Genomic DNA, 56,511 nt, shown 5'->3' with positions numbered 1-56,511 from the left:
GTCGCCTGGCTGTTCGACCTGGTCCCGCCGGACTACCGCGCCCACGAGGTGCTCCGCCGCTATCCGGTGCTGCTGGCCCGCTTCGCCCGTGACCACGTGGCCGCGGGGCTCGAGGCGGCGCGGGCCGGCTGGCGCACGGTGCGGGTGGAGCTCGGCGACGACCTGCCGGCCGACGCCATGGCCGCCGCGATGACCGCGTACGAGCGGGAGGGCACCCGGCTGGCCGCCGCCGCCCGGGGCGTGGAGGTGGTCGCCGGGGCGCTGCGCGGGGAGCGCTGGGTGCCCCGGTTGTGAGCGGGCAGGGGCGTGAGCACCGCAGCGAGGAACGAGCGAGGAGCGGAGCGCCCCGCGGGAGCGAACCACGGGACCTGTGAGCGGACAGGGGCGTGAGCACCGCGGCGAGGAGCGGAGCGCCCCGCGGGAGCGACCGAGGGCGTTGTGAGCCTGCATCCACCCTCGGTGCTCGAACGGAAGACGTCCGTGAACGCGGCTACAGTTGGTCGGCGGCCGTTGCCGAGCCGTGCACCTGCCGCCGACAGAGAGGACACCACCGCCCCGTGTCGCTCCTGCGATCGCTCCGTACCCCCGCCGACCTCCGTGCGCTGGCTCCCGAGCAGCTCCCCGTGCTGGCCGCCGAGATCCGCGACGCACTCGTCACCAGCGTCGCGCGCACCGGCGGCCACCTCGGCCCCAACCTCGGCGCGGTCGAGCTGACCATCGCCCTGCACCGCGTCTTCGAGTCCCCGCGCGAGCCGATCGTCTTCGACACCGGCCACCAGAGCTACGTGCACAAGATGCTCACCGGCCGGGTGGAGGGTTTCGAGCGGCTGCGCCAGCGCGGCGGGCTCTCCGGTTACCCGAGCCGGACCGAGAGCGAGCACGACTGGGTCGAGAACAGCCACGCCTCCACCTCGCTGTCCTACGCCGACGGGCTGGCCAAGGCGCTCGCCGTCCGCGGGGAGAAGCGGCCGGTCGTCGCCGTCATCGGTGACGGCGCGCTCACCGGCGGGATGGCCTGGGAGGCGCTGAACAACATCGCCGCCGCCCAGGACCGCCCGGTCGTCATCGTCGTCAACGACAACGGGCGCTCCTACTCGCCGACCATCGGCGGCGTCGCCGACGCGCTGGCCACCCTCCGGCTGCGGCCGGGGTACGAGCAGGCGCTGCTCCAGGTGCGCCAGGCGCTGCACCGCGCGCCGGTGCTGGGCTCGGCCCTCTACGACGCCCTGCACGCGATCAAGAAGGGCCTCAAGGACGTCCTCTCGCCGCAGGGCATGTTCGAGGACCTCGGCCTCAAGTACGTCGGCCCGGTCGACGGGCACGACATCGAGGTGATGGAGTCGGCGCTGCGCCGGGCCCGCTCCTTCGGCGGCCCGGTGATCGTGCACGCGGTCACCACGAAGGGCTTCGGCTACCCGCCGGCCGAGACCGACCAGATCGACGCCTGGCACGCCACCGGCGTCTTCGACCCCGACAGCGGGGCCTGCGCCGCCACCGCACGGGACTGGACGGCGGCCTTCTCCGACGAGCTGGTCCGGATCGGCGCCGAGCGGTCCGACGTCGTCGCGACCACCGCCGCGATGCTGCACCCCACCGGCCTGGCGGCCTTCGCCGAGCGCTTCCCCGACCGCACCTTCGACGTCGGCATCGCCGAGCAGCACGCCCTCACCTCGGCCGCGGGCCTGGCGATGGGCGGTCTGCACCCGGTGGTCGCGGTCTACTCGACCTTCCTCAACCGGGCGTTCGACCAGCTGCTCATGGACGTCGCGCTGCACCGCCAGCCGGTGACCGTCGTCCTCGACCGGGCCGGGGTCACCGGCACCGACGGCGCCTCGCACAACGGCATGTGGGACATGTCGATCCTGTCGGTCGTCCCCGGCCTGCGGCTGGCCGCGCCGCGCGACGAGCCGACGTTGCGGGAGGCGCTGCGCGAGGCGGTCGCGGTCATCGACGGCCCCACCGTCGTCCGCTTCCCGAAGGGCGCGCCGCCGGTCGACATCCCGGCGCTGGAACGGCGCGGGCCGGTCGACGTCCTGCGCCGCGGGACGCGGCCGGAGGTGCTGCTGGTCGCCGTCGGCTCGATGGTGCCGCTGTGCCTGGCCGCCGCCGAGCGCGCCGCCGACCACGGCATCGAGGTGACCGTCGCCGACCCGCGCTGGGTGCTGCCGGTCTCCGCCGAGCTGGTCGAGCTGGCCGCCGAGCACCGGCTGGTCGTCACCGTCGAGGACGGCGGCCGCGCCGGCGGCGTCGGGACGACGCTCACCCAGGCGCTGCAGGACCGCGGCTGCGACGTGCCGCTGCGGGCGCTGGGGCTGCCGCAGGAGTTCCTCGAGCACGGCAGCCGGGGTCAGGTGCTGGCCGACGTCGGCCTGACCGAGCAGGACGTCGCCCGCCGGATCGCCGAGTGGACCGCGGTCCTGACCGAGCGGGCGGAGCCCGTCGTCGCCGCCCCGGTGGACGGCGCCCAGCGGTAGTCCCGCCCGGCCCGGCCGACGCGCGACAGAGCGCCGCCCCTCCGCGAGGAGGGACGGCGCTCTCGCCGTCTGTCCGGACTCTCCGCGCGGAAAGTCCGGATCAGCCCCGGACTTACGGCGCGGAAAGTCCGGATCCGGCGTCGGTTTCCGCGGAAACCGACGGGATGTTCGTGGCGGTTTCCGCGGAAACCGACGGGATCAGGCGGGGAGGGAGGCGACGCCGCGCGAGAGGAAGCGCCGGCCGGTGACCGCCTCCGAGACGCCGGTGCGGTCGAGGTGGGCGGAGATGCCGCCCAGCCAGAACGGCCACCCGGCGCCCAGCAGCATGCACAGGTCGATGTCCTGCACGGCCTGCACGACGCCCTCGTCCAGCATCAGCCGGATCTCCTGCGCCAGCGCCTCGACCGCCCGCGCGCGCACCTGCTCCTCGGTCAGCGGCGCGTCGCCGGCGTCGAGGCCCGCGAGCTCGGGGTCGACGACACCGGGCTCGGAGTACACCGACGACTTCCCGAGCTCGACCATCCGCCGCAGCGCCTCGCCGACGGCGAACCGGTCGGGGAAGGCCTCGTGCATCCGCTCGGCGACGTGCAGCGCCACCGGCGGGCCGACCAGCGTCAGCAGCTCGAACGGCGTCATGGGCAGGCCGAGCGGGTCGAGCGCGCGGTCGGCGACGGCCACCGGGGTGCCCTGCTCGACGGCGGCGGTGATCTCGCCGAGGAAGCGCGTGAGCAGCCGGTTGACGACGAACGCGGGGGCGTCGGCGACCAGCACGCAGCTCTTCCCCAGGGCCTTGCCGACGGCGAACGCGGTGGCCAGCGTGGCGTCGTCGGTCTGCTCGGCGCGCACCACCTCCAGCAGCGGCAGGACCGCCACCGGGTTGAAGAAGTGCAGGCCGACGACCCGCTCCGGGTGCTCGAGCTTGGACGCCATCTCGGTCACCGACAGCGCCGAGGTGTTGGTGGCCAGCACGCACGTCTCGGACACCACGGCCTCGACCTCGGCGAACACCTGCTGCTTCACCGAGAGCTCCTCGAAGACGGCCTCGATGACGAGGTCGGCGTCGGCGAAGGCGTCCTTGGACAGCGAGCCGGTCACCAGGCCGGTGAGCCGGTTGAGGGCATCGGGCGAGAGCCGGCCCCGGGCGGCCAGCTTCGCCAGCTCCGCGTGCACGGAGCCGACGCCCTTGTCCACGCGCGCCTGGTCGACGTCGGTGAGGACGACGGGCACCTCCAGCCGCCGCACGAGCAGCAGCGCCAGCTGGGCGGCCATGAGTCCCGCACCGACGACGCCGACCTTGGTGACCTTCCGCGCCAGCGCCTTGTCCGGCGCGCCGGCCGGCCGCCTGGCCCGCTTGTTGACCAGGTCGAAGGCGTACAGCGAGGCCCGCAGCTGGTCGCTCATCAGCAGGTCGGTCAGGGCGTCGTCCTCCGCGGCGGTGCCGGCGGGGAAGGCCTCGCCGTCCACGCCGTGGCGCGCGAGGTCCAGCAGCTGCACCGCGCGCAGTGCGCCCGGCGAGGCGTCGCGGGTGCGGCCGGCCACGATCGCGCGGGCCCGGGCGATGGCGTCGTCCCACGCCGAGCGGTCGACGTCGGGGCGGGACACGGTCACGGCGCCGCTGAGCACCCCGGCGGCCCACTCCAGCGAGCGCTCGAGGAAGTCGGCCGGCTCGAACACCGCGTCGGCGATGCCGAGCCGGGCGGCCTTCGGCGCCGGCGTCATCGCGTTCTGCGCCAGGGCGTTCTCGACGACGACCGTGACCGCCGGGTCGATGCCGATCAGGTTCGGCAGCAGCTGCGTGCCGCCCCAGCCGGGCACCAGGCCGAGGAAGACCTCGGGGAAGGCGACCGCCGCGGTGGTGGCGATCGTCCGGTACCGGCAGTGCAGCGCCAGCTCCAGCCCGCCGCCCAGCGCGACGCCGTTGACGAAGGCGAACGTGGGGATCGGCGAGTCCTTGAGCCGGCGGAACACCCGGTGGCCGGTCGCGGCGATCGCCCGGGCGGCCGCGGCGTCGCTCACCGAGGGCACGCCCGAGAGGTCGGCGCCGACGGCGAAGACGAACGGCTTGCCGGTGACGGCGATCGCCGCCGGCGCGGGGGAGTGCGCCGCGATCTCGTCGAGCGCGGCATCCAGCGACGCGAGCCCGCCCGGGCCGAAGGTGGACGGGCGGGTGTGGTCCTGCCCGTTGTCCAGGGTGACGAGGGCCAGCTCGCCGGCCAGGCCGGGCAGGGCCAGGAACCGGACCAACGCCCGAGTCACGACCTCGTTCTCGAAGACGGCGGTCACTTCTCGACACCCTCCCAGTTCGGGTTCTCCCAGATCACGGTGCCGCCCATGCCCAGTCCGATGCACATGGCGGTCAGGCCGTAGCGGACGTCGGGCCGCTCGGCGAACTGGCGGGACAGCTGGGTCATCAGCCGCACGCCGGAAGAGGCCAGCGGGTGGCCGACGGCGATCGCGCCGCCCCACGGGTTGACCCGCTCGTCGTCGTCGGCGATGCCGAAGTGGTCGAGGAACGCCAGCACCTGGACGGCGAAGGCCTCGTTGAGCTCGAACAGGCCGATGTCCCCGATCGAGAGGCCGGTGCGGGCCAGCGCCTTCTCCGTCGACGGCACCGGGCCCACGCCCATGACCTCGGGCTCGACGCCGGCGAACCCGTAGCCGACCAGCCGCATGCCGATGGTCAGGCCGAGCTCCCGGGCGACGTCCTCGGCGGCGAGCAGGCAGCCGGTGGCGCCGTCGTTGAGGCCCGCGGCGTTGCCGGCGGTGACGTGGCCGTGCGGGCGGAACGGCGTCTTCAGGGTGCCGAGGCCATCGAGCGTGGTGGTCGGCCGCGGCGGCTCGTCCACGGTCGCCAGGCCCCACCCGTGCTCGGCCGAGCGGGTGGCCACGGGGACCAGCTCGGGGCCGATCTGCCCGTTGGCGACCGCCTTGGCGTACCGCTGCTGGCTGGCCAACGCGAAGGCGTCGGCGCGCTCCCGGGTCAGGTGCGGGAAGCGGTCGTGCAGGTTCTCCGCGGTCGAGCCCATGACCAGCGCCGAGCCGTCGACCAGCTTCTCGCTGAAGAACCGCGGATTGGGGTCGGCACCCTCGCCCATCGGGTGGCGGCCCATGTGCTCGACCCCGCCCGCGATGGCGACGTCGTAGGCGCCGAAGGCGATGCCGGACGCGGTCGTGGTCACCGCGGTCATCGCACCCGCGCACATGCGGTCGATGGCGTAGCCCGGCACGGTCGTCGGGAGCCCGGCCAGCAGCGCCGCGGTGCGGCCGATGGTCAGCCCCTGGTCGCCGATCTGGGTGGTGGCGGCGATGGCCACCTCGTCGATCCGGTCGGCCGGCAGCGACGGGTTGCGCCGCAGCAGCTCGCGGATGCAGCGCACGACGAGGTCGTCGGCGCGCGTCTCGGCGTAGATGCCCGTCGGCCCGGCCTTGCCGAAGGGGGTGCGCACGCCGTCGACGAAGACGACCTCACGCAACGACCGTGGCCGCCGCTCTTCAGATGACACAGGACCTCCGCGAGAGTTCGGAGCCGGCCCGGTGGGGCGCGGCGCCCGCCAAGTTACCCGCCGGTAACGAGAGGTCCAAGCCGACGCGTGCTCCGACCGGGTGATGTCGCGCCGTTCACCTGCCGAAGGCGGCCGTCCGCCCGAGCAGCGGAACCCGGCCGAGGCTGACCCCGCCGGCCGTGACGGCCTCGACGGTGGCCGTGCCTCGGGGGAAGGGCGCGACCACGACGCCGTCGACGGCGGGGTGCTCGGCGAGGAAGGAGCCGCGGGCGCTGTGCGCGCGGACGGTCGTCACCGTCGGCGGAGCGACCACGACCAGGGTGCTCCGCGCCGTGGGGGCACCGACCTCCACGACCGCGCACGACGCCGCGAGGACGCGCCGGTCCAGCGGCACGCCCGCCGGCTCGATGGCGAGGGCGCAGGGGTTGGCCGCCTCGACCCGCTCGGTGGTGGGCAGCCCCCACTCCACCGCCACGACCACCGCTCCGCTCGGCACGGTCACGGTGACGACCACGCCCACCCCGGCGGCGCGTCCGGGGCCTGGTACGGCGCCCACCCAGGGGAGCGCGACGTCGACCTCCGCGGGCGGCAGCCCGATGCGGGTCAGGACCTCGGCCACGACGTCGGCCGCCAGGCGCGTCCCCGCCGACGACGGCGCCCCGCGCCAGGCGTCCGGGGGCGCCGCGATCGCGGTCGGGCCCGCCGCGAGGTCCGGATCGGCGCGGACCAGCAGCGCGCCGTCGCGGAGCACCCGGTACGAGACGGCCGAGGTCGAGGGCACGTCGTTGGGCGGCAGGGCCACGACGGCCACGCCGTCGGTGGTCGGCACCGTCCGGAACGTGCGCGCCGCGCTGCCGTCCTCGGCGATGTCGGGGTGCTCCGAGACCTGCACGACGTCGCCCGGCGCGGCGACGACGACGAGCGCGCCGGCGCGGGGATCGACCACGGCCACCGGCCGGTCGGCTCGGACGCGGTGCGGGACGGTGCGCAGGGTCATCTGCTCCGGCGGCGCGCCCGGTGGTCCGGCGAACCAGGCCGCGGCCAGGTCCGGCCGGCCGCCGTTCCCGGAGGGCGGGGGCACCCCCGGTACCAGCGTGTACGTCCCGACCACGAGCGCCCACCGCCCGCCGGGGACGTCGCCGGCGAAGACCACCCGGCGCGACCCCAGCGGGGCGTCGGGGATGCCGGGCCCGACGGTCGACTCGCGCACCGTCCACGGCAACCGGCGGACGCCGGCGAGGACGGCGGCGTCCCCGGCCAGGGAGCCGCGCGGCGGCAGGAGCACGACCTCCGCGGGCGGGGGGACGGGCGGCGCCGAGAGCGGCAGTGCCGGCCCCTGGCGGGGGAGGAGCAGAGCCGCGGCCAGGGCCGCCCCGACGACGGCGACGAGGACCCGGCCCACGGCGGGCCGGCTCGCGCCGCCGCGCAGCTCACCGGAGGTGCCCATCCCGCCGCCCCTCGCCCGGGCCGGCGCCGGCGGGCTGCCGCGTCGGCCGTCAGGAGGAGCGTGGCACGGCCGGCGGACGCGCGGCGCGGCTCAGGCGCGGGCGACCGCGTCGGTCAGGAGGTCCCGGGTGAGCTCCACCTGCCACTCGCGGGCCCCGCCGGCGCGCAGCGCCGCGGCGACCGAGGCGCTGTCCCGCGACTCGGGCGGCGCCCAGGTCAGCCGGCGCACCAGGTCCGGGGAGAGCAGGTTCTCCACCGGCACGCTGTGCTTCGCCGACAGCTCCGCGAGCCCGGCCCGGGCCACCTGCAGCCGGGTGGCGGCGGCGGGGTCCCGGTCGGCCCAGCGGCTCACCGGCGGCGGGCCGTCGCCCGGCTTGCTGTGCAGCGGCAGCTCCGACTCCGGCAGCTCGCGGCCGCGGGTCAGCGCGCCGAACCAGGTGCCCACCAGCTTGCGGTTGGCGCGGCCGCGGAACACCGGCAGGTCCAGCAGGGCCGCCTCCGTGCGCGGGTCGGCCTGCACCGCGGAGACCATCGCCGCATCGGGCAGCACCCGGCCGGGGGCGACGTCGCGGCGGCGGGCGAGGTCGTCACGGGCCTGCCACAGCGAGCGGAGCATGCCGAGCTGACGGCGGTTGCGCAGGCCGTGCACGCCGGAGGTGCGCCGCCACGGGTCCTGCTTGGGGGCCGGCGGCCCGGCGGTGAGGATCGCCTCGAACTCCTGCCGCGCCCACTCGGTCTTGCCCTGCTCCTCGAGGACGGCGGCCAGCGCGTCGCGCAGGTCGACCAGCACCTCGACGTCCAGGGCGGCGTAGACCAGCCACTCCTCGGGCAGCGGGCGGGTGCTCCAGTCGGCGGCGGAGTGCCCCTTCTGCAGCGAGTAGCCGAGCAGCGACTCGACGACGGCGCCCAGCCCGACCCGCGGCAGCCCGGCCAGCCGCGCGGCCAGCTCGGTGTCGAAGATGCGCGTGGGCACCAGGCCGATCTCGGCCAGGCAGGGCAGGTCCTGGTTGGCGGCGTGCAGCACCCACTCGGCGTCGGCGATCGCCTCCTGGACCACCGAGAGATCGGGGAGCGGGATCGGGTCCAGCAGCCCCGTTCCCGACCCGTTGCGGCGCAGCTGCACCAGGTAGGCGCGCTGGCCGTACCGGTAGCCGGAGGCGCGTTCGGCGTCCACCGCGACCGGTCCGGTGCCGGACCGCAGGGCGGCGGCGTACTCGACCAGGGCGGTGGAGGTCTCGATGACCGGGGGCAGGCCGTCGCGGGGGGCGAGCAGCGGCACCGCCGGAGGGGCGGCCGGCTCGTCGTCCGGCGTCGGGAGGGGGTCGGTGCTCAGGGCAGGTCCACCTTCTCGCCCGTCTCGTCAGCAGTACGACGCCGGCAGCGCACAGCCTCGCGGCACGGGACCGCGGAAGGCCGGGGAGAGGGCGCCGGCGCGGGGGTGTCGCGACCCCCGGGACATCGATGTTAGAGAGTCCCGCCACCCGACGGGCCGGAGGGACCCAGCAGCCGGACGCCGGGGGGCGGCAGACCGGCCGCGGTGCCCAGCACCTCCAGCCACGCGTTCAGGTGCCTGTCGAGGTGGCTGTCCTCCGCCGTCCACGACGCGCGGATCTCCACGTCGACCGAGTGCTCGGGCCCGGCCAGCTCGCCGAACCGCGTCGAGGCGGTGCGGGTGACCGTGCCGCCGACCGCGTGGTGGGTTGCGCCGGCCTCGTCGAGCGCGTCGGTGAGCCAGCTCCACGCGACCTCCGAGAACATCGCGTCGTCCACCATGTGCTCGTCGGTGGTCGCCGAGAGGTACCCGACGCAACGCGTGGTCCCCGCCCAGGCCTCGTGGCCGGCCGGGTCGTGCAGGACGATGAACCGCCCGCTGGCGACCTCGACCTCCTCGTCGCCCTCCGGCTCGGTGACCAGCGCGCCGACCGCGTACGCGAACGGCGCGAGCCGCTGCGGGGCGGGGATGGACTCGAGGACGATCTCGGGGCGCGTCGTCACGCTCGCCAGCGCCGCCAGCCCAGCACGGAACTCCTCCGGGGGTTCGTCCCCGGTCCGGTCGCCGGTGCCGTGCCCGGCTCCGGCCAGGCTGGAAGGCTCCACGTTCGCAGGGTAGGTCGCGACGCCGCCCCGCGCGGCCGACGCGCCGCACCGTTCTGGGAGGATCGACGGTCGTGACCGCCGTTCCCGAACCCGTGCCGACCCCGGGTCCATCCCCTGCCGACTCGGACCTCGTCCGGGCCACCCGGGGCCTGCCGGTGAGCCGGACGCCCGTGTGGTTCATGCGCCAGGCCGGCCGCTCGCTGCCGGAGTACCGGGCGCTGCGGGCCGGCACCCGGATGCTGGAGGCCTGCCAGGACCCCGACCTGGTCACCGAGATCACCCTGCAGCCGGTGCGCCGGCACGGGGTGGACGCCGCGATCCTCTTCTCCGACATCGTGCTGCCGCTGGTCGTCGCCGGCGTGGACATCGAGATCAAGCCCGGCGTCGGCCCGGTCGTGGCCGACCCCGTGCGCACGGTCGCCGACGTCGACGCGCTGCCCGACCTCGAGCCGGAGCGGCTGGACTTCCTGCAGACGGCGGTGCGCCGGCTGGTCGCCGAGCTCGGCCCCATCCCGCTCATCGGGTTCGCGGGCGCGCCGTTCACCCTCGCCACCTACCTGATCGAGGGCGGGCCCTCCAAGGAGCACGCCCGCACCAAGGCCTTCATGCACGCCGAGCCCGCGGCCTGGACCCGGCTGCTGGACCGGCTGGCCGTCTCGGCGGCGACCTTCCTGCGGGCGCAGGTCGACGCCGGCGCCTCGGCGGTGCAGCTGTTCGACTCCTGGGCGGGCGTGCTGTCGGCGGCCGACTACGCGCAGCGGGTGCTGCCGCACTCCCGCGCGGTGTTCGACGGGCTCGGCGACCGCGACGTCCCGCGCATCCACTTCGGCGTCGGCACCGGTGAGCTGCTCGCGCTGATCGGGGACGCCGGCGCCGACGTCGTGGGCGTCGACTGGCGGGTGCCGCTGGACGAGGCGGCCCGCCGGGTGGGCCCGCAGCGGTCCCTGCAGGGCAACCTCGACCCCGCCGTCCTCCTGGCCGACCGGGACACCGTCGACCGGGAGGTCCGCCGGGTGGTCGAGCAGGGCCGGGCCGCCCGCGGGCACGTGTTCAACCTGGGCCACGGCGTCCTGCCGGACACCGACCCGGGCGTGCTGACCCACGTCGTCGAGCTGGTCCACGAGCTGACCACCGTTCCGTGACCCGTCTGGTCGTCGTCGGCGCCGGGATCACCGGGCTGGCGGCCGCCTTCGAGTGGCGGCGCCGGCGGCCGGACGACGAGATCGTGGTCCTGGAGGCGGGCGACCGGATCGGCGGGAAGCTGGACCGGGTCCGGCTGGCCGGGCACTGGTACGACACCGGGCCCGAGGCCGTGCTGGCGCGGGTGCCCGAGGCGGTGCAGCTGGTCGAGCGGCTGGGGCTGGCCGACCGGCTGGTCCGGCCGGCGACGACCCAGGCCGCCGTCGTCCTGCCCGACGGCCGGCACCGGCTGCCTGCCGGCACCGTGCTCGGGGTGCCCGCCTCCGCGGACGGCCTCGACGGCATCCTGACGCCGGACGGCGTGGCGCGGGTCGCCGCCGAGGCCGATCTGCCGCCGCTGACGCCGGCGGGTGACGTCGCCGTCGGCGCGCTGCTGCGGGAGCGGCTCGGCGACGAGGTGGTCGACCGGCTGGTCGAGCCGCTGCTCGGTGGCGTCTACGCCGGGCGGGCCGACGAGCTCTCGCTGGTCGCCACGATGCCCGCGCTGGCCGCCCACCTGCCGCGGGCCCGTTCGGTGCTGGGCGCGGCGGCCGCCGCGCGGGACGCCGGGGAGCGCAGCCGCTTCGACGCCGACGCGCCGGTGTTTGTGACCCTCGACGACGGCATCGGGTCGCTGCCCGCCGTCCTGGTGGCGGCGGCACGCGCCGACGTCCGGCTGCGGACCCCCGCGCACGCGCTGACCCGCACCGCGGGCGGCTTCGAGCTGTCCATCGGCCCGGTCGCCGCCCCCGAGCGCCTGACCGCCGACGCCGTGCTCGTGACCGCGCCGGCGGCCAAGGCCGCGCGGCTGCTGCAGTCGGTCGCGCCCGGCGCGGTCGAGCCCCTGCAGGGCATCCCGTACGCGTCGATGGCCGTGGTCGCCATGGCCTTCCCCGCCCAGCACGTCGAGGCCGGATCCGGCCTGCTGGTGCCGCCGGTGACCGGCCGGCTGGTCAAGGGCGTGACCGTCTCGTCGGCCAAGTGGCCGCACCTGGCGGGGGAGTCCCTGCTGGTGCGCTCGTCGGTCGGCCGGTTCCGCGACGAGTCGGAGCTGCAGCGCACCGACGACGACCTCACCGCCGCCGTGGTCGCCGACGTGGCGGACCTGCTGGGCCTCGCCCGCCCGGAGCCGGTGGCGACGCGGCTGGTGCGCTGGGGCGGCGGGCTGCCGCAGTACCTGGTCGGCCACCAGGACCGGGTGGACGCCGTCCGGGCCGCGGTGAGCGCGGTGCCGGGGCTGGCCATCGCGGGGGCGGCGTTCCGCGGGGTCGGCGTCCCGGCGTGCATCCGGGACGCGCTGCACGCCGTCGACGCGCTGACCGGCTGAGCCGCCCGGCTCAGGGACCGCGCCGCTGCCGGACCGGGCGCAGGTCGTCGTCCTCCTCGTAGACCACGTCGACGTCGTGGCCGAGCGCGTCCAGCTCGTCCTGGACGGCGAAGGCGACGTCCAGCCCCTCCCGCCGCCACGCCGCCCACTCGGCCTCGTCGGCCGCCCGCTGGTCCCGGGGTGGCGTGCCCCAGTCCCACCGTTCGGCGAGCTCCTCGAACCGCCGGACCCAGTCGTCGAGCCGGGCGGTGAGGCCGGGCGACAGGCCGAGGTCGTCGGGGTCGACGTCCCCGTACCGCTCGTGGTCCCGATCCCACAGGCCCGTCCCCTGGTGCTCGGCCATCACCCAGACGACGGGCGGCAGCGGCTCCGGCTCCTCGGGCACGCCGCCCAGTGTGCTGGAGGGTGCGCCGCGCCACTCCGTTCCCGGGCATCCGACGAGCCCGTCCGCTGTTGAGTTCGGGGTGACGTCCCCGCACCACCCCGACCAGATCCGCCCCCGTCCCGTCGTCTGCCTGCGCCACCACGTGTGGATGGCCGCCTGCGACGACTGCCGCGCCGCCCGCGTCAGCGCTCCACAGCGGGCCGCCGGCCGGTGACCGTCGCCGTGGCGAGTTCCGTGCGGTTGGCCAGGCCCAGCTTGGCCAGGATGTTCCGCACGTGGCTCTCCACGGTGCGCTCGGAGAGCACCAGCCGCTCGGCGATCTGCCGGTTGGTCAGCGCCGCGGTGACCAGCTCGGCGACCTCCCGCTCCCGCACGGTCAGCGGGTCGGCCGCCCGGGCCGCCCGCGTCGCGCGCTCCGCCAGCGCCGCGGCCCGCCGCTCCGGGCCCGGCATCCCCAGCCGGCGGGCGTCGGCGCAGGCCGAGCGCGCCAGCTCGCCGGCCCGCGCCAGGTCCGCGGGCCGGCCCCGCGCCAGCAGCGCCGCGGCCAGCTCGACCCGGTCGTGCACCACGGCCGGGCGCGCCCCCGTCCGGGAGTCGAGGGCCAGCGCCTCCTCGAAGTGGCCGATCGCCTCCTCGCCGCGCCCCCGGACGACGTCGAGCCGGCCCAGCTCGACCGCCAGCGACCCGCAGCAGTAGACGCCTGCGCCGCCCGCGACCACGGGGTGCGCCGCGATCCGGTCGTGCAGCTCCCCGGCGACGTCCGCGTCGCCGAACGCGACGACCAGCCGCGTCAGGTTGCTCGCGACGCCCTCCGCGGAGACGAAGCCCGGCTCGCGCACGTGCGGGCGCAGCCGCTCGTACTGCGGCGCCGCCGCCTCCCGGCCGTCGCGGTGCAGCGCGATCAGCACCCGGGTGACCAGCACGACCGGCACGTCGTCGGCCCGCGCCAGCCGGCTCGGCCCGTCCCCGTGCCAGGGCGACGTGCTCCCGGTGACCAGGGCGTGCTCCAGGAGGAAGGCATCCGACAGGCCGGCCGTCGAGGCGTCCTGGGCCAGCTCCCGGCTGCCGACCTCGCGGGCCTCCTCGTTGAGGACCAGCGCGTCGGCGAACCGGCCGTACAGGGCCTCGACCGAGGCCCGCAGCCGCAGGTCGTGCCAGCGGACCAGGGGCAGCCGGGTGCGCTGCGCCAGCGCCGTGACCCGGGCCAGCTCGTCGTGCACGGTCGGCAGGTCCCCCGTCCCGAGCGCGGCGTCGATCCGCCACTTGGCGCCCCACAGCTCGGCGAGCGGCTGGCCGGTCGCGGCGGCGTGCTCGATCGCGAGCAGGCCCAGCCGCAGGCGTTCGCCCGGGGCGAGGGCGCCCGGGCCGGCCTTCACCCGGGCCCGGACCGCGTCGAGGACCGCCTCGGGGTCGCCCGTCGCCTCGGCCAGCGCGAGGGCCTCCTCCGCGTGCGCGGCCGCGGTCCCCAGCCGCCCGGCGTCGGCCAGCACGGACGCCGTCTGGGCCAGCAGCCGGGCGCGGACGGCGGGGTCGACGAGGGCCGGGGAGGCGAGGGCCCGCTCGCACAGCCGGACCACCGCGGGCGCGGAGCCGGGGGCCGCCACGTCGTGCACGGTGAGGGCGGCGGCGGCCAGCAGGTCGGGCCGCCCGCAGGCCGCGGCCGCGTCGGAGGCGGCGGTCGCGTGCTGCAGGCTCTCCCCGAACCGGCCGGCCCGGTACTCGGCGGTGGCCAGCTCGAGCAGCAGTCCGGCGCGCTCGCCGGCGTCCGGTCCGGCGCGGTTGGCGGCCGCCAGCGCCGTCCCGAGGAACCGGGCGGCCTCGTCGAAGGCCAGCGACCGGGTCGCGGCGGCCGCCGCCCGGCGCGCCCACGACGACGCGCGGCGCAGCGTCCCCGGTTCCGAGGCGGCCCGCAGCCAGTGCCCGGCCACCACGCCGGCGCCGGTGTCGTCGTCCCCGCCGAGCCGCTCCAGCGCCTCGGCCGCGCGCCGGTGCAACTCCTCCCGGGTGCTCGGCGCCAGGTCGGCGTACACGGCGTCCCGGACGACGGCGTGCGCGAACCGCCGCCGGCCCGGTGCGTCCGGGACCGCGGTGAGCACGCCGGCCCGCACCGCGGCGTCCAGGCCGGCGGCCACCTCGCCGGGCGGCCGGGCGGTCACCGCGGCCAGCCGGGCGGCGTCGACCTCCTCGCCGAGGACGGCCGCCGTGTCGACCAGGTCCAGCACGGCCGGGGGCAGGCCGGTCAGCGTCGTCCGGACCAGGCGCCGCAGCTCGGTGCCGGGGTCGGCGCCGTCGGCGGTCCCGGGACCGGCCCGGGCCACCGCCCGCAGGTAGAGCGGGTTGCCGCCGCTGCGCCGGTGCGCGGCCCGGACCGTCTCGAGGCCGGCTCCCGGCAGCAGGGCCCGGACGTCGTCCTCCGTCAGCGGGGGCAGCGGCACCGGCCGGGTCCCCGGGCAGCGCAGCAGCTCCGGCAGCGCGCGGTCCAGCGGGCTCCCGTCCGGCGCGCCGGACGGCTCCCGGTAGGTGGCCACCACCAGCAGGTGCGAGCGGTGCAGCTCGGCGGCCAGGTGGCGCAGCAGCCGCAGCGACGTCTCGTCGGCCCAGTGCAGGTCCTCGAGGACGACGACCAGCCCGTGCGGCCCGGCCGCCTCCACCAGCGCCTCGGTGGCCGCCGCGACCAGCGCGAAGCGGGCGGCCTCGGGGTCGGCCGGCCGGTCGCCGCCGGTCAGCGCCCCGTCGACGGCGGCGCGGACGGCGGGGAGGGACCGCATGGCGCGCCGCCACGGCCACAGCGGCGGCGCCCCGGGGTCGTCCACGCAGCGCCCCCACGCGACGGCCGGCGCCCGCGCCGCGGCCACCTCGACGGTGCGCGTCTTGCCGATGCCCGCGGGGCCGGAGACGAGCAGCAGCCCGCCCGCGCCGGCGGCGGCCGCGGCGACGCCCGCCGTCAGCTCGGTGAGCTCGGCGTCGCGTCCGACGAAGCCGTCGGCGGCCGGGGGCGCCGTCCGCACGGCGCGGAGTATCCACGCCGGTGCGCGCCCTGCGTACCGCCTCTCCGTACCGCGGTCCCGTGTTCCCACGGATGTCCCCGCCGCGCCGCCCCCGGATCGTGCTCCGTGCCGGGACCGGAGCCGCCGGTCCCCGAGCGGCAGGAGGATCCCGTGTTCGCCACCGTCCACACCACCCCACACACCGCCGACGCCGTCCGTGCCGTGCTGCCCGGCGACGCCGAGCCCGCCGGGGTGCTCGTCGTCGAGCTCCCCGGCGACACCGCCGTCGTCGCGCTGTGGCCCGACGGGGCGGCGGCGCCCGCCGGCGCCCGCACCTACCGCGTGATCGACCGGATCGACGGCCCGGCCGCGGGCCGGACCCCGCTGTTCGCGGAGGTGACCTGGCTCGACGTCCGCGGGGACCCGGCCGTGGCGCGCGCCGCCGAGCGTGGCGGGCGGGAGCGCATCGGCCCGGCGATCCGGGACGTCGACGGGCTGGTCGGCGTGCTCGTGCTCCGGTCCGACGACGACCGCATCGTCGTCGTCGGCACGGCCACCGGGCGCGAGACGCACGACGAGGTGCACGCCCGCTTGGCGCGCACCGAGCTGCTGCCCGGTGAGGACCCGGCCCTGCTGCCGGAGCCCGAGCGCACCGAGATCGGCCGCGTGCTGGTGGCGCGGGTGCCGGCGGAGGCGCGGTCGTGACGGCGCAGCTGGGCTCCCGCACCCCGGTCGCCGGGACCTGGACGGTCAGCGACAGCCGCACGCGGGTGACCTTCGCCGCCCGCGGTCTGGGTGGGCGGCTGGTGCACGGGTCGGTGTCCTGCTCCTCGGGCGAGGTGCGGCTCGACGAGGGGGGCCGTCCGGTGCGGGTCCGGGGCGAGGTCGACCTGGAGAGCCTGGCCACCGGCATCGCCCGCCGGGACGCGGACCTGCGCACGCCGCGGTTCCTCGACGTCGCGCGGCACCCGACGATGACGTGGTCCGCCGACCGGTTCCGCCCGTCCCCGGACGGCGCGTGGATCGCCGAGGGCGTGCTCTCGGTGCGGGGCACCACCGCGCCGCTGACCCTGGTCGGCCGCCCCGAGCCGGTCGAGGGCGGGTGGCTCCGGGTCCGCGCGGCCGGCACCCTCGACCGGACGACGGTCGGCATCCGGGTGCCCGCGCTGCTCGTGGGCCGCACGGTCCGCGTGGCGGTCGACGCCTGGCTGCGGGCGCCCTCCCCGTGACGTCCCGCGCCGGGGACCGGGCCGCGGAGGCGGTCCCCGGCGCTGGGACACTGGGGCCATGAGCGAGGACCAGCGCAGCATCGGCAAGCGGGCCAACGACCTGAACGCGACCATCCGCTACACGATGTGGTCGGTGTTCCGGCTGGCCCGCCCCCTGGGCGACGAGCAGCGGGCCGCGGCCGCCGACGAGGTGCAGGGCCTGCTCGACGAGCTGGCCGGCAAGGACGTCGTCGTCCGCGGGGTCTACGACGTCGCCGGGCTGCGGGCCGACGCCGACCTCATGGTCTGGTGGCACGCCTCGACGCCGGAGGCGCTGCAGGAGGCCTACACCCGGCTGCGCCGCACCTCGCTCGGCCGGCACCTGGAGCCGGTCTGGTCGCAGATGGCGCTGCACCGCCCCGCGGAGTTCAACCGCAGCCACATCCCGGCGTTCCTCGCCGACGAGGAGCCGCGCCGCTACGTCTGCGTCTACCCGTTCGTGCGGTCCTACGAGTGGTACCTGCTGCCGGACGAGGAGCGCCGGGCGATGCTCGCCGAGCACGGCCAGATGGCCCGCGGCTTCCCCGACGTCCGGGCCAACACCGTCGCCTCGTTCGCCCTCGGCGACTACGAGTGGATGCTGGCCTTCGAGGCCGACGAGCTGCACCGCATCGTCGACCTCATGCGCGAGCTGCGGGCCTCGACGGCGCGCCGCCACGTGCGCGAGGAGTTGCCGTTCTACACCGGCGTCCGCAAGCCGGTCGCCGAGCTCGTCGCCGACCTGCCGTGAGAACGGACCCCGTCCTGCCCACCCCTCGCAGGCTCGGGGCGGGGCCCGGGACGGGGCCGTCCGGTGGTCAGGCGTCCAGCGGCTGGAGCCGGATGCTCACGCTGTTGATGCAGTAGCGGTCGCCGGTCGGCGTCTGGGGGGCGTCCTCGAAGACGTGGCCCAGGTGGCTGTGGCAGGTGCCGCACAGCACCTCGGTGCGGACCATCCCGTGGCTGCGGTCCGCGCGGAGGACCACGTTGTCGGCGGACGACGGCTGGTAGAACGACGGCCAGCCGCAGTGCGAGTCGAACTTCGTCTCCGAGCGGAACAGCTCCGCCCCGCACGCCCGGCAGGTGTAGACGCCCTGCGTCTTGGTGTCGACGTACTCACCGGTCCAGGGCCGCTCCGTGCCGGCCTGGCGGAGGACGGCGAACTCCTCCGGCGACAGCTGCTCCCGCCACTCCTCGTCGCTCTTGGTGACCTTCGGCTGGTTCTCCGCGGACGTCGTCATGCGCTCCACGGTACGACTCCGAACCGGCCGGTCAGCGGCCCAACCCGGCCTCCCGCGCCCGCACGATCGCCTGTGCCCGGTCGGTGACCTGCAGCTTGGTCAGCACGTTCGACACGTTGTTCCGCACCGTCTTCGGCGACAGGTAGAGCGTGGCGGCGATCTGCGCGTTCGAGCGGCCCGCGGCGACCAGGTCGAGCACCTCCCGCTCGCGCGCGGTCAGCTGCGGGAACGCGGTCTCCGGCCCGGTCGGCCCGGCGGCGAAGAACTCGGCGATCCGGCGGGCCAGCGCGGCGCCGAACACCGCGCCCCCGCCGGCCACCGTGGTGATCGCCCGGACCACCTCCTCCTGGTCGGCGCCCTTGAGCAGGTAGCCGCGGGCGCCGGCGCGGACGGCGGCGAACACCGTGCCGTCGTCCTCGCTCATGGTCAGCACGACGACCCCGACCGACGGCGACTCGGCGGTGATCCGCCGGGTGGCCTCGATCCCGTCGAGCACCGGCATCTGCACGTCCATGACCACGACGTCGGGCTGCTCCTCGCGGGCCAGCTCCACCGCGGCGGCCCCGTCGGCGGCCGTGCCGACGACGGTCAGCCCCGGCACCGAGCCGAGCAGCAGGGCCAGCCCGTCCCGGTAGACCGGGTGGTCGTCCACCACCGCGATCCGCAGCGGTTCCTCAGGCTCGGACACCGGACCCTCCTCCGTCGGCGGGCAGGACCGCCCGCACCACCGTGCCACCCTCCGGCGGGCAGCTGACCGCGCTGCGGCCGCCCAGCTCCGCGGCCCGCTCGCGCAGCGACACCAGCCCCACACCGGCGGGCGCGGCCGGGTCGATGCCGACGCCGTCGTCGGCCACGTCGACCACCAGCGCACCGTCCGCGTCGCAGGACAGCGACACCCGCACCCGGCTCGCCGAGGCGTGCCTGGCGACGTTGGCCAGCGCCTCCGAGGCGATCCGGTACGCGGCCACCTCGACCGCGGCCGGCAGCTCGGCCAGGTCGCCGGCGTCCACCGTGACCTCGACCCGCGGCGCCAGCAGCCGCTCGGCCTGCTGGCGCACCGCACCGGCCAGGCCGAGGTCGTCGAGGGCCGGCGGGCGCAGGTCGTGCACCAGCCGGCGGACGTCGGCCAGTGCTGCGGAGACGTCGTCGCGGGCCTGCCGGAGCAGGCGGTCGGCGTCCTCGGGGCGGGCCGCGGCGAGGTTGCGCGCGGTGTCGATGCGGAGCACGACGGCGCCCAGCGAGGGGCCCAGCCCGTCGTGCAGGTCCCGCCGCAGCCGCCGGCGCTCCTCCTCGCGGGCGGCGACCAGCTGCTCGCGGCTGTGCTGGAGCTCGGCGGCCAGGGAGCTGGCGCGGGCGGCCGCGGCGGCCTGCCGGACGACGTCGGCGAGCAGGCCCTCGTCGCGGGTGACCAGGTGGGCGCGGACGCCGTTGCGCGGGAGCAGCAGCCGGCCGACCTCCTCGCCGCGGTAGGCGATCGGCAGCGACTGCACCGCGACCGGTCGCGGGCCGTGCTCGGCGAGCAGCTGCCGGCCGCCGGGCTGGTCGACCTCCACGCCGACGTAGGGCGAGCGGAAGGCCTCCGCGATGCCGGCGGCGACCGCCATGAGCTGCTCGTCGGGGCCGTCGGAGCGCTCCAGCCGCTCGGCGAGGCCGGACACCACGCGGTAGGGGTCCTCCCGCTCGCCGAGCACCCACCGGCGGACCAGCCGCCAGGCCTGCGCCCGTAGCGGCACGTACAGCCCGGTGACCACCAGGAGGGCCAGCAGGGTGGCGTCGCGGTCACCCAGCCGGTCACCGAGCAGCGCCCCGGCCGCGGCGATCACCGCGAGGTCGAGGAGGACCACGGCGACCGCGAGCCCGCCGTAGACCAGCGTGCCGCCGAGCAGCCGGTCGATGTCGACCGCCTGCGGGCGCAGGACGCCGACGGCGACGGCCGCTCCGGTGAGGGTCACCGCCAGGGAGAGCGTGAACGAGCTGATGTCGCCGGGGGCCAGCAGCGTGCCGACCATGACCAGCGCGTCGGTGACGGCGGCCCACAGCAGCCAGCGCATCCGCCGGCGGTCCTCGCCGGTGTCGCGCCGGTACCGGCTGACGACGACGGCGACCGGCACGAGCACCCCGAGGACGGCGGCCGGGAAGGCGAACCGCAGCAGCGGCAGGACCACCGCCTCGGGCAGCGGCAGGCTGGTCGGGTCCAGGTCCAGGGAGCGGTAGATCTCCCGCGTCTGCGAACCCGCCCGCGCGTCGGCGATCTCCGAGGGCACGATCATCAGCAGCGTCGGCAGCAGCGCCGTGGACGCCAGGCTCAGCAGCGCCGCCGGACGCCACCGCCCGGCCGGCAGCCGCCCGTCGGGGTAGAGCAGGAGCAGCAGGGGCAGCCCGAGCAGCAGCCAGGCGCCGAACCGCTGGACCAGCCAGAAGGCCAGGGACCCGCCCGGCAGCGGCGGGTCGTACTGCAGCGCGAAGGTCAGGTACGACTGCGCGAGGCCGTCGACCGCCCACAGCACCGCGGTGCCGCCCACCACCCAGGAGACCGCGTTGCGCGGGGCCCGGTGCAGGAGCAGGGCGGCGGGGATCGCCAGCGTCGCCCCCGGCAGCCCGAACACCCAGCCGGGCGTGGCGCCCGCGGCCTCCCGGGCGGCGGCCGGCGTCACCACGTCGAGGACGGCGGCGCCGAGGGCGGCGGCGACGGTGACGACGACCGACGCCCAGGCCACGAACCGGACCCATCCGGGCACGTCGCCCGCCCGAGGCAGCACCGGGAACGGCGCGGGAGGGGCCTCCGGCGCCGTCGGAACCCGCCCGGCCACCGGGACACCTGCCTGCACGCGCAGGATCTTCGCCTGCCGCCGTCCCGGTCGTCACGAGGCAGGTGTCCCGTGTCGCCCGGGACGGGATCGAGGACGGGATCGAGGGCGGTCCGCCCTGGGCGCCCGGGACGCCGCCCCGAGACGGTTCTCCCAGGCGGTGCACCGGGCACCGCGACCACGACCAGGGAGACGAGATGTCCCTCAGCACCACCCCCGCTCCGGCCCGCACCGACGCCGCGCCGGCGGGCCCCAGCACCACGCCCGCCCGCCCGCCCGCGACCACGCGGTCGGTCCGCCGCGCCGGCGTGGCCGTGGCCGTCGGCTCGTCGGCCTGGGCGGCCGGCATCCTGGCCTTCGGCCTCAACCCCGCTCCGGGCTGGGAGGGCACGGCCTACAACGTGTCCTCGCTGCTGTTCCAGCTCGGCCTGGTCGCCCTCGTCAGCGCGCAGCTGCGCACCGGGGCGACCGGCACCGGCCGGCTGGCCCGCTTCTTCCTGCACGCGGAGCACGTGCTCCTCGGCCTGGCCATCGTCTCCACGTTGACGTGGATCATCGCCCCCCAGTCCGGCGAGGAGGCCTGGTTCCTGGCGCTGGACGCCTTCTGGCCGCTGTCGATGATCGGCATGTTCGCCATCGGCATCCGCATCGCGATCGCCGGCCGGTGGACCGGTGCCGCGCGCTGGTGGCCCCTGGGCGCCGAGAGCTGGGCGCCGGTCAACATCCCGATCGCCCAGGCGCTGCCGGCCCTCTCGCCGTACGCCGCCGCCGGCCACCTGCTGGTCGGGTACGCCGCGCTCGGCGTCCTGCTGGCCCTGCGGCCGGAGCTGACCGGGGCCCGCGACTGAACGAGGACCCCCTTCCAGCACCTCACCAGGCGCCCTGCCACCCCGTGACCCGGGTGGCGGGGCGCCGTCGCGTCCGGCGGAGACTGGATCGGTGAGTTCGCCCGACACGCCGCTGCCCGACGTCTGGTTCACCCGCGACCTGCCGGTCCTGCGGGCCATCGCCCGCCTGGTCGACGAGCCCAAGCACGGGGGCGCGCCCTATCTGCTCGGCTCGGTCGTGCCGGCCAGCGGTCTGCCCAAGGCGGAGGTGATCGCGGCGGCGAAGGCGCTGGTGTCGGCCGGGTACGCCGAGGCGTTGACCAACCACGCCGGGGACATCGTCCGGATCACCGGCATCTCCCCGGAGGCCCGCCGGCTGGCCGGGCTCTGGCCGACGCCGCAGGGGGAGTGGGAGCGGCTCCTGGAGCAGCTGACGGCCCGTGCGGAGCACGCGCCGACCGACGTCGAGCGGGCCCGCTGGCGGGCCTTCGCCGACGCGGCCACCGCCGTGGGGGCCGACGACGGGGCGCTGCTCATGTCGGCGCTGATCGGGGGGTACGTGCCGCGGGCGCGGTAGCTCGTCCCCGTGAAACGACAGCGCCCCCGCCCGGAGGACCGGGCGGGGGCGCTGTGTGCCGACCGGGTGGTCAGCGGCTGATCAGGAGATCAGAGCGGGTTGACGTTCGCAGCCTGCGGGCCCTTCTGGCCCTGCTCGATGTCGAACGAGATCCGCTGGCCTTCGTCGAGCGAGCGATACCCGCTGGTCTGGATGGCCGAGTAGTGGACGAACACGTCCGGTCCGCCGCCATCAGGGGTGGCGAAGCCGAACCCCTTCTCCGCGTTGAACCACTTGACAGTTCCTTCGGGCATTGCTCGCTCCTAGCTGAGGTGGTGCATCGGGGTCCTGCCATAGCGCAGGGCCTTCCCGACGGGATGACCATAGTCGTCCGACCGCCCCTGCGGGGTGCCGGGGGCCACTCGATCGTCGGCGCGGCGCGAATCGGTTTCTTGCGGCGATCGTGCGGTTGTCTCGTCGGTGACCTGCGGCTGGGCCCGGAGAGTCCTCTGTGCCGGGACGGACCCGGCACACCGAGGAACGGATTCCCGACATGACCGCCGCCCTGCTGCCCGCCGCCCCCTTCGCGCTGTGCGACTTCGACGACCTCGCCGACGCCGACCTCGAGGCCGACCTGTCCGAGCGCCTCGAGGAGGCCGGCTGGGTGCTGCTGCGTTCCGACGGCGGCGGTGCCGACGGCGACGACATCGGGCGGCTCATCGACCGTCCGGGTGCGCGGTCCGGCCGGGCCGACGCCGTTGCGCTGGCGTGGTCGATCCGGCGCGGACGGGGAGCCGCGCTGGCCGTCCACGACCTCGGGCTGCGGGCCGCGCTGCTCGTCGACTGAGCACGGTCCGCAGGCGCGGGTCCGCCGACCAGACTCACAGTCAGAGCAGCCGGCCGGGCTCCTCCGGGAACGCGCGACCGGAGATCGGCGCGGCGTAGTCGCCGCCCGGGATGGGGGACGGGGTCCAGGACGGGCCCGCGGGCAGCGCCAGGGGCTCCGACCGCCACGAGGGGACGCCGATCGGCGGCAGTTCCTCCCAGTGGTGGTCGGCCAGGCGGGTCCGTTCCTGCCGCCAGGCCTGGACCGCGCGGCGCCAGCGGCGTCCGCCGACGTCCAGCCCGACCAGGACGGCCACGCCGACGGCCACCGTCAGGCAGGCGTTGGTCACCGCGGTGGCGACGTCCAGGGGCGTCAGCCGGGGCCACCCGATCGACTCGAGCTGCGCGCCGACGATCTCGACGACGACGTAGAGCACGCCGTACACCGAGAACGAGACCCGCACCGTGCACCTCCGTCGCTGACCGGTCCTCCCTCCAACGGCAGGTCCGGAGGGCGGCCGTCGTCCGCGGGGTGTCCGGTCACCCGTCCGGGTGAGCGGTCAGGGCGCCAGCACCTCGTTCCAGGGCCGCACCGTCCAGCCGGCGACCACGCCGTTCTGCACGAACGGGTCACCGGCGATGAACTCCTCGGCGGCCTCGCGGCTGGTGAACACACCCATCGCATCGCCGTTCATCGGCTCGTCGAAGGTGCCGACCATCAGCAGGACGCCGCGGTCGCGGAACTCGTGCAGCCGGGCGACGTGCGCCGGGCCGTGCTGCTGCGCCAACGGCAGGAAGTCCTCGACCGCGCGGTAGGTCATCACGTACTTCATGACCCGGCATCCTGGCGGCAGCACGGCCCCCGTGGTGCCGTGCGGGCGCGGCGATCTTGGCCCCTCCTTGGGGTGGCCTTAACCCGCGGCGGGCCACGCTGTGGCCGTGACCGGAGCTCGCGTGGCGTGGGTCGCCACCGCGGCGGCGGCGCTGGCGCTCGGCGGGGTGGCGGTCCGGCTGGTGGCCGCCTCCGCGCTCCCGGTCACCACGCTGGTCCTGCTCGGCCTGCTCGGCGGGGGCATCTGGACCGGCCTGCACTGCGTCGCCACGGTCGCCCGGAGCGACCCCGACCAGGACGAGAGCAGCCACTGCGCGTGGCTGCGCTGCCTCCACACGGGAGCACCCGGCAGCCTCGGCTGACCGCCCCCAAGGGCTACTTCTCCCGGCCGGCGTTCCAGAGAGCGAGTCCGATCGCCAGGATCAGGGCGGCGAGGATCGCGACGATCACCAGGTCCTGCGTTGTCAGGTTCATGTGTGGCCCGGCCCCTCTCTGAGCTGGAACCCCCCGCCGACGCGTCGCAACCTCGCGCAGCCACCTGGCAACCGCCTGGCCCGAACCTGGCAAGAACCTCGGAGCCCGCGCAGCCCCGGAGCCCGGGAGAAGCCGACCCAGCCGATCCACAGGCGCGCGATGAGGGCGGGCACCAGCAACGCTCGCCGCGCTCGCCGCACCACGGGTGGTCCTGCACGATCTCGGGGTGATCGAGGAGGGCAGCGTCGTCAACGCGCTCTTCGTGTTCGTGCCCGTCGACCCGGGCACCCGGGAGGCGGTCCTGCGCACGAGCGTCGTCCTCTCCAGCCTGGTCACCGGCACCCTCGGGGGCGTGCTGACCGGAGCCGTCGCGGTGGTGCTGTGCCGTGTCCTCCCGTCCGCGACGGGGCGAGGGGGGACCGGATCCGCGTACCCGACGGGGTCCCGACGATGAGCACCACGGATCGGACCGGCGGTCCGGAGGTGGGCGACGCCCTCCGGACCCGCGCGGCGCGTGCGGTCGCCGTCCACGCCCCGCGGTACCGCGGTGCCGACCTGCAGGAGCTCGGCGGCGGGCTGGACCACCGCGCGTTCCTGGCGCGGGACCTGGTCGTCCGCGTCGCCGACCCCGACGGGGCCGCTGAGGTGGCCCGCGAGGCCGCGTTGCTGAGGCTGGTCGCCGGGCACGTGTCCATCGCCGTACCCGCGCCCCTGTTCGCCGATCCGGACGAGGGGGTGATCGCCTACCCGCTCCTGCCCGGCCGGCCCCTGCTCGGACGGACACCACCCGAGGGCGCCGCGGCGCGCCTCGGAACGGTCCTCCGCGAGCTGCACGCCATCGACCCGGCCGACGTCGGCAACCGCGCCGCGGTCGACCCCGCCGAGCCGGCGGCGTGGCTGGAGGACCTCGGCGGAGCCGCGCCGCTGCTGCGGATCCTGCACGCCTCCCAGCCCCGCCCGGCACGTGCTCTGGTGCTCGCTCACGCCGACCTCGGAGCGGAGCACGTCCTCGAGCTCGGCGGTCGGCTGACCGGGATCATCGACTGGGCCGACGCCGCGGTCACCGACCCCGCGCTGGACCTCGCCCGGCCGTACCGCGACTTCGGCCCCGCGTTCCTCGACGACGTGCTGCGCGCGTACGGCCACGAGACCCCGGCGTTTCGCGACCGGATCACGTTCTTCGCCCGCTGCGCCGCTCTCGAAGACCTCGCCTACGGACGCGAGAGCGGCCGCGAGGAGTACCTCCGCGCCGCCCGGCGCAGCCTGACGTGGCTGTTCCCCGGCACCGGGGGGCCGCCGGCGTGATGCGTCGTATCGGGGAGCCGTGCGGACCGGCGGCAGCCGGCGACGTTCCTCAGCGGGCCATCGCCACGCGTCCCGCGTGCTGTCGGTCCGACAGGACGTTCCGCAACCGCCGTGCGCGATCGAGCATCAGCTCCCAGGCGCCGGGCACGGCCCAGAACGTCCAGGCGACGTAGACCGCCTGGAGCGGCAACCTCAGCCAGGGGTGCGAGGCACCGGGCAGGCCCTCGATGCGGACACCGGCCACCGCGACGTAGACGTTCGCGGGGAACACGGCGAGCAGGTAGGCGGCAAGGGCGAGGGCGATCTCCCGGCGGCGGCGGGTGGGGGCCGCGAGGCCGGCTCCCAGGAGCATCTCCAGCAGCCCGGTGCCCAGGATGACCCGTTCCCGGGCGGGCACGAACTCGGGGAGATGCTGGACGAAGGGCTGCGGATCGGCCAGGTGGCTGGCGCCCGCGGCCGCCATGGCCGTCGCCATGGCCGCCCGCGCGGCGTCCGGCGAGGACCGGCGGCCCCGGCGGGAGGGGACCAGCCGAGCGAGGACGTACGTTCCGGCGAGGAAGGCCAACACCATCACGGGGCACCCCCACGGTGTGTCCGGAGGTTCAACGAGGACGGGCAGGCGGGACGACGGTGCCCAGCAGCCGGGCGGTCGCGTCGGCCCACGACACAGGGAGGGACGCTCCCGGAGCGGTCCACGTGGTGAACAACGTGGCGCCCATGTGCGGGCGGAGCTTGGCCATGACCGCCCGGTGCGGCATCTCCCTGACGAACGCCGCCAGCGACTGCTCATCGGACCACGCCGACAGGGTCCAGAACGTCTTGGCCAGTGGTTGCGCGCGCAGGCTGTAGCCCACGAGCCCGTCCGTCCGCTCGAGCTGCCGGACGACGGACACGGTCAGCCCCATGAACCAGGGGACTCTCGCGATGGACCGGAGCGGCAGCCGGCTGGCCATCACGAGGTAGCTCGCCCGTTCTGCGGGCGTGGTCACGGTGCGCCAGGGGATCGTGGGCATGTCATGCCTCCGTGCGGCGGGCTCGCAGTGGTGGAGTGCTGCGCAGTGGCCGGGCCAGGCGTTCGTAACGCGGTCGGAGCGCGAGCCGGTAGACCACGCGGACCAGCCAGGGCTGGGCGGCGAGGGTCTCCGCTCGCTCCTGCTCGGTCGCGTGGTCGAGAACCCACGGGCCGGCGAAGACGATCGCCCGCGTGCCGACGACCTTCCAGGCCGCCTTGCCCAGGTCGGCGAACTCGTCCGAGGTGAATGCCTGCCGATACCGGGAGAACGCGACCTCCTCCTCGTGGGGGAGGTGGGTCGCGAGGATGGCCTCCAGTGCCTGCGTGGCTCGCACGTCCTCATCCCGCTCGCGCTCCCACCTGCCTCCGCCGGCAGCTGACGGAAGGCGCTCGAGGCTCTGGCGGGCCACCTCGAGGCGGTCGGCGAGGACGCGGTGCTCTCCCTCGAGTTCCGCGTCGGCCTCGGCGAAGGAGGGATCCCGCTCGAGCAGAGCGGGATAGATGACGGCCTCCTCCGCGGTGTGGTGGTCGTGGATCGCGCCCTCGTAGCCGGCGTACCACGAGCCCAGCGCCGACAGCCGGTCCGCGTCGTCCGGCTGCGCCGCGGAGACCAGCGCGGTGAGGCGACCGGCGTCGATGCGCATCGCCCGGTGTTCCAGGTAGCTGGGTCGGAGATCGGGTTCGAGTCCGGTGGTCACGGCGGCCCCCCTGAGAAGTGGCTCGACGGGCCGACGCTAGGGGGCTCCGCAGACGCAGGTACCGGCGAAAATGCCGGGATCCGGCGCCGTCAGTCGAACGACTGGGCAGCCAGTTCGGACCGGGAACTGATCCCCAGCTTCGCGAACACGTTGCGCAGGTGGAAGTCGACGGTCCTGGGGCTGAGGAACAACTGCGCGGCGACGGTTCGGGTCGGCAGGCCGCTGGCCACGAACCGCGCGACCTGGAGTTCCTGAGAGGTCAGCCGGAGCAGCGCCGAGGGATCGCCCCGCCGGGCGGTCGTCTCGCCGCACGCGCGCAGCTCCAGGCGCGCCCGCTGAGCCCAGTCCGTCGCCGTGAGGCTCTGGAACTGATCCATGGCGGCGCCCAGGTACGGGCGGGCAGCGACGCGCTTGCGGGCCCGGCGCAGCGCCTCCCCGTAGGCCAGGAGTGTGCGACCGCGTGCGAACGGCCTACGCGCCGAGTCGTGGTGCCGAAGCGCCTCGGTGAAGTGCTCCCATGCCGCCGGGCCGTCCGCGGCCACGCCCCGGCAGTGCGCCGCTGAGGCCAGTGCCCACGGAGCCCCGGTGGCCTCGGCGAGGTCCTCCATCCGCGTCGACCAGAGATGGGCCGCGGTCAGGTCCCCGGCGAGGACTGCCGCCTCGACCCGGTCGACGGTCGCCATGGCCGTGACCACGGGGTGGGCGAGCCCCTCCAGATCGACGAGGGCGGAGGCCGGCCGGGGTGAGAGCAGCCTGCGGGTCGAGCGACCCCAGCGCACGATCTCCAACGACGGTGCTCGGAAGACCCCGAGCTCGTGGCCGTCGGCCAGCGACTCCAGTTCCGTCCCGTGGGTGTCGGCGTCCTCGTCGTCGCCTCGCAGGGACGACACGAGGCTCAGCCAGGCCAGCGGTAGAGCCGACAGCTCCTCGTGGCCTGCCCCGCGAGCCAGCCGCACGGTCTCGGCGGCGCCGGCGGCGGCTGCGGTCCAGTGGCCCGCGAGGAACTCCGCGTGCGCGAGCCGGGGTAGCGCGAAGAGGAGCTCCGCCACAGCGCCGTTCGCGCGCGCCCGCGCGACCGCCCCTCTGCTCAACCGCAGGGCGGCGTCGTCGTCACCGACATAGAGGGCGTGCTGGGCAGCGGCCGCCATGAGCTGCCCGTCGCCGAGCCGCTCGGCGGACCGGATGCTCTCGGCGATCAGTCTGACGCCGGCGCGCGTGTTGCCCTCGAGCAGGTGCAGGAAGCCGGACAGCAGGTCCTGGGCCGGGCCGTCTCGCGCCTCCTCGAGCGGACCGAGGGTCGACATGACCGTCCGGATCTCGATCCCCGAGTCGCGGTCGCGTGACAGCCAGGCCGATTCGGCCGCGGCCGTCAGCAGTTCCCGGGCTCGGCGGCCGTCGGCCCCTCCCACCTGCCCGGCGGCCTCGATGTGGATGCGTCGAGCCGCCGCAGGGGAGCCGACGCTGTACTGCAACCAGCCGCGCAGGCGGCCGATGTCGGCCCGGAGGAGTGGATCGGACCCCCATCTCCTCGCCGACTCCAACAGCTCGGCAGCGTGGCCGAGCTGACCGGCCATCCACGCGTTCTCGGCGGCCGCGACGAGTCGTCGGCAGCGGGCGCCCCCGTCCGCGCTGAGTTCGGCGGCGCGCGCGAGGGCGGTACCGGCTGCCCCGAAGCCTCCCCGTCCGGCCGCACGCGCCGCGACGAGCTCCAGCTCACGCACGACGTTCTCGTCGGGCTCCCACGCGGCGGCGGCGGCATGCCAAGCGCGCCGGTCGGCGTCGCCGACGTCCCGGTAGGCCCGACTCAGGGCGAGGTGTGCACCACGGCGTTCCGACGTCGTGGCGGACTGGTAGACGGCCGATCGGACGAGAGGGTGCGGGAACCGGAGTTCGTCTTCCCGGACCGCGACCAGTCCGTCGCGCTCGGCCGCGTCGAGCGCGGTTGCCGGCAGCCCCGAGGACCGGGCGGCCGCGAGGATCGGGCCCAGCCGCCCCGTGTCCTCGGCCGCGGCCACGACGAGGAGTGCACGGGCGTCGTCGGGCAGCCGCCGCACCCGCTCGCTGAAGAGCCGCTCCACGTTGAGCGGCAGAGGGAGCGGGCTCGGCAGGGGCGTCTCCCCGGCCAGCTGCTGCACGGTGAGGACGGAGGGCAGCTCGATCAGGGCCAGCGGGTTCCCCGCGGTCCACTCGACGAGGCGTCGGGCGACGCCGTGGTGGACGGGTCGACCGGTCCGCTCACCCAGCAGTGCGACGGCTGCGTCCACGTCCAGGCCCTCGAGCCGGAGCTCGGGCAGATCGGCGGTCGGGAACGAGTGGCGGTCCGGGTCGCGGGCAGCGAAGACGAACCCGATGCGCTCGGCACCCAGTCGGCGGGCGACGAACAGCAGGGTCGCCGCCGACGCGTGATCCAACCAGTGGGCGTCGTCGACCAGGCAGATGACGGGTTGCTCCTCGGCGGCGGTCGCCAGCAGGCCGAGCACGGCCACGGCGATGAGGAACCGGTCGACGACGGGCCCCTCCAGGGAGTCCTCCATCCCCAGTGCCGACCGCAGGACCGCGCGTTGGTGCCGGGGCAGGTGGTCGGCGTGTCCGAGCACGGGGAGGAGCAACTGGTGCAGGGCGGCGAACGCCAGCTCGGTCTCGGACTCCACACCGCGCGCCCTGAGGACGGACAGATCGGACGAGCCCTGCACGGCGTGCTCGAGGAGCGTCGACTTCCCGATCCCCGGAGGTCCCCGCACGACGAGCAGTGCACTCCGACCGGCCCGGGCACCCTCGATGACCGCCGCGATCGCCGCCTCCTCGGCGAGCCGGCCGTGGATCTCCAGACGCCCGGCGTCGGTGGTGTCCACCCGTGCGAGCGTGGCACTGCAGCCCACGCACCGGTACGGCCTTCGGCCCCCGCTTCCTCAGCCGTTCGGTGGGACCTGGCGGGCAGGTGTGCGTGTCACCCCCGCTCGGCGACGGCGGCGAGCCGGGCCAGCGAGGCCGCCAGCTTGTCGGCCGTGGTCGCCCGGGCACGGGACATGCGCTTCTCGTCGGTCAACCGGGTCCAGTCGTAGGTGTGGGTGACGCGCGTCCGCGACGAGTCGATCGGCTCGAGCTGCCACCGCCAGAGGTGCCCGGGCGGCTCCTGACCCGGCTCTGCGGGTCTCCACGCGATGCGCCGGCCCTCGTCGAACTCGACCACGTGGTTCTCCCGGACGCTGCCCCCCGTGAGGGTCATGGTGAAGACCGCACCGACGGCCCGGACCCGCTGCCCGTCGGCAGCCTCGGCCAGGTTCTCGTTGCCGTCCCAGCGCGGCTGTTGAGCCGGGTCGGCGATGAGCTCGAAGATGCGCCCCGCGCCGGCCGCGATCTCCCGGCTTGCGGTGGCGATGCGCGGAACGTCCTCGTCGCTGGTCATGCCGACATCGAAACACCGGGGGACGGCACCCCACAGCGCGATGCCCTCCGCCCCCACCTCCGCGGCTGAGGCCGGTCCCCGCGAGTCGTCGGGGCCGCGGCGATCAGTCCGCCACGGCAGAGGCGGTCTCGGCGGGCAGCTGCTCCTGCGAGGCCGCCCAGGAGGCGAGGAGCTTGAGCGCGTCGGCGGCCGGGGTGCCGGCCGCGGCGGTGTAGACGTTGAGGTGCAGACCCGGCGACGAGGCCAGCTCCATGCCCTCGAAGTCGAGGTCGAGCTGGCCGACGACAGGGTGGCGGAGCCGCTTCTGGCCGCTGCGGTGGAACGTCACGTCGTGCGAGGCCCATCGGCGGCGGAACAGCTCGGAGCGGGTGGAGAGCTCGCCGACCAGCTCGATGAGGGCCTTGTCGTGCGGGTTGCGGCCCGCCTCCAGGCGCAGCATCGCGGCGGCGTCGTTGGCGACCCGGTCGTAGTCGACGAAGAAATCCTGAGCCGCCTCGGCCTGCAGGTAGACGAACCGCGTCGTGTTGGCCGGACGGCGCGGATCGGCGAGCACGGGGGAGTACAGCGCGCGGGCCAGCTGGTTCATCGCCACGATGTCGTGCCGGCCGTTGCGCACCCACGCCGGCGCGTCGGTCATCGCGTCCAGCAGCTGCTGGATCTGCGGCTGGACGGCGGACTGGGCGGGGCGCCTGCGGGAGGTGCCGCGGGCGCCGCTCTCCCGGGCGAGGGCGTACAGGTGGGTGCGCTCGGCCTCGTCGAGACGGAGGGCGTCGGCCAGGGCGCCGAGCACGCTCTCCGACGCGCCGGCGAGGCCGCCCCGCTCCATGCGGACGTAGTAGTCGACCGAGACGCCGGCGAGCATCGCCACCTCCTCGCGGCGCAGTCCCTTCACCCGGCGGTTGCCGCCGTAGACCGGCAGCCCGGCCTGCTCGGGGGTGATGCGCGCCCGTCGGGTGCTGAGGAAGTCGCGGATCTCCGCGCTCAGGTCGGTCCTGCTCACGCCCCCACGGTAGGCAGCTCATCCGGGCGCGAGGGAGGCACTGCGAGTACCCGGAACGACAGGCTCTCCCTGGCTGACGGCATCCGGGCTTCCCTGGACCGGAGACGGGACCGGGTGCCGCTCCCGCGGCGGATCCCGTCGACCACCGACCGCAACAGGAAGGCACGGGAACGTGCGAGCAACAGTCATGTACGGCGCCGTCGACGTCCGGGTGGAGAACCTGGCCGACGCGACGCTGCAGTCCCCGACCGACGCGGTGGTCCGCGTGGTCCGCACCTGCGTCTGTGGCAGCGACCTGCACCCCTACCACTCCATGCCGGCCTCGCCCGAGGGCACGACGATGGGCCACGAGTTCATCGGCGTCGTCGAGGAGGTCGGTTCCGACGTCGTCACGGTCCGCCGCGGCGACTTCGTCATCGCGCCGTTCGCGTACTTCGACAACACCTGCGAGTTCTGCCGCGAGGGCCTGACCACGTCCTGCGTGCACGGCGGCTTCTTCCGGACGGCGCAGGCCGAGGCGGTCCGCGTCCCGCTGGCCGACGGCACCCTGGTCCCGGTGCCGGTGGGGGAGGACGCGGCGCTGCTGCCCTCGCTGCTGACGCTGTCCGACGTCCTCATCACCGGCCACCACGCGGCTGTGCGGGGACAGGTCCGCCCGGGGTCGTCGGTGACGGTCATCGGGGACGGCGCGGTCGGCCTCCTCGCGGTGCTGTCGGCCAAGCGGCTGGGCGCCGAGCAGATCGTCCTCATGGGCCGCCACCGGGTCCGTACCGACCTGGGCCGGGAGTTCGGCGCCACCGACGTCGTCGCCGAGCGCGGAGACGAGGGCATCGCGAAGGTGCTCGAGCTGACCGGGGGGCTGGGCACCTCCGCCGTCCTGGAGTGCGTCGGCCACCGCTCGGCGTACGAGATGGCCCTCGGCGCGGTCCGCGCCGGCGGCGTGATCAGCCGGGTGGGCGTGCCGCAGTACGACGAGGCGCCGGCCGGCTTCAGTCTGTTCGGCCGCAACCTCACGCTCACCGGCGGGCCCGGCGCCCAGCGCTCCTACATCGAGGAGTTGCTGCCCGAGGTGCTCGACGGCCGCATCGAGCCCGGCCGCGTCTTCGACCGGACGGTCGGTCTGGACGACACCCCCGAGGGCTACCGGGCCATGGACGAGCGGACCGCGCTCAAGGTCCTCGTCCGCCCCTGACCGGAGACCGAGGAGCCCGGGCGCGGGCAGCCTCCACGACGAGAAGGAAGTACCGCCATGCAGCTCCGTCCACTCGGCCGCACCGGCGTGCAGGTCAGTCCCCTGTGCCTGGGGGCGATGATGTTCGGCCCGTGGGGCAACGACGACCGTGCCGACTCGGTCCGGATCATCCACCGCGCCCTCGACGCCGGGATCAACGTCGTGGACACCGCCGACGTGTACTCGGGCGGCGTCTCCGAGGAGATCGTCGGGGAGGCGCTGGAGGGCCGCCGCGACGACGTCGTCCTGGCCACCAAGTTCTTCATGCCGATGGGCGAGGACCCGAACTCCCGCGGAGCCTCCCGCCGGTGGATCATCCGCGAGGTCGAGGACTCGCTGCGGCGGCTGCGCACCGACCACATCGACCTGTACCAGGTGCACCGGCCGAGCCCGGACACCGACGTCGAGGAGACCCTCGGAGCGCTGACCGACCTGGTCCGGCAGGGGAAGATCCGCTACCTCGGGTCGTCCTCCTGCTCCGGCTCGCAGATCGTGGAGGCGCAGTGGGCGTCCCGGGAGCGACGGCTGGAGCGGTTCGTCACCGAGCAGCCGCCGTACTCGATCCTCGTCCGCGGCATCGAGGAGGACGTCCTGCCGACCGCGCAGCGGTACGGCATGGGCACGCTCACCTACAGCCCGCTCTCCGGCGGCTGGCTGTCGGGCCGGTGGCGGAAGGACGCGGCCCCGACGCCGGCGTCCAGCGCTCGACCCGGCGCCCGGTTCGACATGACCAGCCCCGCGAACCAACGCAAGCTGGACGTCGTCGAGGAACTCGCGCGGCTCGCCGAGCAGGCGGGCATGAGTCTCATCGAGATGTCGATCGCGTTCGTCCTGCGCCACCCGGGCGTCACGTCGGCGATCGTCGGCCCGCGGACGATGGCACAGCTCGAGTCCTACCTCCCGGCGGCCGGGATCGAGCTGTCGACGGAGGTCCTCGACCGCATCGACGAGCTCGTCGCCCCTGGCGTCACGGTGAACCCCGACGACAACAGCTACGGCGCCCATGAGCTCACGCCGGCAGCACGTCGGCGTTGACGGAGTGGGGCAGTGACGTTCGGGTGACGGCCGTGACCGCAGGATCAGCCTCTGCGGTGCGATCCGGAGATCCGGTCCTGGTGGAGGTGCGGGATGAACGGACCACAGGGCGGCGCGGCCTTCCTGGTCGGCGCGTGGTTCCTCCACGTCCGGGTCGGTGAGCCGCCGTCGGCGCTGGAGCGGGAGCTGATCAACATCCTGTTCGCCGACGCGGTCGCCGCCTTCGCCGCGGACGGCACCGCCAGCGTGTCGGTCTCGCCGGTCTACCCGGTACCCGATCAGGCGGTCTCGACCGAGCACCTGCTGGTCGGCACGGGCTTCGGCACCTGGACGTCCACGGGGGAACGGACCGCGGCGGTGACGTGCGGCGCGCTGATCCGGGATGCCGAGGGCAACTCCGTGGCCACCCTCGTCCTCACCGGTGCGGTCGAACACGACGCCGAGTCGGACACGTTCAGCGGGCCGTACACGATCGAGAGCCATCTCACGCGGGCGTGGTCCCGGAACCTGCCGTCTCTCGACGGGTCGGTGCAGGGATGGCGCGTGGGGTGAGGCCTCCGTCGACGCCGGTCGGGGCTCAACGCAGGCGGATCTCGGCGACGATCTGCGCGTGATCGGAGGCGATCCGATCGCGGCGGTCGTTGCTGAGCTGACTGTCGAACAGGTGGTCGTTGAAGTACCGCAGGTCCACCACATCCGCGATGCGTTGCGGATTGCGCTCGTAGAACTCCTGGGTCACGAGGATGTGGTCGAGATTGTCGTAGTGCCCGTTGAAGATGTGCGTGTAGCTGACATCGCGGCCGGTCCGGCGAACGGTGAGTTCGTAGGCGGAGTAGAGCAGCCGGTCCCAGTAGGCCTTCCGGTCGTCGGGATCGCGCGGCCAGAACCGTGAGGGCGAGTCGCCCATGATGATGTCCGTCGTGACCGCGCGGGCGCCGTCGTTGAGATCGCCGAGGACGATCGCGGGTTGCGCGTTCCCGGTGACCTCCTCGAGCACGAGGAAGCGCAGGGCCGCCGCTTCGGCGGCGCGACGGATCAGCGCCCGGGCCTTGCCCAGCGCCTCCTCGCGCGGGTCGTGTTCGGGCGCCTGCGGGTCGCGGATCGGGCGCTTGGACTTCAGGTGGACGACGAAGACCGTCGCCGTCGTGCCCTCCGCGGGGTCGAGGACCACGCGGGTGCGCAGGACCGGACGGCTGAACGTCCCGACCGGCAGGGCGAGACCGTCCACGGCCACGTCCATCCCGGCGGGGAAGTCGGTGATCGCCGTGACCGGCTCGGTGGGCAGCCGGCTGGCCAGGCCGAGCCGTGGACCGCTGGCCCCGTCGGCGCCCGGCGCCACGACGGTGCCGTCGGGGAACTGACCTGACCGGGAGCAGACGTCGCGCAGGGCCTCCTCGTGGAACACCTCCTGGAAGCCGACCACGTCTGCCCTCATGAGCGCCAACTGGCCCGCGATCCACGTCGCCTTCTTCTCGTACTCGGCGGCCGAGTACGGCGCCTCGTCGGGGTAGTAGCGCTCGCCGGGCCGGGCCAGGTTGAGCACGTTGAAGGTGCCGACCTTGACGTCCATCCCAAGCCACCCCCGATCACGGCGCGTCGGCATCCTCGGCCAGAGCGCGTCACCGCTCCGTCACCGAGCTCCGACCGGACTCTGCACGCGACCGTGGACCTGAAGCTCTACAGAAGCGAGTGTCGAGTCGCTGTCAATGTAGCTCTACACTCTTGTGTCCTGAGTATCTCTGATCGTAGTGTGTCGCCACGCATCCGCGTGACGCACAGCACACTGCAGAGGACCCTGACCATGCGCCGTGTCCCTCCACCCCTCGCGAGTGCCACGACGGGGCGACGCCGCCGATGACCACCCTCGTCGAGTACCTCGTCATCGGGCTGTCCCTCGGCGCGATCTACGGACTCATGGCCGTGCCGCTGAGCCTGGTCTTCAGCACGACCGGGACCATGGACCTGGCCATCGGCGGCTACGCGGTGGCCGGCGGGCTGACCGGCGCGACCGTCGGCGGGCTCGGGGGAGCACTGGCCGGGCTGGCTCTGGGGGCCGCCGCCGGCGGGCTCATGGGCGTGGTGTTCCTGGTCCTCCGCAGTCGCCCGTCGGGCGACCACATGGGGCCCGTGCTGGCCAGCGTGGGCCTCCTCTTCGCACTCGTCGCCCTCAGCCAGGCAGCGTTCGGTCTCGATCCCGTCTTCGTACCCTTCCTCGAGGGCGTCTGGGAGATCGGGCCCCTCCGGATCCGCCCGGTCAGCGTCCTCATCCTCGCGGTCGTCCTGCTCGTCGGGGGCCTGCTCGTCCTCGGCCTGCGGCGCACGCCCCTCGGGCGGTGGATGCGTGCCTGCGCATCGAGTCCGCGGGACGCGGAGCTGATGGGCATCCCCGTCCGCCTCGTCCAGCTGTCGGCCTTCGTCCTCTCCGGCCTGCTGGGGGCCCTCGGTGGGCTCCTCCTGGTGGCCAGCCGGGGCCTCGCCTACGACGCCGGTCTGCCGCTGGCGCTGTTGGGCCTCGGCGCGCTGATCATCTTCGGGATGCGGGGTCCGGTCACCGCGATCGTCGGTGGGCTGGTCCTGGGGGTCGTCGAGTCGCTCGGCGCGGGGTACCTGCCCGCGACGGTCGTGCCGATCGTCCCGCTCCTGTTCATCGTCGCCGTCCTGGCCAGCGGCCGGTTCGACGTGCGGGTGGGGGTGCAGCGGCCGTGACCCGATTCCGTACCCACCGTCCCGTGGCGGTGCTGGCCCTCGCGCTGGCGGTCGTCCTCGCCCTCACCTGGCAGAGCCGCCCGGACCTCGATCTGGTGCTCGTCGTCTGCACCACCGGTCTCGTCGCGGTCTCGCTCGGCCTCGTCTACGGGCAGGCGGGGATCCTCTCCGTGGCACAGGGCGCCTTCGCGGCCGTCGGCGCCTACGCGACGGCGATCGTGACCACGCAGTGGGAGCTGCCGCTGTGGCTCGGCCTGGTGGCCGCGCTGGTCGTCCCGGCGGTGCTCGCCTTCGTGCTCGCCCGGGTGATCGTCCGGCTGTCCACCATGGCCCTCGCCGTCGCGACGCTGCTGCTCGCCGAGGTGATCGGCCACGCGATCGCGGCCGGCGGTGAGCTGACCGGTGGCTTCATCGGTATCGCGGGCATCGACTCCTGGGAGTTCATGAGCGACCGGGCCGGCGCCGCCGTCACGGGCGCCGTCCTGCTCGTGCTGGCCGTCCTGGTCGTGTCGCACCTGGTGCACTCGCAGCAGGGCCGGGCGTTGCGCGTGGTGGCCACGGACACGACGCTCGCCCGGAGCCTCGGGATCGACGTCACCACCCGGCTGTCGGTGGTCTTCGCGCTGGGTGGCGCGATCGCCGGGTCTGCCGGCTGGCTCTACGCCTCCACGCGCAGCTTCCTCGCGCCGGACTCCTTCCCCGTCCTGCTGTCGCTCGAGGTGGTCATGATGGTGATCATCGGGGGCAAGCGCACGGTCCTCGGGCCGGTACTCGGCACCGCCGTCCTCGTGGTGGTCCTGGATCTGGTGCCCGCTTCGGAGCTGCGCGGCGTCTTCTACGGCGCGTTGCTCGTCGTCGCGCTGATGCTCTTCCCGAACGGAGTGCTCGGCTCGGACTGGCGGTCGGCCGGGCGGCGGCTCCGACGGTCGGGCGCGGCGGGGGACGATGCGCGACCGGCCGTCGTGCAGGAGCGGTCCGAGGCCGCGGCCGCGCGCACGGGGAGCCCGGCATGAGCATCGAGGTCCAGGGTGTCAGCGTCCGGTTCGGCGGGCTCCACGCGCTGACCGACGTCACGATGAGCGTCCCCGAGGGCCAGGTCACCGCGCTGATCGGGCCCAACGGCGCCGGGAAGAGCACCCTGGTCAACTGCATCACCGGGCACGTGCAGCCGACGACCGGGCGCATCACCGTCGACGGGACCGCGGAGGAGCGCGTGCCGGCGCACCGGCGGGCCGCGGGTGGGATCGCCCGGACGTTCCAGACGCCGCGGGTCGAGCTGGACCGCACCCTCGGGGGGAACGTGCTCGTCGGCGCCTGGTCCACCACGGGCTCCGGCCTGCTCGCCACCCTGCTCCGGACGCCGGCGATGCGCCGGCGGGAGGTGCAGGCCCGCGAGCGCACCGAGCAGGTCCTGCGACAGTTCGGGCTGGAGGACGCGCGGCACCGGCGGGCGGCCGACGTCCCGGTGTGGATGCTGCGGCTGCTCGAGGTGGGCCGTGCCGTCGCCATGGGGCCGCGGTACGTCCTGCTCGATGAGCCGGCCGCCGGGGTGGACGACGCCGCGCAGGAGCTCCTGGCGCGGACGGTCCGCTCGCTCGCCGACGACGGCATCGGGGTGCTGCTGATCGAGCACCACTTCGGCTTCGTCCGCGAGGTGAGCGACAGCGTCACCGTGCTCGCCCAGGGCCGGCTGCTCATGCAGGGGAGCGCCGCGGAGGTCGCCGCCGACCAGACGATCATCGACACCTACCTCGGGAAGGTCGGGGCACATGACTGAGGCCGCGCTGTCGTGCCGGGGGGTGTCGCCCCGGTACGGCTCGATCACCGTCGCCCGGGACGTCGACCTGGAGCTCGCCCCGGGGGAGGTGCTGGCGCTGCTCGGCCCGAACGGGGCGGGGAAGTCCAGCGTCGTCGAGTGCCTCGCCGGTCGGGTCGCCGGACGTGGGGAGGTCACGGTCGGCGGGCGTCGGGTCGACCGCCTCCCGGCGTTCCGGCGAGCCCGGGCAGGCCTCGCCCTGGTGCCGGAGAACCGGGGGCTGTTCCCGGATCTCTCCGTCGCCGACAACCTGCGGCTCGGCGGCATGCTGGACCGGTCGGGGGCGTCGTCGATCGATGCGGCGCTCGAGCTCTTCCCGGTGCTGCGGAACCGCTGGACGCAGCCGGCCGGCACGCTCAGCGGCGGGGAGCAGCAGATGCTGGCCATCGCCCGGGCGATCGTCGCCGCCCCCACGGTGCTGGTCCTGGACGAGCCCACGCAGGGCCTCGCGCCGCGCATCTACGACGTCATCGTGGCAGCCCTCGAGGTGCTCCGGGACCGTGGCCTGGCGGTCCTGCTCGTCGAGCAGAACGTCGGCTTCGCCGCCGAGATCGCCGACCGCTACTGCGTGATGTCGGCCGGCCGGATGGTCGACATCGGCCCGGGCAGCCGGCTGCGCGGCGACGCCGACGCGCTGTTCGAGCTCTTCATGGCCGGCTGACCGCCGCACCCACACCACCCGCGGCGCAGCAGCTCGCCGCGGGGCGATGCCGCACGCCTCCACTCCGGCCGCTGCCGGACGCGGGTGCGGCACCAGACCACGCCGGGACGCCGTCCCGGAGGGAGCACCACCGTCTACTGGAGGTACGGGATGTTCAGGGTCCGACGCTCGTCGGCACTGCTGGTTGCGGTGCCGGTCCTGCTCCTCAGCGCCTGCGGGGGAGGGGACGACGATGGCTCCGGCGGCGGCAGCGACGAGCCGATCAGGATCGGCATGGTCTCCTCGCTCACCGGTCCCGCCGCCGCGTTCGGCATCCCCATGCGCGACGCGGCGCAGGCTGTGTTCGACGACATCAACGCCGACGGCGGCGTCCTCGGCAGGGACGTCGAACTCGTGGTCTACGACGACGAGACGAACCCGACCCGGGCGGCCCAGGGCGCCACGGAGCTCGCGGATGAGGGCGTGGTCGCGATCATCGGTGCCGTCACCAGCAGCACGACTCTGGCGCTGGCCCCGGTCGCGGCGTCGCAGGAGATGCCGATCATGGCGATCGCCGCCGCGGTCGCGGTGACCGCCGACGACGCCGAGGGTCTCGACTGGACGTGGCGGATCACCAACAACGACGGCGAGACCATCCCCGCCCTCTTCGACCGGGTCGTCGCGGAGGGCCACCAGCGGATCGCGATCTTCACCCAGGACGACGCCTACGGCGAGTACGGCACCAACGTGCTGCAGGAACTGGCCGAGGAGGAGGGCGGCGGCGTCGAGATCGTCGAGATCGCCTCGGCCGCGATCGACGCGACGGACGTGACGCCGCAGGCGACCCGGCTGCGGGACGCCGATCCCGATGTCGTCATCCTGCAGCTGCAGTCGGTCGGCCTGGCCAGCAGCTTCCTGCGCGCGGCGGCCGACGTCGGACTCGAGACGACGATGTACGGCGGCATCGGGATGTCCCAGCAGGCACTCGTCGACGCCGCGGGGGCCGCGGCCGACGGGCTGATCACCGTCAACGTGCTGAACCCGAGCAGCCTCACCGCGGGCCAGGAGGAGCTCTACTCCCTCGTGGAGGCTGCCGGTGGCACGCCGACCTACGGGTTCGCCGACCTGGCGGGCGGGGACGCAGCGCGTGTGCTGGCCGCGGCGATCGAGCAGGCCGGCGAGTCCGACGGCCCGGCCATCAACGACGCGCTCACCGCGGGCATCGAGGTGGAGGGTGCCGCGCTGGCGCCTTACTCCTTCTCCGGCGACGACCACGACGGGATGCCCATGCCCGACGCGCTGACGTTCACGGTGGTGCGCGAGGGGGCCTTCGTCGCCGCCGACGCCTGACCGTTGCCCCGGCGCCCGGCTCTCGCCCCGGGCGCCGGGAGGATCGCAGAACTCTGTACAACCATGGCAACTCGAACGCCCGTACTGTAGAGTGAGGGCCTGGCCGACGCAGAGGAGTGCCACGTGTTGGACGAACTGACGCGGATCGTCGTGGCCGGCGCCGGCCTGGCAGCCGTCCGGGCGGCCGGGCAGTTGCGCCGCCGCGGGTACGCCGGGTCGCTCGTCGTCCTCGGGGCCGAGGCGCGGGCGCCCTACGACCGGCCGCCGCTGAGCAAGGCCGTGCTGGCCGGCCGGCGGGACGACACCGCCCTGCGCTTCGACCCGCGCGCGCTCGACGTGGACCTGCACCTGGGCGAGCAGGTCACCGGACTGGACCTCGGTCGCCGGGTCGTCCGGACGCTCCGCGGTGAGATCGGCTTCGACGGGCTCCTCGTCGCCACCGGCGCCGCCCCCGTGCGCCTGCCGGGGGACGGCGAGCAGCTGACCCTGCGCACCGCCGACGACGCGCTCGCGCTCCGCGACCGCCTCCGGCCCGGTGCCCGTGTGCTCGTCGTCGGCGCCAGCTGGATCGGCGCCGAGGTGGCCACGGCCGCGCTCGCCCGGGGCTGTGCGGTGACCTGCCTGGAGGCCGGGCCGGCGCCGCTGGCCGGTGCGCTGGGAGCCGACGTCGGCGCGTCCTTCCTGCCCTGGTGGTCGGGCGTCGACCTCCGGCTCGGCGTCTCCGTCGCCGCGGTCCAGGACGGTGGGGTGCTGCTGACCGACGGCAGCGCCGTCGCCGCCGACGTGGTGGTCACCGCGACCGGGGTGCGCCCGGACACCGGGTGGATGACCGGCAGCGGGCTCGACCTCGACCGCGGGGTGGCCGTCGACGAGCACCTGCGGGCGTCGTCCGGGGGCGTCGTCGTCCCCGGCGTCGTCGCGGCCGGCGACGTCGCCGCGCGCTGGTCGCCGAGAGCTCGGGCGCGGGTCCGCGTGGAGCACTGGGAGGACGCCGGGAGCGCGGGGACGACTGCCGCCGGCACGCTGCTGGGCGCGCCGGGCGACCCGCTGCCCGTGCACGACCCCGTGCCGTACTTCTGGAGCGACCAGTTCGGCGCCAAGCTGCAGTACGTCGGCGCGCACGGTGCCGCCGACCGGCCCGTCGAGGCTCCCGAGGACGGTCGCCCCGGGCGCACCGTCACGTGGCTGGACCCGGCCGGTGCGGTCACCGCCGTCCTGACCGTCGACCGCCCCCGGGACGCCGCGGCTGCCCGGTCGGTGGTCGCCGAGCGGCGCGAGCTCGCGACGCAGCCGACCTGACGATCGGAGAGAGGACCCCAGCGTGAGTGGACGAGTGGCCGGCAAGGTCGCGCTCATCACCGGCGCCGGCCGCGGCCAGGGCCGCAACCACGCCGTGCGCCTGGCCCGCGAGGGCGCCGACGTCATCGCCGTCGACGTCCCGGGGGCCTATGCCGAGATCGACTACCCGATGGCGACGGTCGAGGACCTGGCCGAGACCGCCCGGCTGGTCGAGGCCGAGGACCGGCGGGTGCTCCCGGTGACCGCCGACATCCGGAACGCGGACGCGCTGCGCGCCGCCGTCGACGAGGCCGTGGGGCAGTTCGGCCGGCTCGACGTCGTCGTCGCCAACGCCGCGGTGTGCAAGCTGCACGCCTGGCACGAGGTCACCCCGCAGGTGTGGTCCGAGGTCGTCGACACGACCCTGACCGGCACCTGGAACACGATCGCCGCGACCGCTCCGCACCTCATCGCCGTGGGCGGTGGGTCGATCGTCGCCGTCGGCTCGACGTCGGCACTCAAGGGCACGCCGTTCTTCGCGCCCTACACGGCGGCCAAGCACGGCGTCGTCGGCCTCGCCAAGGCGATGGCCAACGAACTGGCGCGCCACTCGATCCGGGTGAACACGGTCCACCCGGCGGGGGTGAGGACGGCGCTGACCGGCGGGCTCAAGCGGCTGGACGAACTGATCGGCACCGACCCGAGCCTGGGTCCGGTGTTCATGAACGCGCTGCCCACGCAGTGGGTCGAGCCGGACGACGTCAGCAGCGCGGTCGTGTACCTCGCCTCCGACGAGTCCCGTTACGTCACCGGCACCGAACTCAAGGTCGACGCCGGCAACACCAACCGCTGAGCCCCCGGGCGGGACGCGCCGCGTCAGCCGGAGCTGAAGCGGCGCACCCCGTCGACGGTCTCGGCGCGCAGCCGGCCGCGGACCTCGAGCAGGTCGAGGTGGGCGATCGTCTCCAGGACGGCGAGGACCTGGTTGACCGGGTCCAGCGTGTCCAGGGCCCGGCCCCGGCCGGTCCAGCGCAGCCGGGCGGCGACCTCCGCCCCCGTCGACGCGCCGGCCGAGACCGCGGCCGCGACGTCGTCCAGCCGGGTGCGGTGGTGGTCGAGGAGCTCGTCCACCCGCGCGTGCACGCTGTCGCTCACCGGACCGTGGGCCGGTAGCAGCCGCGCGTCCGGCATCGCCCGCACCGCGGCGAGGCTCTGCAGGTAGGCGCCGAGCGGCAGGTATCCGCCGGCGGCCTCGAAGCCGATGGACGGCGTGATGTGCGGCAGCACGTGGTCCCCGGCGAACAGCAGCCCCGCGGCGTCGTCGACGAAGACCATGTGTCCGGTCGTGTGTCCCGGCGTGGCCACCGCGCGCAGCGTCCGGTCGCCCACCCCGTGCAGCTCCTCGCCGTCCAGCCAGACGTCGGGCAGCTCCCACCACTGGGCCTGGGTGGCGGTCTCCTCGAGCAGGTCGGCCACTCGCGCGGCGAGGTCCGGGGCGCCGTTCCCGTCGAGCTGAACCTGCCAGCGACCCGTGTTGGGTCGTGTCGGGTCGGCCAGCAGGTCGAGCACGGCCCGCTCGCCGGCACCCAGGGAGATCGGTGCGCCGGTCTCCCGGCGCAGGGCCACCGCCTGCGTGTAGTGGTCGCGGTGGGCGTGGGTGACCAGCATCCGCCGGACGTCCCCGACGCCGGCCCCGAGCGCGGCCAGTGCCCGATCCAGCCGCGAGCGGGACGCCTCCAGCGCCCAGCCTCCGTCGACGAGCGTGAGCCCGTCGTCCTGCACCAGTGCGTACACGTTGACCGCGTGCAGCCCGTCCAGGGGCAGGGGGAGCGGGATGCGGTGGACCCCCTCCGCCACCTCCTCCACCAGGGGCTCGGACCAGTTGCCCCGCGTCGCGAGCGCCGTCACGCCGCCACCGCCGCCTGGCGGACCACGCCGGCGCCGGCGAGCTCGGCGATCCGGTCGGCGGTCATCCCCAGTTCGGTCAGCAGAGCCCGTGTGTGGGCCCCCGGTGGAGGTGTCGGCCTCGGCGCAGGTGCGGGGGTGCGGCTCAGCCGCGGTGCCGGTGCCGACTGCGGCGACCCGCTGGCGGCCGGCAGTGACCCGCGGGCCACCAGGTGCGGGTGGACGGCGGCCTCCTCGTGCGTCAGCACCGGTGCGAAGCAGACGTCGCGGCCGGCGAGCCGGTCCACCCACTCGTCCCGGGTCGCGGTGCCCACCACGGCCTGCACGCGCGACGCCATCTCCGGCCACCGGCTGCGGTCGTACTGGTCGACCGGTTCGGGGTCGATCCCGAGGCAGCGCAGCATCTCGTCGTGGAAGCGTGGCTCGACGGCGCCGAAGGCGACCCAGCGGTCGTCGGCGGTCCGGTAGCAGCGGTAGAAGTGGCTGCCGCCGTCGAGGGCGTTGGTGCCGCGCGGACCCCATCCGTCGCGCAGGCGCAGGAACCGGTCGACGCTCGCGGTGAGCAGCACGCCGTCGACGATCGCGGCGTCGACGACCTGGCCGCGGCCGGAGCGGGACCGTTCGGCGAGAGCGGCCAGCACCCCGATGACGGCGAGCATCGCGCCGCCGGGGTAGTCGCCGACCGTGCCGAGCGGGGCGACCGGCCCGGTGTCCCGCGTGCCGATGCCGTCCAGGGCGCCCGACACGGCGAGGTAGCCGATGTCGTGGCCCACCTCTCCGGCGAGCGGTCCGTCCTGCCCCCACCCGGTGAGTCGCGCGTAGACCAGCCTGGCGTTGCGCTCGCCGACCGTCGTCGGCCCGACTCCGAGCCGCTCGGCGACCCCCGGCCGGAAGCCCTCGAGCAGCACGTCGCTGCGCTCCGCCAGGGCGAGGACGACCTCGGCGCCCTCGGGCCGGCGCAGGTCCACGGCGATCCGGCGGCGGCTGCGACCGAGGTCGTCGCGACCGGTGAGGACGGCGTCGAGCGCGCTGTCCGTCGGGACGTCGACCGTCTCGCACCGGTCGACCCGGACGACGTCGGCGCCCAGATCGGCCAGGAGCATGGCGGCGAAGGGGACGGGGCCCAGTGCGGGCAGTTCGAGCACGCGCGTCCCGGCCAGCGGGCCGCCCTCGGTTCCGGTCAGTGGGACCGCCTCCTCATTTGACGACTATATGCAATCGGTCTCCCGACGTGTATAACGTTACCCGTCGATGTGATGGCCGCAACACCCGTTCACCATGCGGGGACGGCGCCTCGCTCGACGTCATGCGGCCAGTCCCGAACGCCGCGCCCTGACGGCCCCGGTGCGAGCAGGAGAAGCAGATGACCGCCATCCCCGTACACCTCGAGCAGTCCTACTGGCCGGCGGAGCCCAGCTCGGGTGTCCGCGACATCACCGTGGGGGACCTCCTCCGCGAGGCGGCGGCGGCCGCCCCCGACCGGCTGGCCCTGGTCGACGCCGTCCCCGATCCCGCTGCCCGCCGCGAGTGGACCTACTCCGGGCTGCTGACCGACGTCGAGCGCGTGGCACGCGCCCTGCTCGCCCGCTTCGAGCCCGGGGACCGGATCGCGATCTGGGCGCCGAACGCGGCCGAGTGGGTGGTGTTGCAGCAGGGGATCGCCATGGCCGGGATGGTCCTGGTGGCCATCAACCCGGCCTACCGGTCACACGAGCTGCAGTACGTGCTCGCCCAGTCCGGGGCCGTGGGGATGTTCCATGTGGACGAGTACCGCGGTGCCGACCTGGGGGCGATCACCACCGAGGTCCGTCCGCACACCCCCGCGCTGCGCGAGACCGTCTCCTTCACCGACTGGTCGACGTTCCTGGACTCCGGCGACCCGGGGCGGGAACTGCCGGCCGTGGCACCGCTGGACCCGGTGCAGATCCAGTACACGTCCGGAACGACCGGGTTCCCCAAGGGTGCGCTGCTGCACCACAAGGGCCTGGTGAACGAGGCGCACTTCGTCGCGCTCCGCGCCGGGATGGAGGACGGCGGCGTCTGCGTCAACGCCATGCCGATGTACCACATCGGGGGCGGAGCGGTGACGGAGTTCGGCACGCTGGCCGTGCACGGCACCTATGTGGTGATGCCCGGCTTCGACCCGGGCCTGACCCTCGAGCTGTTCGAGACCTACCGGGGGACGCACTCGCTCATGGTCCCGACGATGCTCATCGCGGTCCTCGAGCACCCCGACTGCGCCACCCGCGACCTGTCGAGCATCCAGACCATGATGTCCGGCGCGTCCGCGGTCCCCGAGACGCTCGTGCACCGCGTCATGGAGCGGCTGGGCTGCCGGTTCAGCATCCTGTTCGGGCAGACCGAGATGCACGGCGTGATCAGCCAGACCCGGCTCACGGACTCCCCGGCCGACCAGGCCGGCACGGTCGGGCAGCCGCTGCCCGAGCTCGAGGTGCGCATCGTCGACCCGGCGACGGGGGAGACACTGCCCATCGGCGAGCAGGGGGAGATCTGCTGCCGCGGCTACCAGACCATGCTGGCCTACTACGAGCTCCCCGAGGAGACTGCCGCGACGATCGACGCCGACGGCTGGCTGCACATGGGGGACCTCGGCACGATGGACGACCGGGGGTTCCTCCGGGTCACCGGCCGGCTGAAGGACATGATCATCCGGGGTGGCATCAACATCTACCCGCGGGAGATCGAGGACCTGCTGTTCACCCACCCGCAGGTCGCGGAGGTCGCCGTCATCGGGGTCCCGGACGAGCGGTGGGGTGAGCAGATCGCCGCGGTGGTGCGCCCGGCCGACCCGTCCTCCCCGTTGCTCGCCGAGGACCTGCGCGCCTGGTGCCGGGAGCGGATCGCCGCACACAAGGTCCCGGTGCACTGGTTCGTCACCCAGGCCTACCCGATGACCCCGTCGGGCAAGGTGCAGAAGTTCGTCCTCCGGGACCAGGTGGACGCCGGTGTGCTGACCCCGCTGTCCGCCGTGGAGCACGCCTGATCGACCCGAGCGGTCGACCTCCGGGGCCCGGGAGCCGAGTGGCTCCCGGGCCCCCTGGGCGTCAGCCGGCGGTCAGCCCGAGTAGTGCTCGTCGCGGTCGCCGAAGGACTCCCGGGTGCCGCGGCGCGCGCGCTCCTTGAGGAAGTTGAACTCGTCGGGCTCCAGGCGCAGGTTCGTGCCGAGGGTGTGGCCGACGTAGCCGCGGGCGAACTGCTGGGAGCCCCCCAGGCTGTCCAGCGCCATCTGCCACATCGCCTTGCCCGTGACCAGGGCGTCGCGCGGGTGCGCGGCGATCCGCCCGGCCCACTCCTCGACGGTCGCGGCGAGGGCCTCCTCGGGCACGGCCCGGTTCACCAGTCCCCACTCCGCGGCCTGGACGCCGTCGAACGTGTCCCCGAGCAGCAGCAGCTCGCGGGCCCGCTTCGGCCCGTACTTGAGGATCTGGGTGTTGAGGTGCCAGGTGTTGCCGGCCAACCCCAGCCGCTGCTCGGCGTGGCTGAACCGGGCGGTCTCGGTGGCGATCGCGAGGTCGACCAGCTCCACCAGGTACAGGCCCGCGCCGGTGCACGCGCCCTGTACCTGTGCGATGACCGGCTTCAGCGCGTAGTGGAAGGCCATGTAGCCGGCGCCGAGCCGGCGGTCGCGGAGCAGCCGGCTGCGCTGACTGGGGCGGCGCGGCTTCTCGCCCTCGGGGCCGGGCTCCAGCCCGTAGGAGCGGACGGCGTCGTCGTAGTCGTGACCGGCGCAGAAGCTCGGCCCCTCGCCGCGCAGGACGACGACCCGGACGTCGTCGTCGTCCTCGGCGGCGTGCAGCAGGTCGACCAGGTCGTCGAGGTCGTCGAACCGCAGCGCGTTGTGCTTCTCCGGACGGTCGAGGACCAGGTGGGCCACGGGGCCGTGTTTCTCCAGGCGGACGTTCTCCGGCACCGGGCACCTCTCAGGGGATCGGACGAGCAGACGAGGACACTTTACAGCTATCGACAGTCAGTTACCTAGAGCGTAGAGTCTCCCGTATGACCAACGAGGTGGTGTACCCGGCCGACGGCTACGACCTCTACTCCGAGGAGTTCCGCGCCGATCCGGAGACCCAGTACGCGGCCATGCGTGCCGGCTGCCCGGTCGCCCACACCGACAAGTGGGGCGGCTCCTACATGCTGGCGGGCTACGACGACGTCCGGGACACCGCGCGCGACGCCGAGCGCTTCACCTCCCGGGCCATCGAGGTGGCCGGGCCGTTGGAGTCGGCGGGCGGTCTGTACCTCCCGCCGCTGACCTCCGACCCGCCGGAGCACAAGGCGCACCGCGACGTGCTCATGCCCTACTTCATGCCCGCGCGGGTCGCCGAGATGGAGCCGATGATCCGCGCCGAGGCGCGCCGGCTGGTGGCGGCGCTGGCCGAGCGCGGCTCCGGCGACGTGATCGAGGACTACGCGCAGCCGCTCACCCTCACGGTGCTGACCTCCATCCTGGGCGTACCCCCGGGGGGACAGTTCCACGACTGGATGATCCGGATGATCCGGGTGGGCCCCACAGACCAGGCCGTCCGCGCCCAGGCGGTCCGCGAGATCATCGACTACCTCGCCGGCCTGCTCGAGCAGCGCGCGGCCGCCCCGACCGGCGGCACCGATCTGCTCAGCTACCTGACGACGGCGGAGATGGACGGCGAGCCGCTCAGCCGCAAGCACCGCATCGGGGCGGCGTTCCTCGTCCTCATCGCCGGCGCCGACACCACCTGGAGTGCCATCGGCTCGACGCTGTGGCACCTCGCGGGCAACCCGGCCGACCGCGAGCGGCTGGTCGCCGACCCGTCGCTGATCGACACCGCGGTCGAGGAGTTCCTCCGCTACTACGCGCCGGTGACCGTGGGCCGGCTGGCCACGGAGGACGTCGAGCTGCACGGCCGCTGCATCCACGCCGGTGAGCGGGTGGTGCTGCCCTTCGCCGCGGCCAACCGCGACCCCGCCGTCTTCACCGAGCCCGACGAGGTGCAGGTCGACCGGCGCCGCAACCGGCACCTGACGTTCGGTTCCGGCCCGCACCGCTGCCTGGGCTCCAACCTGGCCCGGCTGGAGGTCAAGGTCACCCTCGAGGAGTGGCTGCGCGTCATGCCCGCCTTCCGGCTGGCCGAGGGTGCCGAGGTGACCTGGAGTGGTGGACAGACCCGCGGGCCCGAGCACGTGCCCGTCGTCGTCGAGCGCGCGCAGCAGCCGGCCGGGGCCGTGGCGACGGCGGCCCGATGAGCGAGGCGCCCACGCCGCTGGCCGGCCTCCGGGTGGTCGAGCTCGCGCACTGGATGGCGGGGCCCGCCGCCTGCGGAGTGCTCGCCGACTGGGGTGCCGACGTGGTCAAGGTCGAGCCGCGCGGCGGTGAGCCCATGCGGCACATCTGGGGGGCCATGGGGGCCAACCCCGACGCACCGAACGGCGCCTTCACCTCGGCCAACCGGGGCAAGCGCTCGATCGAACTGGACGTCCGCTCCGACGCCGGCCGGGCCGCGCTCGAAGCCCTCCTGGAGAAGGCCGACGTCCTGGTCACCAACCTCCGTCCGGCCGCGCTGCGCCGGCTCGGGCTGGCGCCCGACGTCGTCGCCGAGCGCTTCCCGCGCCTCGTGTACTGCTCGCTCACCGCCTACGGCTGGGGCGGTCCCGACGAGGAGCGGGCCGGCTACGACCTCGCCTCGTTCTTCGGTCGCACCGGCATCGCGCACGAGATCACCACCCAGGGTCAGCCGCCGGCCCCGCTCATGCAGGGGCTGGGGGACACCTTCGCCGCCATGACGTCGGTGGCCGGCGTCCTCGCCGCGTTGCACGAGCGGGAGCGGACCGGCCGCGGCCGGTTCGTCGAGGCCTCGCTGCTGCGCACCGGAATGTGGGCCCTGGCCGGGGAGCTCGGGGTGCAGGCGATGGGCGGACGGCCCCGGCCGCCCTACCCGCGCGAGGTCTGCCCGACGCCGCTGTACAACTCCTACCGGACGGCGGACGACCGGTGGTTCTACCTGGTCGGCGTCCAGGCCGGACGCCACCTGCCCCGCGTCCTCGCGGCGATCGGTCGCACCGACCTGCTGGAGGACGAGCGGTTCGCCACGGCGCGGGCGATCTCGAAGAACCGGCGGGAGTTCATCCCCGTCCTCGACGCGGCCTTCGCCGGGCACCCGCTCGCGCACTGGGCCGAGGTCTTCGACGAGCACGACGTGTGGTGGGCGCCGGTGCAGACCCCCGCCGAGGTGGTGGTGGACCCGCAGGCCCGCGCGATGGGCGCCTGGATCCGCATCGAAGGCGCCGAGATCGAGGGCCGCCCGGTGGAGAGCGTCGACGCGCCCGTGCGCTTCGGGAGCACGAGCCGCGACGTGGTCCCGGGACCGCCGCGCGCGGGCCAGCACACGGCCGAGGTGCTCGCCGAGCTCGGTCTCGACGAGGCGGCCATCGCCGAGCTGACGGCCGCGGAGAGCTGACCCGGGTCAGCCGGCGATGACACCGTCCGCGGTGTTGATCTCCTGCCACCGTGCGTGCACGGCCTCCGACCACTGTGCGCGCAGGGCCGCGAGCCGGTCGGCGACGCGGCGGCCGATCCAGTCCGGGAGCAGCTCGGCGGGGAGCTGGGGGTCGCTGAACGGCGCCCGCTGCCACTCGCCGACCACGCGGATGTGCGTGAAGAGCATCGGGTCACCCGGTTCGGGGTCGAGGGCGTCCACCGCCTCGAGCACCCCCTCGTACCGGGCCGCGAGCTCGTCGAGGTCCCAGGCGCGCGCCACGATGTCGGCGTCGTCGAGGCCGATCGACCCCGACGGGCCGACGAAGGACAGGGTCTGCCCGGCGAGGTCCAGCTCGTCGATCAGCCGGGCCGCCTCCTCCTGGCGCTCCGGGTGCGGACTGACCCAGACGCCCGGTGTCGGGTTGCCGAAGCCGGCCCACGTCAGGCCGGCGTAGAGCCGCTTGCGCGCCGTCCGGTGGGTGTGCGGGATGGTCACGAGGAGGACCAGCCAGCGCCCGTCCCAGCCGGAGTCGCGGGCGCTCATGCCCGTCACCCGGGTGGCGCCCTCGGCGATCAGCTGCTTGCCCTGGTCGGTCAGCGACCAGCGCACCTCGCGGCCGTGCCGCTCGCCGCTGATCCAGCCGGCGGCCGCCCCCCGGGCGATCGCCTGGCGGGCGGTCTGCTCCTCGATGCCCAGGCCCTTGAGCACGTAGAGCAGGGCCGAGGTCCACACCGGCCGGTCCTCGGGCCACACGAGCTCGCCCAGCACGGTCAGCAGCACCGATCGGGCGCTGCCGAGGCCCAGCTCGCCGCCGGCACCGGCCGGGACATCCGTCTCGACGGCGCTCACGCCCCACCCCGTTCCTGGTCCGGCCGCGTCCGGCTCCCGCGTACCCCGCGGCACCCTAACCCGGACCCGGCGGGAGCCTCCCGAGGTCCGGGGCGGGCTCACCCGGCCGGAGTGGTCGCGCGCTCGTCGGTGGTCGCCCCGCCGCGGTCCAGCCACTCCCGGCGGACCTCCCGGCGCAGCACCTTGCCGCTGGCGTTGAGCGGCAGCGGATCGCGGCGGACCCACCAGGCGCCGGGCACCTCGAAGCGGGCCAGCCGGGTACGGGCGTGGGTGGCCAGTTCGTCGGTGCTCACGGCGGAACCCGGGCGGAGGACGACCGCGGCGCCGACGTCCTCGCCGAGGTCGGCGTGCGGCAGCGCGACGACTGCCACCTCGAGCACGTCGGGGTGGGTGAGCAGGACTTCCTCGACGTGCACGCAGGCGACGTTCTCCCCGCCCCGGATGACGATGTCCTTGGACCGGCCCGTGACGTAGAGCCAGCCCTCGTCGTCGAGCCGGCCCCGGTCGCCGGTGGGGATCCAGCCGTCCGCGTCGGCGATGCCGCCCGGTTCGCCGAGATAGCCGCCGGTGGACGTCGGCGTCCGGGCCTGGATCTCCCCGACTCCCTCGGCGTCGGGGTCGGCGATCCGCAGCTCGACCACGGGCAGGGCGCGGCCGACGCACCCCGGGCGGTCGGCGACGTCCCGGCCCGAGCCGGCGGCGAGCACGCCCCCGGCCTCGGTGAGCCCGTAGAGGCTGCCCACCCGGTTCCTCGCCCGCATGCCGGGGAAGGCCGCGGCGACGCGCTCGCGCAGCTCGGGGGAGACGGCGGAGCCGCCCATGGGCACCGAAGTGACGCTGGAGACGTCGCGGACGGCGAGGTCGGGGTGGTCCAGCACCCGGCTGACCATGGTCGGGATCGACCCCCACACCCGAACCCGCTCAGCCTCGATCAGCCGGAGCACCTCGGCCGGGTCGTACCTCCCCTCCAGGAAGACCAGAGAACCGCCGGAGAGCAGCGTGGTGCAGCTGACCTGGATCCCGGCAAGGTGGAACAGCGGGACCGACAGCATGCTCACCGTGCCGGGGTGGGCGTCCGGCAGCTCGTCGGGCAGTCGGCCGGTGAGCAGCAGCAGGTTCTGGATGTTCGCGACGACGGCGCGGTGCGACATCAGCACGCCCTTGGGTGCACCGGTCGTTCCGGAGCTGAACATGATGAGCGCCGGCGCGTCCTCGTCGGCCGGCGCGAGGACCAGCTCGGCGGGTTCGTCCACCCGGTCGACGACGGCCCGCAGCTCCGGGAAGGTCAGCGCCTGCTGCCGTACCGCCCGATCGGTGAGCACGAGCACCGGGTCGGCCAGCTCCAGGGCGCCGGCGAGCTCCTCGTCGCTCCACCAGGCGTTGCCGAGGACGGCGGTGGCCCCGAGGGTCTGCAGCGCCCAGAACCCGACCATCCACTCGATGGAGTTGAACCCGACGACGGCCACCCGGTCGCCGGGCCGCACGCCGCGCTCGCGGAGCAGCGCGGCCACCCGGGCCACCGCCTGCTCCGTCCGAGCCGAGGTCAGCCGGCGCTCGCCCTGCACCAGCAGCTCGCGGTCGGCCCAGCGTCGAGCGGTGAGCAGGAACTCCGCCATGGAGCGTGGGCGCCGGGCGTACACGCGGACCGGGTGGCCGTCGACCTCGCCGTCGACGACCTCCCGGCCCCACGGCGGGGCGGTCCGGACGGGGGACTCAGTCATCGAGGAGCACCGCCGTCTCGGGACAGTTCTCGGCGGCCAGTTCGGCGGCCTCCTCCCGGCCGGGCGGCACGGTGCCGTCGCCGACCGCGCTGGCGAAGCCGGAGTCGTCGAGCTGGAAGAGGTCCGGTGCCAGCGCGTAGCACCGGTTGTGGCCCTGGCACAGGGCCGGGTCGACGCGGACCTTCACGACGTCTCCTCGGGTTCGGTGGACGGCGGCGCGAAACGCGCGGGGCGCTTCTCCTTCAGGGCGGCGACGCCCTCGGCGTAGTCGGGGGTGCGCATGTGCTCGCCGATCAGCCGCTTGCTGGTCTCGATGGCGGCCGCCGGGTCGGCGTGCAGCAGGTCGCCCCACAGCTGGCGCTTGGTCGTGGTCACCGCGGCGGGAGAGGCCGCGGCGAGGGTGCGGGCGTACTCGGTGACGACTGCCGCGAACTCCCCTCGGGGGAGCACCCGGTTGAAGAACCCCCAGTCCCGCATCTCCGCGGCGCGGATGACCCGGCCGGTGTAGAGGACGTCGGCGGCGTGGGTGACGCCGATCAGGCGGGGGAGGATCCAGGCCAGTCCGTACTCGGCGGGCAGACCGATGCGCGGTGCCACGGTGGTGACCTTGGCGTCCTCGACGGCGAAGCGCAGGTCGCAGAACGCGGCCAGGGCGACAGCGATCCCGGCGCAGGCGCCGTTGACCGCCGCGATCAGGGGCGTGCGCAGACCGAGCTGCCAGACCATGTCGGCGTCGAACTCCCGACGGACGCCGTACCCGGGGCGCGCCGCGTCGGCGGAGAGCGCAGGGTCGTACTCCGTCGCGCCGACGTAGGAGTCCAGCGCCTTGAAGTCAGCCCCGGCGCAGAACACGTCGCCGGCACCGGTCAGCACGATGACCCGGACGGCGGGGTCGTCGTCCAGCCGCTGGCAGATCCAGCGGTACTCGTCGTGCATCCGCCCGGTCCACGAGTTGCCCCGCCCGGGCCGGTCCAGCGTGAGCGTGGCGACGCCGTGGGGGTCGACCTCGTACCGGGTGACCTTGAGGTCCACCGCACCTCCTCGCCGACCGCGCGTCACCCGCTGTGACGCCTCCGGTCGTGGTGTCCTCACTCTATACAACGAAGGAAACTGAATGCCATAGTCTGTCGAGTGATTTTGCGAACCGGTGGCCTGCAGGAGGAATCGATGAGTGGTCCGAGCACGACGATCGGCGGTCGGGCCACGGAGGCGCCCGCCACGTTCGGGGTGGTCGATCCCGCCACGGGCGCGGTCTTCGCCGACGCCCCCGACTGCACCCGCGAGCAGCTCGACACCGCGCTCGCAGCGGCGACGGCCGCCGGCCGCGCCTGGCGGGCCGACGAGGCCGCCCGGGTCTCCGCCCTCTACGCGATGGCCGAGGCGATCGACGCGCACGCCGGCGAGCTGGCCGCGCTGCTCACCGCCGAGCAGGGGAAACCCCTCTCCGCGGCGGGCATCGAGGTCAGCGAGACGTCCCGCTGGCTGCGCGCGGCGGCCGCCCTCGAGCTGGGCGAGGAGACGATCCTCGACGACGGCCGGAGGACGGCGCGGCTGCGCCGCCGGGCGATCGGCGTCGTCGCGGCCATCACGCCGTGGAACTACCCGCTGCTGCTGGCCGGCTGGAAGCTCGGCCCGGCGCTCCGGGCGGGCAACACCGTCGTGCTCAAGCCCTCGCCCTACACGCCGCTGGCCACCTTGCGACTCGGCGAGGTCGTCAACGAGGTGCTGCCCCCGGGCGTGGTGAGCGTGGTCAGCGGCGGGGACGCCCTCGGCGCGTGGATGACCGGCCACCCGGCGGTCGGCAAGATCAGCTTCACCGGGTCCGTGGCCACCGGCAAGGCCGTCATGGCCGCCGCCGCGCCGGACCTCAAGCGCGTCACCCTCGAACTGGGCGGCAACGACGCGGCGATCGTGCTCGACGACGCCGACCCGGCGGCGATCGGCAAGGGTCTCTTCTGGGGGGCCTTCATCAACAACGGGCAGATCTGCGCCGGGGTGAAGCGGGTCTTCGTGCCCGAGTCGCTGCGCGACGCCGTCGTCGACGTCCTCGCCGAGCGCGCCCGCCGGGTGCGGGTCGGCCCCGGGACGCTGCCGGGCGTGCACCTCGGGCCGATCCAGAACCGCGTGCAGTACGACCGGGTCCGCGGGCTCGTCGCCGACGCGCTGGCCGACGGCGCCACCGCGGCGACCGGCGGAGCTCCACTGGAGGGGCCGGGCTACTTCTTCGCCCCCACCATCCTCACCGGCGTGCGCGAGGGCATGCGCGTGGTCGACGAGGAGCAGTTCGGCCCGGTGCTGCCGGTGCTGACCTACCGGACGGTGGACGAGGCGGTCGAGCGGGCCAACGCCACCCGCTTCGGTCTGTCCGGTTCGGTGTGGGGCCCCGACCTCGACCGGGCGACGGACGTCGCGGCGCGGCTCGACTGCGGCACGGCCTTCGTGAACGACCACCTCGCCCTGGACCCCGCGCTGCCCTTCGGTGGCTCGAAGGACAGCGGCCTGGGTGTGGAGAACGGCCCGTGGGGGCTGGAGGAGTTCACCCAGCTCCAGGTCGTCCACCGGCCGGCCGCCTGAGCGGGACGGAGACGAGAGATGGACTTCGGCCTCGACGAGGACCAGCGGGCGATCCGGGACACCGTCCGGAGGTTCGCCCGAGCCGAGCTGGCGGACGGCTACCTGGCGCGCGCCAAGCAGAACGCCTTCCCGTGGGAGGAGCACCGGCGGATCGCCGACCTCGGCGTCTTCGGCCTGCTCGCCGGCCCCGGGCACAACCCGCTCGACCGCGAGGACTTCGTCGCCGCCGGACTGGCGGTGGAGGAGCTCGCCTACGCCGACTTCAACCTCGGCAACGCGGCGATCCCGGTGATGCTCATGAGCTCGCTCATCGCGGCCCACGGTTCGCCGCGGGTTCGCGGCGAGTGGCTGGACCCCCTGGTGCGAGGGGAGGTGTACGTCGCGTTCGGGCTCACCGAGCCGGCCACCGGGTCCGACGCGACGGCCGTCACCACCACGGCGGTCGCCGACGGCGACGGCTACGTGCTGACCGGCGAGAAGACGTCGGTCACGATGCTCGCACACGCGCAGGCGATGATCATCGCTGCACGGACGGTGCGGGACGGCGCCCCGGTCGGGGTGTCCACCTTCCTCCTGCCCCTCGACGCCGCCGGTCTGGGGAAGTCCGACATCCCCGACACCGGGTGGAAGCCGATGGGCCGCGGAGTGCTGCACCTGGACGGCGTCCGGCTCCCGGCCGACGCGCTGCTCGGGCCGGAGGGGTCGGCGTTCCGCAACGTGCTCGGCGGCTTCGACTTCACCCGGCCGCTGCTGGCCCTCACCGGCATCGGGTGCGCGCAGGCGACCCTCGACCTCACCGCCGACTACGTGCGGCAGCGCGAGGCGTTCGGGTCACCGCTGTCCCGCTTCGAGGGCGTGTCGTTCCCCCTCGCCGAGCACCTGACCACGCTCGAGGCCGCCCGGCTGCTGTGCTACTCGGCGCTCTGGAGGCGCACCGTGGGGGAGCGGCACACCGCCGAGGCCGCGATGACCAAGTGGTACGGCCCCGCGATGGCCAGCCGTGCGGTCAAGGACTGCCTCCTGCTGCACGGGAACTATGGCTACTCCGAGGAGTACTCGCTCGAGCAGCGGCTGCGTGACGTGATGGCGGTGGAGATCGCCGACGGCACCGCGCAGATCCAGAAGATCATCATCGCCCGGGAGCGGTACGGGCCGGACTTCCTGCCCTACGACCGGCGTCGCTGACCAGGTGGACCCCGGCCCGGCCGGGCCCGGGTCCACCGTCCGGCTCAGGCGGAGGCGGTCGCGCCGATGCCGGCGGGGTCGTCGCTGCTGTGGCCGGGGAACAGGGGCTGGTCGGGG

Annotated in this window: 55 protein-coding genes (1 of these 55 only partly in view); 28 read left to right on the top strand and 27 right to left on the bottom strand. The window is 74.9% G+C overall.

All coding sequences use genetic code 11. The annotated features are described in order from the left end of the window. On the top strand, positions 1-294 hold the 3' portion of the coding sequence (locus MY526_RS06790) for a hypothetical protein (protein ID WP_436692245.1). It extends 75 nt beyond the left edge of the window; 294 of the gene's 369 nt are visible here — the last part of the coding sequence; its start codon lies off the left edge, out of view; its stop codon occupies positions 292-294. Between the two features lie 263 nt (positions 295-557). Further along, positions 558-2,474, top strand: a complete 1,917-nt coding sequence (gene dxs / locus MY526_RS06785; RefSeq protein WP_436703542.1) for a 1-deoxy-D-xylulose-5-phosphate synthase — start codon at positions 558-560, stop codon at positions 2,472-2,474. 198 nt (positions 2,475-2,672) lie between these two features. Here the strand turns inward: dxs and MY526_RS06780 are convergent, their stop codons facing one another. From MY526_RS06780 to MY526_RS06760, 5 genes are all read right to left on the bottom strand, one after another. Then, positions 2,673-4,757 carry a 3-hydroxyacyl-CoA dehydrogenase NAD-binding domain-containing protein gene (locus MY526_RS06780; RefSeq protein WP_436703541.1) on the bottom strand — a complete coding sequence of 695 codons (2,085 nt, stop codon included), beginning with the start codon at positions 4,755-4,757 and terminating at the stop codon, positions 2,673-2,675. Further along, the gene (locus MY526_RS06775; protein ID WP_436703539.1) at positions 4,754-5,977 is read right to left on the bottom strand and encodes a thiolase family protein; all 1,224 of its coding nucleotides are present in this window, start codon (positions 5,975-5,977) and stop codon (positions 4,754-4,756) included. The genes MY526_RS06780 and MY526_RS06775 overlap by 4 nt, the downstream gene beginning before the upstream one ends. 115 nt (positions 5,978-6,092) lie before the next feature. Beyond that, a complete protein-coding gene (locus MY526_RS06770; protein WP_436692241.1) occupies positions 6,093-7,424 on the bottom strand; it encodes a hypothetical protein in 1,332 nt (443 codons plus the stop codon). Between the two features lie 90 nt (positions 7,425-7,514). Continuing rightward, complete coding sequence (locus tag MY526_RS06765) at positions 7,515-8,702, bottom strand: HRDC domain-containing protein (protein WP_436692240.1); 1,188 nt, start codon at positions 8,700-8,702, stop codon at positions 7,515-7,517. Between the two features lie 185 nt (positions 8,703-8,887). Next, a complete protein-coding gene (locus tag MY526_RS06760; protein WP_436692239.1) occupies positions 8,888-9,520 on the bottom strand; it encodes a DUF3000 domain-containing protein in 633 nt (210 codons plus the stop codon). 71 nt (positions 9,521-9,591) lie between these two features. Between MY526_RS06760 and hemE the strand changes: the two genes are divergently transcribed. Further along, positions 9,592-10,662 carry a uroporphyrinogen decarboxylase gene (gene hemE / locus MY526_RS06755; RefSeq protein WP_436703538.1) on the top strand — a complete coding sequence of 357 codons (1,071 nt, stop codon included), beginning with the start codon at positions 9,592-9,594 and terminating at the stop codon, positions 10,660-10,662. Beyond that, a complete protein-coding gene (gene hemG, locus MY526_RS06750) occupies positions 10,659-12,026 on the top strand; it encodes a protoporphyrinogen oxidase (RefSeq protein WP_436692237.1) in 1,368 nt (455 codons plus the stop codon). The genes hemE and hemG overlap by 4 nt, the downstream gene beginning before the upstream one ends. A 10-nt stretch (positions 12,027-12,036) precedes the next feature. Here hemG and MY526_RS06745 read toward each other — a convergent pair whose 3' ends face one another. Together MY526_RS06745 and MY526_RS06740 are read right to left on the bottom strand one after the other, a co-directional pair. Then, positions 12,037-12,411, bottom strand: a complete 375-nt coding sequence (locus tag MY526_RS06745) for a hypothetical protein (RefSeq protein WP_436692236.1) — start codon at positions 12,409-12,411, stop codon at positions 12,037-12,039. 182 nt (positions 12,412-12,593) lie between these two features. After that, on the bottom strand, positions 12,594-15,419 hold the full coding sequence (locus MY526_RS06740; protein ID WP_436703537.1) for an ATP-binding protein: 2,826 nt from the start codon (positions 15,417-15,419) through the stop codon (positions 12,594-12,596). A gap of 150 nt (positions 15,420-15,569) precedes the next feature. Here MY526_RS06740 and MY526_RS06735 point away from each other — a divergent pair, with 150 nt between their 5' ends. The 3 genes from MY526_RS06735 to hemQ are packed head-to-tail and all read left to right on the top strand — an operon-like array spanning position 15,570 to position 17,396. Beyond that, entirely contained in the window at positions 15,570-16,103 is a 534-nt protein-coding gene (locus tag MY526_RS06735; protein WP_436703535.1) for a hypothetical protein, read from the top strand. Then, entirely contained in the window at positions 16,100-16,627 is a 528-nt protein-coding gene (locus MY526_RS06730) for a YceI family protein (RefSeq protein ID WP_436694736.1), read from the top strand. Before MY526_RS06735 ends, MY526_RS06730 begins: the two co-directional genes overlap by 4 nt. A gap of 58 nt (positions 16,628-16,685) precedes the next feature. After that, positions 16,686-17,396 (top strand): hydrogen peroxide-dependent heme synthase, encoded by a 711-nt coding sequence (gene hemQ / locus MY526_RS06725; protein WP_436694735.1) that lies wholly within the window; start codon positions 16,686-16,688, stop codon positions 17,394-17,396. Positions 17,397-17,463: 67 nt separating this feature from the next. Here the strand turns inward: hemQ and msrB are convergent, their stop codons facing one another. From msrB to MY526_RS06710, 3 genes are read right to left on the bottom strand one after another with little or no spacing between them, the layout of a single operon-like run. Further along, on the bottom strand, positions 17,464-17,886 hold the full coding sequence (gene msrB / locus MY526_RS06720; RefSeq protein ID WP_436694734.1) for a peptide-methionine (R)-S-oxide reductase MsrB: 423 nt from the start codon (positions 17,884-17,886) through the stop codon (positions 17,464-17,466). Between the two features lie 31 nt (positions 17,887-17,917). Then, on the bottom strand, positions 17,918-18,574 hold the full coding sequence (locus MY526_RS06715) for a response regulator (protein WP_436694733.1): 657 nt from the start codon (positions 18,572-18,574) through the stop codon (positions 17,918-17,920). Continuing rightward, the gene (locus tag MY526_RS06710) at positions 18,561-20,624 is read right to left on the bottom strand and encodes a histidine kinase (protein WP_436703533.1); all 2,064 of its coding nucleotides are present in this window, start codon (positions 20,622-20,624) and stop codon (positions 18,561-18,563) included. Before MY526_RS06710 ends, MY526_RS06715 begins: the two co-directional genes overlap by 14 nt. 266 nt (positions 20,625-20,890) lie before the next feature. Here MY526_RS06710 and MY526_RS06705 point away from each other — a divergent pair, with 266 nt between their 5' ends. Both MY526_RS06705 and MY526_RS06700 read left to right on the top strand, forming a co-directional pair. Then, positions 20,891-21,541, top strand: coding sequence for a hypothetical protein (locus tag MY526_RS06705; protein WP_436694731.1), 651 nt, complete (start codon positions 20,891-20,893; stop codon positions 21,539-21,541). A gap of 91 nt (positions 21,542-21,632) precedes the next feature. Then, the gene (locus MY526_RS06700; protein ID WP_436703531.1) at positions 21,633-22,097 is read left to right on the top strand and encodes a hypothetical protein; all 465 of its coding nucleotides are present in this window, start codon (positions 21,633-21,635) and stop codon (positions 22,095-22,097) included. A gap of 89 nt (positions 22,098-22,186) precedes the next feature. Here the strand turns inward: MY526_RS06700 and MY526_RS06695 are convergent, their stop codons facing one another. Further along, entirely contained in the window at positions 22,187-22,390 is a 204-nt protein-coding gene (locus MY526_RS06695) for a cold-shock protein (protein WP_012948038.1), read from the bottom strand. A gap of 239 nt (positions 22,391-22,629) precedes the next feature. On the opposite strand from MY526_RS06695, the gene MY526_RS06690 reads away from it, so the two are divergent. Then, complete coding sequence (locus tag MY526_RS06690; RefSeq protein WP_436694729.1) at positions 22,630-22,923, top strand: hypothetical protein; 294 nt, start codon at positions 22,630-22,632, stop codon at positions 22,921-22,923. 40 nt (positions 22,924-22,963) lie between these two features. Here the strand turns inward: MY526_RS06690 and MY526_RS06685 are convergent, their stop codons facing one another. Together MY526_RS06685 and MY526_RS06680 are read right to left on the bottom strand one after the other, a co-directional pair. Next, positions 22,964-23,365: a hypothetical protein gene (locus tag MY526_RS06685; protein ID WP_436694728.1), complete on the bottom strand. Its 402-nt coding sequence runs from the start codon at positions 23,363-23,365 to the stop codon at positions 22,964-22,966. A 96-nt stretch (positions 23,366-23,461) separates the two neighbouring features. Beyond that, positions 23,462-23,734, bottom strand: a complete 273-nt coding sequence (locus MY526_RS06680; RefSeq protein ID WP_436694727.1) for a YciI family protein — start codon at positions 23,732-23,734, stop codon at positions 23,462-23,464. Positions 23,735-23,840: 106 nt separating this feature from the next. On the opposite strand from MY526_RS06680, the gene MY526_RS06675 reads away from it, so the two are divergent. The 3 genes from MY526_RS06675 to MY526_RS06665 all read left to right on the top strand — a co-directional run bounded on the left by MY526_RS06675 (position 23,841) and on the right by MY526_RS06665 (position 25,512). Further along, positions 23,841-24,095: a hypothetical protein gene (locus MY526_RS06675; protein ID WP_436694726.1), complete on the top strand. Its 255-nt coding sequence runs from the start codon at positions 23,841-23,843 to the stop codon at positions 24,093-24,095. A gap of 338 nt (positions 24,096-24,433) precedes the next feature. Next, a complete protein-coding gene (locus MY526_RS06670) occupies positions 24,434-24,661 on the top strand; it encodes a hypothetical protein (protein ID WP_436703530.1) in 228 nt (75 codons plus the stop codon). Continuing rightward, positions 24,658-25,512: a phosphotransferase gene (locus MY526_RS06665; RefSeq protein ID WP_436703528.1), complete on the top strand. Its 855-nt coding sequence runs from the start codon at positions 24,658-24,660 to the stop codon at positions 25,510-25,512. The genes MY526_RS06670 and MY526_RS06665 overlap by 4 nt, the downstream gene beginning before the upstream one ends. Before the next feature lie 49 nt (positions 25,513-25,561). On the opposite strand, the gene MY526_RS06660 is transcribed toward MY526_RS06665, so the two are convergent. The 6 genes from MY526_RS06660 to MY526_RS06635 all read right to left on the bottom strand — a co-directional run bounded on the left by MY526_RS06660 (position 25,562) and on the right by MY526_RS06635 (position 31,628). After that, positions 25,562-26,083 (bottom strand): DoxX family protein, encoded by a 522-nt coding sequence (locus MY526_RS06660; protein ID WP_436703526.1) that lies wholly within the window; start codon positions 26,081-26,083, stop codon positions 25,562-25,564. Positions 26,084-26,114: 31 nt separating this feature from the next. After that, the gene (locus MY526_RS06655) at positions 26,115-26,525 is read right to left on the bottom strand and encodes a hypothetical protein (RefSeq protein WP_436703525.1); all 411 of its coding nucleotides are present in this window, start codon (positions 26,523-26,525) and stop codon (positions 26,115-26,117) included. Between the two features lies 1 nt (position 26,526). Continuing rightward, entirely contained in the window at positions 26,527-27,222 is a 696-nt protein-coding gene (locus MY526_RS06650; RefSeq protein WP_436703524.1) for a hemerythrin domain-containing protein, read from the bottom strand. 89 nt (positions 27,223-27,311) lie between these two features. Then, positions 27,312-30,074, bottom strand: a complete 2,763-nt coding sequence (locus MY526_RS06645; protein ID WP_436703523.1) for an ATP-binding protein — start codon at positions 30,072-30,074, stop codon at positions 27,312-27,314. A gap of 95 nt (positions 30,075-30,169) precedes the next feature. Next, a complete protein-coding gene (locus tag MY526_RS06640) occupies positions 30,170-30,628 on the bottom strand; it encodes an SRPBCC family protein (RefSeq protein ID WP_436694719.1) in 459 nt (152 codons plus the stop codon). A 103-nt stretch (positions 30,629-30,731) separates the two neighbouring features. Then, positions 30,732-31,628 carry a helix-turn-helix transcriptional regulator gene (locus tag MY526_RS06635; RefSeq protein WP_436703521.1) on the bottom strand — a complete coding sequence of 299 codons (897 nt, stop codon included), beginning with the start codon at positions 31,626-31,628 and terminating at the stop codon, positions 30,732-30,734. Positions 31,629-31,800: 172 nt separating this feature from the next. Here MY526_RS06635 and MY526_RS06630 point away from each other — a divergent pair, with 172 nt between their 5' ends. The 3 genes from MY526_RS06630 to MY526_RS06620 all read left to right on the top strand — a co-directional run bounded on the left by MY526_RS06630 (position 31,801) and on the right by MY526_RS06620 (position 34,446). Beyond that, the gene (locus MY526_RS06630) at positions 31,801-32,820 is read left to right on the top strand and encodes a zinc-binding dehydrogenase (RefSeq protein WP_436703519.1); all 1,020 of its coding nucleotides are present in this window, start codon (positions 31,801-31,803) and stop codon (positions 32,818-32,820) included. A gap of 57 nt (positions 32,821-32,877) precedes the next feature. Next, positions 32,878-33,894 (top strand): aldo/keto reductase, encoded by a 1,017-nt coding sequence (locus MY526_RS06625; RefSeq protein ID WP_436703517.1) that lies wholly within the window; start codon positions 32,878-32,880, stop codon positions 33,892-33,894. A gap of 93 nt (positions 33,895-33,987) precedes the next feature. Continuing rightward, positions 33,988-34,446: a hypothetical protein gene (locus MY526_RS06620; protein ID WP_436694715.1), complete on the top strand. Its 459-nt coding sequence runs from the start codon at positions 33,988-33,990 to the stop codon at positions 34,444-34,446. Positions 34,447-34,471: 25 nt separating this feature from the next. Here the strand turns inward: MY526_RS06620 and MY526_RS06615 are convergent, their stop codons facing one another. Then, on the bottom strand, positions 34,472-35,464 hold the full coding sequence (locus MY526_RS06615) for an endonuclease/exonuclease/phosphatase family protein (RefSeq protein WP_436703516.1): 993 nt from the start codon (positions 35,462-35,464) through the stop codon (positions 34,472-34,474). Positions 35,465-35,748: 284 nt separating this feature from the next. Between MY526_RS06615 and MY526_RS06610 the strand changes: the two genes are divergently transcribed. The 7 genes from MY526_RS06610 to MY526_RS06580 all read left to right on the top strand — a co-directional run bounded on the left by MY526_RS06610 (position 35,749) and on the right by MY526_RS06580 (position 42,537). Beyond that, positions 35,749-36,600 carry a branched-chain amino acid ABC transporter permease gene (locus MY526_RS06610; RefSeq protein WP_436694713.1) on the top strand — a complete coding sequence of 284 codons (852 nt, stop codon included), beginning with the start codon at positions 35,749-35,751 and terminating at the stop codon, positions 36,598-36,600. Next, entirely contained in the window at positions 36,597-37,613 is a 1,017-nt protein-coding gene (locus tag MY526_RS06605) for a branched-chain amino acid ABC transporter permease (RefSeq protein ID WP_436703514.1), read from the top strand. Before MY526_RS06610 ends, MY526_RS06605 begins: the two co-directional genes overlap by 4 nt. Further along, positions 37,610-38,377: an ABC transporter ATP-binding protein gene (locus tag MY526_RS06600; protein WP_436703512.1), complete on the top strand. Its 768-nt coding sequence runs from the start codon at positions 37,610-37,612 to the stop codon at positions 38,375-38,377. Before MY526_RS06605 ends, MY526_RS06600 begins: the two co-directional genes overlap by 4 nt. Next, the gene (locus MY526_RS06595; RefSeq protein WP_436694710.1) at positions 38,370-39,077 is read left to right on the top strand and encodes an ABC transporter ATP-binding protein; all 708 of its coding nucleotides are present in this window, start codon (positions 38,370-38,372) and stop codon (positions 39,075-39,077) included. The genes MY526_RS06600 and MY526_RS06595 overlap by 8 nt, the downstream gene beginning before the upstream one ends. 150 nt (positions 39,078-39,227) lie before the next feature. Continuing rightward, on the top strand, positions 39,228-40,406 hold the full coding sequence (locus tag MY526_RS06590) for an ABC transporter substrate-binding protein (RefSeq protein ID WP_436694709.1): 1,179 nt from the start codon (positions 39,228-39,230) through the stop codon (positions 40,404-40,406). Positions 40,407-40,529: 123 nt separating this feature from the next. Next, positions 40,530-41,705 carry an NAD(P)/FAD-dependent oxidoreductase gene (locus MY526_RS06585; RefSeq protein ID WP_436703511.1) on the top strand — a complete coding sequence of 392 codons (1,176 nt, stop codon included), beginning with the start codon at positions 40,530-40,532 and terminating at the stop codon, positions 41,703-41,705. Positions 41,706-41,727: 22 nt separating this feature from the next. Beyond that, entirely contained in the window at positions 41,728-42,537 is an 810-nt protein-coding gene (locus tag MY526_RS06580; RefSeq protein WP_436703510.1) for a mycofactocin-coupled SDR family oxidoreductase, read from the top strand. A 23-nt stretch (positions 42,538-42,560) separates the two neighbouring features. Here MY526_RS06580 and MY526_RS06575 read toward each other — a convergent pair whose 3' ends face one another. Then, positions 42,561-43,592 (bottom strand): MBL fold metallo-hydrolase, encoded by a 1,032-nt coding sequence (locus MY526_RS06575; protein WP_436703508.1) that lies wholly within the window; start codon positions 43,590-43,592, stop codon positions 42,561-42,563. Beyond that, positions 43,589-44,749: a CaiB/BaiF CoA transferase family protein gene (locus tag MY526_RS06570; protein ID WP_436703578.1), complete on the bottom strand. Its 1,161-nt coding sequence runs from the start codon at positions 44,747-44,749 to the stop codon at positions 43,589-43,591. The genes MY526_RS06575 and MY526_RS06570 overlap by 4 nt, the downstream gene beginning before the upstream one ends. A gap of 203 nt (positions 44,750-44,952) precedes the next feature. On the opposite strand from MY526_RS06570, the gene MY526_RS06565 reads away from it, so the two are divergent. Continuing rightward, on the top strand, positions 44,953-46,593 hold the full coding sequence (locus MY526_RS06565) for an AMP-binding protein (protein WP_436703507.1): 1,641 nt from the start codon (positions 44,953-44,955) through the stop codon (positions 46,591-46,593). A 72-nt stretch (positions 46,594-46,665) separates the two neighbouring features. On the opposite strand, the gene MY526_RS06560 is transcribed toward MY526_RS06565, so the two are convergent. After that, the gene (locus MY526_RS06560; RefSeq protein ID WP_436694704.1) at positions 46,666-47,520 is read right to left on the bottom strand and encodes an enoyl-CoA hydratase/isomerase family protein; all 855 of its coding nucleotides are present in this window, start codon (positions 47,518-47,520) and stop codon (positions 46,666-46,668) included. Between the two features lie 86 nt (positions 47,521-47,606). On the opposite strand from MY526_RS06560, the gene MY526_RS06555 reads away from it, so the two are divergent. Continuing rightward, positions 47,607-48,833, top strand: a complete 1,227-nt coding sequence (locus MY526_RS06555; RefSeq protein WP_436694703.1) for a cytochrome P450 — start codon at positions 47,607-47,609, stop codon at positions 48,831-48,833. Beyond that, the gene (locus tag MY526_RS06550; protein ID WP_436694702.1) at positions 48,830-50,044 is read left to right on the top strand and encodes a CaiB/BaiF CoA transferase family protein; all 1,215 of its coding nucleotides are present in this window, start codon (positions 48,830-48,832) and stop codon (positions 50,042-50,044) included. Before MY526_RS06555 ends, MY526_RS06550 begins: the two co-directional genes overlap by 4 nt. 6 nt (positions 50,045-50,050) lie before the next feature. Here the strand turns inward: MY526_RS06550 and MY526_RS06545 are convergent, their stop codons facing one another. The 4 genes from MY526_RS06545 to MY526_RS06530 form a co-directional block, all read right to left on the bottom strand. Beyond that, positions 50,051-50,914, bottom strand: a complete 864-nt coding sequence (locus MY526_RS06545) for a PaaX family transcriptional regulator (protein WP_436694701.1) — start codon at positions 50,912-50,914, stop codon at positions 50,051-50,053. 98 nt (positions 50,915-51,012) lie between these two features. Beyond that, the gene (locus MY526_RS06540; protein ID WP_436694700.1) at positions 51,013-52,635 is read right to left on the bottom strand and encodes a class I adenylate-forming enzyme family protein; all 1,623 of its coding nucleotides are present in this window, start codon (positions 52,633-52,635) and stop codon (positions 51,013-51,015) included. Next, entirely contained in the window at positions 52,628-52,822 is a 195-nt protein-coding gene (locus MY526_RS06535; protein WP_436694699.1) for a ferredoxin, read from the bottom strand. The genes MY526_RS06540 and MY526_RS06535 overlap by 8 nt, the downstream gene beginning before the upstream one ends. Then, on the bottom strand, positions 52,819-53,667 hold the full coding sequence (locus MY526_RS06530; RefSeq protein ID WP_436694698.1) for an enoyl-CoA hydratase-related protein: 849 nt from the start codon (positions 53,665-53,667) through the stop codon (positions 52,819-52,821). Before MY526_RS06530 ends, MY526_RS06535 begins: the two co-directional genes overlap by 4 nt. A gap of 135 nt (positions 53,668-53,802) precedes the next feature. Here MY526_RS06530 and MY526_RS06525 point away from each other — a divergent pair, with 135 nt between their 5' ends. Then, on the top strand, positions 53,803-55,209 hold the full coding sequence (locus MY526_RS06525; protein WP_436703506.1) for an aldehyde dehydrogenase family protein: 1,407 nt from the start codon (positions 53,803-53,805) through the stop codon (positions 55,207-55,209). An 18-nt stretch (positions 55,210-55,227) separates the two neighbouring features. Further along, the gene (locus MY526_RS06520) at positions 55,228-56,394 is read left to right on the top strand and encodes an acyl-CoA dehydrogenase family protein (protein WP_436703505.1); all 1,167 of its coding nucleotides are present in this window, start codon (positions 55,228-55,230) and stop codon (positions 56,392-56,394) included. Positions 56,395-56,511: the final 117 nt, after the last annotated feature.

The organism is Geodermatophilus sp. CPCC 205761 (genome assembly GCF_051383655.1).
Lineage (GTDB): Bacteria > Actinomycetota > Actinomycetes > Mycobacteriales > Geodermatophilaceae > Geodermatophilus.
This window is presented reverse-complemented; position numbering and strand designations above follow the sequence as displayed.

Coding starts and splice junctions, on each gene's coding strand:
- MY526_RS06660 (WP_436703526.1), bottom strand. CDS start 26,083: ATGGTGTTGGCCTTCCTCGCCGGAACGTACGTCCTCGCTCGGCTGGTC.
- MY526_RS06770 (WP_436692241.1), bottom strand. CDS start 7,424: ATGGGCACCTCCGGTGAGCTGCGCGGCGGCGCGAGCCGGCCCGCCGTG.
- MY526_RS06655 (WP_436703525.1), bottom strand. CDS start 26,525: ATGCCCACGATCCCCTGGCGCACCGTGACCACGCCCGCAGAACGGGCG.
- MY526_RS06625 (WP_436703517.1), top strand. CDS start 32,878: ATGCAGCTCCGTCCACTCGGCCGCACCGGCGTGCAGGTCAGTCCCCTG.
- msrB (WP_436694734.1), bottom strand. CDS start 17,886: ATGACGACGTCCGCGGAGAACCAGCCGAAGGTCACCAAGAGCGACGAG.
- MY526_RS06565 (WP_436703507.1), top strand. CDS start 44,953: ATGACCGCCATCCCCGTACACCTCGAGCAGTCCTACTGGCCGGCGGAG.
- MY526_RS06665 (WP_436703528.1), top strand. CDS start 24,658: ATGAGCACCACGGATCGGACCGGCGGTCCGGAGGTGGGCGACGCCCTC.
- MY526_RS06695 (WP_012948038.1), bottom strand. CDS start 22,390: ATGCCCGAAGGAACTGTCAAGTGGTTCAACGCGGAGAAGGGGTTCGGC.
- MY526_RS06640 (WP_436694719.1), bottom strand. CDS start 30,628: ATGACCAGCGACGAGGACGTTCCGCGCATCGCCACCGCAAGCCGGGAG.
- hemQ (WP_436694735.1), top strand. CDS start 16,686: ATGAGCGAGGACCAGCGCAGCATCGGCAAGCGGGCCAACGACCTGAAC.
- MY526_RS06705 (WP_436694731.1), top strand. CDS start 20,891: ATGTCCCTCAGCACCACCCCCGCTCCGGCCCGCACCGACGCCGCGCCG.
- MY526_RS06600 (WP_436703512.1), top strand. CDS start 37,610: ATGAGCATCGAGGTCCAGGGTGTCAGCGTCCGGTTCGGCGGGCTCCAC.
- MY526_RS06610 (WP_436694713.1), top strand. CDS start 35,749: ATGACCACCCTCGTCGAGTACCTCGTCATCGGGCTGTCCCTCGGCGCG.
- MY526_RS06540 (WP_436694700.1), bottom strand. CDS start 52,635: ATGACTGAGTCCCCCGTCCGGACCGCCCCGCCGTGGGGCCGGGAGGTC.
- MY526_RS06520 (WP_436703505.1), top strand. CDS start 55,228: ATGGACTTCGGCCTCGACGAGGACCAGCGGGCGATCCGGGACACCGTC.
- MY526_RS06555 (WP_436694703.1), top strand. CDS start 47,607: ATGACCAACGAGGTGGTGTACCCGGCCGACGGCTACGACCTCTACTCC.
- MY526_RS06550 (WP_436694702.1), top strand. CDS start 48,830: ATGAGCGAGGCGCCCACGCCGCTGGCCGGCCTCCGGGTGGTCGAGCTC.
- MY526_RS06595 (WP_436694710.1), top strand. CDS start 38,370: ATGACTGAGGCCGCGCTGTCGTGCCGGGGGGTGTCGCCCCGGTACGGC.
- MY526_RS06590 (WP_436694709.1), top strand. CDS start 39,228: ATGTTCAGGGTCCGACGCTCGTCGGCACTGCTGGTTGCGGTGCCGGTC.
- MY526_RS06690 (WP_436694729.1), top strand. CDS start 22,630: ATGACCGCCGCCCTGCTGCCCGCCGCCCCCTTCGCGCTGTGCGACTTC.
- MY526_RS06620 (WP_436694715.1), top strand. CDS start 33,988: ATGAACGGACCACAGGGCGGCGCGGCCTTCCTGGTCGGCGCGTGGTTC.
- MY526_RS06525 (WP_436703506.1), top strand. CDS start 53,803: ATGAGTGGTCCGAGCACGACGATCGGCGGTCGGGCCACGGAGGCGCCC.
- MY526_RS06680 (WP_436694727.1), bottom strand. CDS start 23,734: ATGAAGTACGTGATGACCTACCGCGCGGTCGAGGACTTCCTGCCGTTG.
- MY526_RS06615 (WP_436703516.1), bottom strand. CDS start 35,464: ATGGACGTCAAGGTCGGCACCTTCAACGTGCTCAACCTGGCCCGGCCC.